Source organism: Sorangium sp. So ce394, from assembly GCF_051474665.1.
Lineage (GTDB): Bacteria > Myxococcota_A > Polyangia > Polyangiales > Polyangiaceae > Sorangium > Sorangium cellulosum_D.
In genome coordinates this window covers 6,755,439-6,813,109 of record NZ_CP150339.1, presented here as the reverse complement: position 1 = coordinate 6,813,109, position 57,671 = coordinate 6,755,439, and the positions used below count along the sequence as shown (strand labels likewise).

Here is a 57,671-nt window from a genome sequence, read left to right as displayed (position 1 = left end):
GAAGGAGACGTTCGCCGGGCTGACGTGGAACGCCGATCCGAACGCGCAGTCGCTCTCGCGCTATTACGTCGCACGGCTCAACGACCCGGAGCTCGGCTCGAAGCTCATCACGCTCGACCCTCCGACGCTCTCTCCGACGCTCGACGCGACCGGCCAGCCGACGACGGACAACGGCTTCTCGGTGTTCCTCGCGGGCGGCTCCGACGGCAGCCCGCTCACGGCGGTCGACCTGATCGGCAGCGACGACGGCCCGAACCAGCGGTTCGGCATCCAGGCGCTCGGCGAGCGCACCGACATCGCGCTCGTCGCGGTGCCCGGCGTCACCGAGGAGATCGTGCAGCAGGCGCTGATCACGCATTGCGAGCTCTTGCGCTACCGCTTCGCGGTGCTCGACGGCCGCCCGAACCAGCCGGTCGTCACCGACATCCTGTCGCACCGAAACAACTACGATACCAAGTATGCTGGCTACTACGCGCCGTGGCTGACGACGGTGGACCTCACCACCGGCAAGACGATCGTGATCCCGCCGTCGGGCCACGTGCTCGGGATCTGCGCGCGCGTCGACAACGAGCGCGGCGTGCACAAGGCGCCGGCGAACGAGACCGTGCGCGGCATCCTCAACATCGAGCTCCCGTTCACCGACGGCGAGCAGGACGTGCTGAACCCCGTCGGCGTCAACCTGACACGCGAGTTCGAGGGCCGCGGCATCCGGCTATGGGGCGCGCGCACGCTGTCGAGCGACCCCGAGTGGAAGTACGTCAACGTGCGCCGGCTGTTCATCTTCCTCGAGCACTCGATCGACCGCGGCACCCAGTGGGTCGTGTTCGAACCGAACAACGAGGCGCTGTGGGCGCGGGTCAAGGCGACGATAGAGGCGTTCCTGTTCGGCGTGTGGAAGACGGGCGCGCTGATGGGCACGAAGCCCGAGGACGCGTTCTTCGTGCGCTGCGATCGGTCGACGATGACGCAGGACGACATCGACAACGGCAGGCTGGTCTGCCTGATCGGGGTCGCGCCGACGTACCCTGCCGAGTTCGTGATCTTCCGCATCGGCCAGTTCACCGCGTCCAGCAACCTCGCGTAACGGAGCACTCGAATGGCCACCAAGCGCAGCAATCCGTACTCGAACTTCAACTTCATCGTCGAGGCCGATGGGATCGGGGAGATCGGGGCGTTCTCCGAGGTCAGCGGGCTCGACAGCGAGAACACGCCGATCGAGTACCGCGAGGGCATGGATGCGGTGAACGCGCCACGCAAGCTCCCCGGGATCGAGAAATACTCGAACGTCTCGCTCAAGCGCGGCATCACCGGCTCGCTCGCGATGTGGGAGTGGCGCCGCCAGGTCCGCGACGCGAGCGCGACGGCGCCGCCGTCGAAGACCGTGCGCGTCAAGCTGGTCAACGAGAATCACGACGTCGGCGCTCCAGCGATGACGTGGGTCCTGCACGGCGCGTGGCCGACGAAGATCACCGGCCCGAGCCTCAACGCCAAGGGCAACGACATCGCGATCGAGCAGGTCGATCTCGTCGTCGAGCGCCTCGACATCGAGTGAGTCGCCGGCCATGACGTCCGAGCTGCGCAGCATTCCGGGGGTGCCGGGGGCGTATCGCCAGATCGCGAGCCGCGTCCCGGATCTGCCGCGCGTGCGCACGGACGTCGCAGGCTTCGTCGGGATCGGCGGACCGAATCGGATCGGCGAGGCGGTGCGGCTTGACGACTGGCGCAGCTACGAGCTCGTCTACCTGCGCGACGAGCGCGGCGCCGAGCTCCCGCGGCCGCCGGGGAGCCAGCTCGCCGACTGCGTGCGCGCGTTCTTCGCGAACGGCGGCCTCCGCTGCTGGGTGGTCAACATCGCCGCGACCGTCGAGGTGTCGCGCACGGGCGAGCTGCTCGCGGACATGCTCGGCTTGTACGGGCGGACCGGCCTCGAGCTGCTGCTGCTCCAGCCCGACGTCGCGATCGTCGCGCTCCCGGATCTGCACGCGACCGCGGTGGTCACCGACACGGCGCGCGTCCCGCTCCCGCCGCTCGCGGATCAGGGCGCGTTCGTGTGCTGCCCTTCGATCCGGATCCTCGACGACGCCGTCGATCTCACGTCGCAGGTCGCCGGACCGCTGTTCAACGACGCCCAGGTGCTGGGCGCGCAGCGCCACCTGCTCGCGCGGGTCGCGCGCGAAGCGTGGCGGGTATTCGCGCTCGTCACGCCGCCGGCGGGCCGCACGGTGAGCCAAGCCGAGGCGTGGCGCGCCGCGCTCGCCGACGGCGCCGATCCCGACGAGCTGGACTGCGCGGCCCTGTACTGGCCGTGGCTGCAGACGATCGATCGGGTCGGCGGCCCGATCTCGGTGCGGCCGCCGCTCGGCTACGTCGCAGGGATCTTCGCGCGGCGCGACCTCGCCGCCGGCCCGCACGCCGCGCCCGCGAACGAAGCCGTGATCGGCGCGATCGGCACCGAGGTCCGGATCGACGACCGGATCGACGAGCGGCTCTACGCGCAGGCGATCAACCCGTGCCGCGTTTTCCATGGCCGCGGCGTGCAGCTGTGGGGCGCGCGCACGCTGCGCTGGCGGAGCCCCGCGTCGGCGCTCGATCGGCCCGACGCGCTCGGCTTCGTCAATGTGCGGCGCTGCCTGTCGTCGATCGAGCGCTCGGTCGAGCGGATTGGCCAGATGTTCATGTTCGAGCCGAACGGCGCGATCCTGCGGTTCGGCCTGGTCCAGGCGGTGGCCGGGTACCTGATCACGGTGCATCGCGCCGGCGCGCTCCTGGGCCGCACGCCGACCGAAGCGTTCTTCGTGCGGTGCGACGATAGCCTCAACCCGCCTTCGGCGATCGCGGGCGGTCAGGTGGTATGCGAGATCGGCGTCGCGATCGCCGCGCCCGCCGAGTTTCTGGTCTTCCGCGTCGGTCGGAGGGCCGGCGTGATCGAGCTGCAGGAGGGCGTGTAATGCCGCTCACCCAACCCGCTGTCGCATTCAACTTCCTGGTCACGATGTGGGACTGCCAGGGGCCTGGGTTCTTCGGCATCGACGCCGCGGGCGCCGGCGGCTGGGGCGTCGCGTCGCGCGTCGCGAGCGGCCTGGTCAACATGGCATCACAGCTCCTGCTCGGCGCGTTCTCCGAGGTGAGCGGGCTCAATGTCGAGCTGGAGATCGAGGCGTTCTCGGCGGGCGGCATGAACGCGGCGCCGATGAAGTTCGTCAAGGCTGGGAAGCACCCGAACCTGGTGCTGAAGCGCGGGGTCACGTTCAACACCGATATATGGGACTGGCATCAGCAGGTGCTCTACGGCCAGGATCCGATGATCCGCAAGAGCGGCGTCATCCTGCTGCTCGAGCGCGGGAGCCTGGTCAACAAGGCCGGCCAGGGCAGCGGGTTCGATCTGCTCGCGCAGCTGACGCGGCCGCCGATCGCGGCGTGGTTCTTCGAGCGGGGGCTGCCGGAGCGGCTCACCGGGCCGCAGCTCGAGGCCAAGAGCAGCGCGATCGCGATCGAGCAGCTCGAGATCAGCCACGAGGGGCTCACGCGGGTATCGCTCGCGGCGATCCCGGGGATGTCGGATGCGGCGGCGGGCGTCGGCGGGCTCGTGAGCGCGGCCGCCGCTGGCGCGACGGCCGCCGCGACCGCGGGCGCCCTCGCCGCGGCGCGCGGTGACGACGACAGCAAGCTGCACGCCGATCCCCACTACGATCCGCGCGCGGCGGGCGCACCGCGACCGGGAGGCGGTTGAGCATGGCGCTCCAGCACGCGACGCTGAAGATCGTGTCGTCGCTGGCCGGCGCGGGCAGGACGCTGTACGCGCCGTACCAGACCGACGGGATCCCGGTCCGCTTCAACCCGAGCGAGTACACGCTGACCCGCAATCAGACGTATGCAGACGTCACGATCCCCGGGCTCGAGACCTCGATCGTGCAGTTCGTGCGCGGCGACACGCAGACGCTGTCGCTGGAGCTTTACCTCGATCGCAGCGATCGCGTCGCCCATGTGGCGGCGCCCGCGCCCGCAGGTCCGGGCGCGCAGGGCGCGTCGCCGATGGGCGGCGGCGTGCCGTCGACGGCGTCGTTCGACGGTATCGATACCGAGCTCAAGCTGCTGCGGCTGCTCGTCACGATCGACTCGGGGCTGCACGCGCCGCCGGTCGTCGAGTTCAATTGGGGCAAGCTGAGCTTCCGCGGGGTCGTCGCGACCTACAGCGAGAGGTTCCAGATGTTCGACGAGGCCGGCAACGCGCTGCGCGCGCGCGTGACGCTGAGCCTCAAGAAATACATGCCGCCGAGCCTCCAGGCGCGCGCGGCGTCGCCGCAGTCGCCGGATCGTACGAAGACGCGCGTCGTCCGGGAGGGCGAGCGCATCGACGTGATCGCCGTCGAGGAATACGGTGACGCGATTCACTGGCCCATGATCGCGCGCGCCAACAAACTCGCGCGCCCGCGCGTCCTCGTCCCCGGATCCGTCCTGCTGATCCCCCCCCTGTGATCCCATGCCCGTCCAAATCGACAAGATTGACAGCGAAATCGAGATCGTCCCGTCCCCGGCCGGCGGAGAGGAGCGAACCAGCCGCAGCGCGGGCGGGGCCATGACCGCGTCGCCGGTGGCGCGCGACGGGCTGCGCCGCGCGGTCGCGAAGGCGCTCGAAGAGGAGCTGCAGGAATACCTGCGGATTCGCGGATGACGACGGACCCGATCACCCAGTTTTATGCCCCGCGAGCGCGGCTCGTGGACGCCGACAGCGAACTGGTGATCGGCGGCGGCCGCGGTGGCAGCTCGACCAGCGACCCGGCGCTCGATCTGATCAGCGCGCGCGTCACGCTCGTGAACACCGGCGTCGGCCAGCTCCAGGTCGTGCTCAATAACCAGGTGTTCGGCACGGGCGACGACGGCCTGCCCGTGGTTCCGCCGTGGCTATATAACGGGCTCGATCGTCTCCGGTTCGGCCAGCGCGTGCGCCTCGACCTCTGCTACGGCGACCAGCCGTGGACGAAGATGATCGTCGCGCAGATCAACGACATGCAGTTCTCATTTCCGTCAGGCGGCGGCGCGCAGGTCACGATCACCGGCGAGGACCTCCTGTGCCTGTACAAGCGGAAACCAGCCGCGGATCAGCGGTACCCGGCGGGCCAGAGCGAGGAGCAGATCGTCCGCGACGTGGTCGAGCGCGCCGGCGGCGCGCCCGCGTTCGCCGGTACCGCCGTGGTCGACGGCGCGCGCGGCGACGACGGCTGGCGCGAGCTCCGCGGACCGCTCGTCGCGTGGCCGTCGATCACCGAAGAGCTTCCGAGCGTCACGCATCAGAAGTCGCAGACGTACCTCCAGTTCCTGCAGTCGATCGCCGACAGGCTCGACTACGAGATATTCGTCGACTTCGCGAAGAACTACCTGCCGCGCGACCAGCCAGGCGAGCGGCCACAGGCCCAGACGGAAGGGACGGGTCCCGTCGACCCTGCGCCGAACGAGGTCCTGCTGCACTTCGAGCCGGCACGGTCGCGCTTGGGCGGCGGCGTGCCAGGCTTCGTCGTCGAGCTGGCGTGGGGGTTCAACCTGCTCGAGTTCACGCCGAAGCTGAAGGTGTGGGACCTGGTGACCGCGGTGAGCGTGAAGGGGCGCAGCCCGGCGACGGTCGACCGAGTCGCACACCAGATCGACGATGCGTCAGAGGTGGACGCGATCGTGACCGCCGATATGGGACGCTTGCCGAACGAGCCGTCCCTGGTGCCCGCGACCGCGCTGCGCCGCGAGTTCTTCGCCGACGTGCCGTCGGAGGCGCCGCTCGAGGTCGACTTCACGAACCTCGGGCCCCAGCGCGCGCGCCTGATGGCCGAGGCCAAGCTGCGCGAGAAGGCGCGCGAGCTCATCACCGTGGAGGCGTCCACGCTCGGCTTCCCGTCGATCCGCGCCGGTATCCACGTCAACATTACAGGCTTCTACGCGCCGTTCGATGGCCTGTACTATGTGACCAAGGCGGTCCACTCGTTCGACAGCGGCGGGTATCGCACGCAGCTCTCGCTGCGGCGGCCGGGGCTACAGCCACCCGGTGACTACATCTGGTCGCTCGCGCGCGAGCGTCGCGCGGGCGCGCCCCCGGAGGCATTATGAGCAGCAGCGACCTATTCGCACGTCTCCTCCAGCTCGAGGAACGGCTGAACCGCCTCGCTCCGCAGTATGGAATGGTGTACGCGAAGGTCCGGGCGATCAACAGCGACGGGCTGGAGCTCGACTACCTGTCGACGTCGATCGATGCGCCGTCGGCGCCGGCGCGGATGGCGGCGCCGATGGCGGGCAATGGCCGCGGCGCGTTCTTCATGCCCGAGGTCGGCGACGAGGTCGTGGTCGGGTTCGAGATGGGCGACGTCAACCGGCCGGTGATCCTGGGCGCGCTGTGGAACGATCGCGATCAGCCGCCGGCGAGCGCGGACAACAGCCCGACCAACAACACGCGCACGATCGTGTCGCGCAGCGGTCACCAGATCACGCTCGACGACTCGCCCGGCGGAGGTAGCATCCTGATCCGGACCGCCGGCAACTTCGAGATCCACATTGCCGGCGATCAGCTGTCCATCAAGACAACCGGGAACATCGCGTCCACCCGGATCTTCCTCGACGGCGTGTCGTGGAACCACATCCATCCCTCGGGGACCGGGCCCACCGGTACGCCCCAGTCGGCGAGCGTCTGATGGCGCAGAGCACGCAACCGCACCTTGGCTCGGGGTGGGCGTTCCCGGTGCGTCCGACCGGCGGGCGCCTGCGCTATGTCAGCGACGAGGTCGACATCGAGCAGGCGATCGGGATCATCCTAGAGACCTCGCGCCGCGAGCGCGTGATGATGCCGAGCTTCGGCGGTACGCTGCGCGAGCGCGTGTTCGACGCGAACTCGGTCGGGCTCGCGCAGCGCGTCGAGCACGAGGTGGCCGCGGCGCTGCGCGACTGGGAGCCGCGGATCCAGGTCGAGCGCGTCAGCGCGTACCCTGCGACCATTCAGCCCCATGTGCTGCTGATCGAGATCGATTACGTGGTGAACCGCACGAACGCGTTTTACAACCTGGTCTATCCATTTTACCTGTCCGAGGGGACGTAAATGCCGATCAAGTCGCCGCAGCTCGACGACCTGCGCTTTCGGCCGCTCTTCGAGCAACTGCGGCGTCAGATCCCGATGTACGCGCCGGAGTGGACCGATCACAACGAGTCGGATCCGGGCATCACGCTGCTCCAGCTGTTCGCGCACCTCGGCGAGCAGATCGGCTACCGGCTCAATCGCCTTCCCGAAAAGGCGTACATCGAGATGCTGAAGCTCATCGGCGTGCGGCTGCGGCCGGCCGAGGCCGCGCGCACGACGATCGCGCTCCTGCTCGGCAAGCCCGAGCTGTCGACGGCGGTCACCGCGCCCGCGGGCGCGACGATCAAGGCGCGCGGCAAGCCGTCGACGTTCGAGCTCGACGCGCCGGTGAACGTCGTCCCAGGACAGGTCGCGGCGCTCGTCTCGACGCTGTCAGCGGATCTGCGCGATCTGGCCGCGGGCACCGGCGCCCCGGATCCCGGCGCCACCGCCGCGGCCTACCTCGAGACGAGGTTCTCGCTCGCGTGGGACGGCAAGCAGCCGAAGCTCAAAGACTGGCCGCAGCAGGCGGTGCCGCTGTTCGCGCGCCCGTCCGAGGCAGGCCACGACCACCTCTGGATCGCGCTTGCGTTCAACCCGGCGGCGAACGCCGGCTTCCTCGGCCAGCGCGTGACGCTGACCGTCCAGCTTGACGATGACGAGCAACCGGACCCACGCGCGCTCGCTGATTGTAGCGCCCCGGAGATCTCGCCGCTCGCGGCGGCGGGGGTCGCGTACACGTTCTATCGTCCGCCGCGCCCCGGTCAGCCGACGGGCGCGTGGCTGCCGCTGCCGATCATCGCCGACACGACCGACGGCTGGACGCGCTCGGGTCAGGTGCGCTTCGACGTCCCGACGACGCTCGGCCCGATCCCCGACGGGGAGTGGCAGGATCCGCGCGCCGTCGCGCCGAAGACGATGGAGCAGATCTGCGCCGAGGCGACCGGCACCGGCACGCCGATGCCGGCGCCGATCCGGCACCCGCTGATCGGCGCGATCAAGAACCCGGTGAGCGGCGTTTCGAGCGTCGTCCCGATCAGCGGCTGGATCGCGGTCCACTTCACTCAGCGCAGCTCGCGGTTCTCGCTGCGCGCGCTGACGTTCAATGCGGGTCCAGCGACGAACGCGGCGACCGTGACGAACCAGCTGCTCGGCCGCGGCACCGGGCTGTCCGATCAGACGGCGCAGCTGCCGCACGGAAACGTCCTCACCGGCACGCTCGAGCTCGCGGTCGAGGATCCGGTGGATTTGCAGCTCCATCGCTGGTCCGAGGTGGCGGACTTCGACGCAGCGGGCGGCGACGACCGGGTGTACCTGCTCGACCCCGAGGCCGGCATCGTCTACTTCGGCGACGGCGTCCGCGGCCGCGTGCCCGCGTCGACGCGGCGAATCGTGGCGCTTCGTTACCGCCACGGCGGTGGCAAGGACGCCGAGGTGCCGGCTGGCGAGGTCAACCAGCCGCAGTCCCTGCCCAGCGCCATCCAGGACGCGGTGAACATCGTCGCGGCGCGCGGCGGCAAGGACGCCGAGACGCTCGATCAGGCGAAGCGCCGCGCCCCGAGCGCGCTGCGGACGCGGTCGCGCGCCGTCACCGGCGATGACTTCGAGGTGATCGCGAGCGAGACGCCCGGCGTGCGGATCGCGCGCGCGCTCGCCGTGCCGCTGCGCCGCCCGCTGGTCGTGGGCGGCGAGGACGCGCCCGGGCTCGACGTCGACACGGTCGCGAGCGGGGCGGTCTCGGTGGTGGTCGTCCCCGACGAACCAGGCCCGACGCCGACCGCGCCCGAGAGCGTGCTGCGCACGGTCTGCCGCCACCTCGATCGCCACCGCCTCATCACGACCGAGCTCTACGTCGTGCCGGCGCAGTACGTCCGGCTCTTCGACGTCGAGGTGATCCTTGTCGCGAAGCCCGGATGGTCGCAGGTCAACGTGCGCGACAGCGTGTCGGCGCGGCTCGAGCGGTCGTTCCACGTGCTCACCGGCGGCCCCGACGGCAAGGGCACCTCGTTCGGCGCCGTGATCCATCACTCCGAGCTGGTCGCCGAGGTGATGCGCAGCGACGGGGTCGAGCGCGTCGAGGAGCTCGAGGCGTGGTTCGACGGCGCGGCGCCGGCCCCCGCGGGCGAGGAGCCGCCGATGCGGTGGCGCGTCGAGCGCACGGTGCCGCGCCGGCTGACCGGCTGCCCCACCAGCCCCGAGGATACCACCGCGCTCACCCTGTTCGCCGACGAGAACGTGTTCGTCGACGCCTCCACCCTCAACGTGATCGTCCGCGACTGAGCCATGACCTCGATCTTCTCCGACGGAGCGCTGCACCCGGGCCGCGACGCGAACGAGTCGCGGTGGCTCGTGCTGCGCCGTCCGGAGGACTGGGCGAGCGCGGCGCTCACGAACGTCGTCGTGGATCCGGTCGCCCCGGCGCTCGTGCTGGCGCCGGCGCCGCTCGCGATCGGCCCCGGATCGAGCGAGATCGCGGCCGAGGACGGCGCGCGCTACCGCTCGGAGCCCGACGCGCATCTGGTGCTGCGGCGGGGGCCGTGCGACGCGGCGTGGACCCGGCTCGTCGGCGCGCGCGGCACCGAGACCGGCAAGCTGCACCGGCCGCTCGGGCTGGCGCTCGATCGCGCGCGCGGGCTGCTCGCGATCGCGGACTCCGGCAACCACCGCGTGCAGGTCGTGCGCGCCGAGACCGGCGAGCCTGTCGTGGTCCTTGGCTGCTCCGACGTGTGGGGCCGCGGTGTCGTGTCGGGCGACCCGCGATCGCTGGCCGAGCCGGTCGCGGTCGGGTTCGGCGGCCGCAGGCTCGCGATCGCGGATTGCGCGGGCGGGAAGGTCCATATCTACGACGATCGCTTCGTCTGGCGCGCCGCGTTCGCGCCGGTGCCGCCGCACGCGCCGGCCGGCTTCGTGCCCGCCCCGGTCGCCGTCGCGATCGCGAGCGCCCTCGTCTGGGTGATCGACGCCGGCTGGTCGATCCCGGTGGCGTACGCGCTCGACGGCGAGGTCGCCCCCGATGCCGGGCCCGCGCCGGCCGACCTCGCGAGCTGGCTGGTCCACGCGCGATCCGCGGCGCGCGGCGAGGTCGTGATCGGGCCGATCGACGGCCGGAGCGAGGAGCTGCCCTGGCACCGCGTGATCGTCGACGCGACGATCCCCGCCGGCGCGTCCGTCGAGGTCCAGACGTTTGCGAGCGACGACGCGATCGCGCCCGCCGTGATCCCGTGGGCGCCCGCGCGGCCTGTGCGGCTCCCGCTCGCCGGCGTGGAGCCGGATGACGGCGAGATCGCGCGGCCCGTCTTGTCGGATCACGGCCGCTGGGCGCGCAAGCGGGGGGAGCCGTACCAGCGGGCGTCGCGCCCGATCGGCCGGCTCGTGGGCACCGGGCCGATCAACGCCGCCGGGCTCGCGGCGCCGTGGCCGGTCGCGCGGCGGCTGCGCGCGGGCGACGAGATCGAGCTGCGAACGCCGGGGCCCGCCGGCCTCGCCGTGCGGCGCGCGATCGCGTCGATCGCCGGCCGCTCGATACGCGCGGTGACCCGCGGCGATTTGCAGCTCTACGGCGCCGGCAGCCGGTTGATGCTCGTCGAGCGCGCCGGCGAGACGCCGCTCGGCGGGCCGCGCCTGCTCGCGACGTTCGCCAGCGGGCAGACGCTCGATCTGAGCGGCGCCGCCGACGACGCGGCGCTGCACGACCTCCCCGCGTCGCACGCCATCGCGGCGCTCGTGCGCGACGGCGACGTGATCCGCGTCGACGACGGCGCCGCGGCGGCGGCGACGATCGTCGTCGATACCGTGGACACCGGCGACGCCACGATCGTGCTTGCGCTCGCGGTGGTCGGCGATTTCTCCACGAGCGATCTGCGGATCGCGATCGCGACCGATCGCCTGATCGTCGACGCGCTCGGCTGGACCGAGGCGGTCCCCGGCGGAGAGGTGGTGCTCGTCCACGACGACGTCGCGGGCGCGAGCGTAGCCGCGACGCTGCGTTGGGCCGAGCTCGACACCGGCGCGCTGTGGCTCGATCCCGGTCCGCCGATCCCGTGGGCGACGTGGACGCGCTTCACGCTGCCGGCGCCGGCCCCCACCGATCGCGGGCGTTACCTGTGGCTGCGCCTCGGCCTGCTCGGCGCGATCGCGCACCCGGGGGACGACGTCGCGATCGCCGGTCCCGTGATCCGCTCGGTCCGGCTGCTGTCGCCGCGGCTCTCTTTCCTGCGTTATCTGCCCGCGGTCTACAGCCGGCGCGACGACGACGATCCGAGCGGCGCGCTGTTCCTCGAGCGCCTGCTCGCGCTCCCCGAGTCGCGGCTCACCGGGATCGAGGCGGCGTACGAGTCGATCGCGCGTGAGCTGAACCCGGCCGCCTCGTCGCCGGATTGGCTGCGCTTCGTCGCCGCGTGGTACGGCCTCGTGTTCGATCCGTCGTGGCCCATGGAACGGCGGCGCGCGCTCGTGACGGCTGCGCACGACCTCTTCGCGCGCCGCGGGACGGTCGACGGGATCCGGCGCTACCTCGAGATATACCTCGGCACGACGCCGGCGATCCTCGAGGGGTTTCAGTGGGGGGCCTTGCCGCCGTCGATGCTCGGCGGCGACCACGCGCTCGGCACGACCGCGCTCGGCGCCGCGCCCGGCGGCGACGGCGGCCTCGCGCACCACTTCTCGATCTGGGTGTTCGGCGACGACGGCGCGTGCGCGGGCGGCGGACCCGGCGCCCTCGCCAAGGCCGCGCGCGCGATCCTCGACTCGATCAAGCCGGCGCACACGACGTACGACCTCCACGTGGTCGACGGACCACCGCGCGTCGGGATCCGGTCGACCGTCGGCGTCGACATGGTGCTGAGCGGCGGCGAGCTCCATCCACCGATCGGCCCGATCTCCCAGCCCCCGTCCGTGCTCGGCTGGACGACCCTCCCGGCGGCGCGCGCCGACGTGTCCACGCCGCGGCTCGCGCCGATTCCACTCGACGACAACTTCACGCTCACTTGACGAAGAGAACCCGATGTCGGCACACACTCACCACCACTCTCCGGACGACTGCGGCCCCTGCGGCGAGCTGCCGGCCGGCTTCGTGCGCCTGCGTTACTTCTACGGCAAGCGCCTCGGCGTGATCGACTTCGTCGACGAGCAGCGCTACCACGCGGGCAAGCAGCGGTTTCACAACCAGCGGCTCCACGGCGCGGGCGTGCTGTGCGGCCTCGGGGTCGGGCTGTTCGCGCCGGGCGAGACCGTGCTGCGCGTGGGCAAAGGCGCTGCGCTCGACGAATGCGGGCGCGAGATCATCGCCGGGTACGATCAGTGCATCGACGTCGATGCGTGGTACGGGCGGTGGCGCGCCGAGCGGCTCGCCGACGATCCGGCGTGGGCGCCGCCGCTCGATGGCGACCTGCTGCGGCTGTGCGTCGCGCTGCGGTTCCGTGAGTGTGCGTCGAGCCCCGAGCCGGCGCCGCGCGATCCATGCGCGTGCGATGCTACCGGCAGCGACTACGGGCGGGTGCGCGAGGAGTTCGAGCTGCAGCTGCTCCTCCACGAGGACGCGATGGCCCACGCCCCGCCGGCGATCGCGCCGCCACGGCCCGGCCTTGATCGCGCGCTCGGCGGCGCGATCGCCGGCGGCGACCTGACGGCGCGGTTGCGCGCGCTGCTCGCGGCGGGCTGCGCCGAGGCGGACACGAACGGCTGGCTCGTGCTCGCGTGCTTCGACGCCGAGCTCGACGCGGCGCGCGAGCGTGTGACGTCGCTCTCCGCGCCCGTCGCGGCGGCGACGATGCTGTACTCATCGGCGCTGCTCGAGGAGCTGCTCGCGCGCGACATGGGCGCCACGCTGGAGGCCGGCGCGTGGGCGGCGGGCGCCCCCGAGATCGCGGGCCTCGCGCTCGTCCCCGGCGGCGCCGAAGATCTGCTCGAGCTGTCGCTGACCGGGCCGATCGTCGCGCCGACCGCGCTCGCGGCCACGTACGCGCTGCGCCGGCTCGATCCGGTCACCGGCTGGTCGCCGCCGCCCGGCGCCGTCACGGCCTCGTACACCGCGACGCCGCCGTCGATCACCTTGAAGCTCGCGTCCGGGTTCTTCGTCGGCGACGGGCTGTACCGGCTGACGATCGCGGCGTCGAGCGCCGAGCCGATCGTCGACGACCGGCTGCGGCCATTGCGCCCGCTGCGGCCGTCGTTTCACTTCCGGATCGTCAACGATGCCGGCACGCTGACGCTCGCGCCGGCCCCGTACGCGGTGGGGACGACATGAAGGCGCAGCAGGTAGAGCCCGATCGGGACGATCCGTCGAACGCGCTGGGCGACGTCATCGCGGGCGCGATCGACGCGATGATGCCGCTGCTGCGGATGTACGTCGGACCCGTGGCGCAGATCGTCGAGGAGCGGGAGGAGGATTCGGACGAGCTCCGCGGCAGGCTGCTGCTGCTCGCGCTCCACAAGTTCATCGTCGAGGCGGGCAACCTGCCGCCGCCGACGGCGAGCTACGAGCCGCACAAGGGCGCGTTCTCCCTCGATTCGAGCGGCCGCGCGCCGGCGCTCGATCTGCAGCACGTGCTCGCCGCGCTGCGCGCGCTGGCGCTGTGGGCGGCGGCCGGCCCGGCCCCCGCGGCGGCCGCGCCGAGCGCGCCGGCCGATCCGGCCCGGGCGCCGAGCCTGCTCGCGGCCCCGGCGAGCACCGCGGCCGCTCCGGTGATGAGCGCGCGGGCGATGAGGATGTCCGCCCAAGCGAGCAGCTACGCCCGCGGAGCCGCCCACGCGAGCAGCTACGCCCGCGGAGCAGCCACCTCGCCGGCGAGCCAGCGACCCGCGCCCGGCGCCGCTGCGTCCGTCCGGCGCGGCTCCAGCGGCTGCGGCTGCCGGGGCGGATCGAGCTACGGCTCGACGTACACGGCCGCGTCGATGGCGAGCCGCCGCGCCGTGCCGGGGGCTCGCCCGCGTCGCGCCGCCGGTGGCTGCGACCCGATGCCGCGCTGTGACTGCGGCGGCGCGTGCGGCGGCCACGGCTGCGGCTGCGCGGCCCCGCCGCCGGCGCCGGCGCCCGAGGCGTGCACGCCGTGGACGCCGTCGTGCGAGGCGCGCAACCGGCTCCGCGCGTGCCTCAAGGACATCCTGTGCGACCTGCTCCGCTGCGTCGAGGAGTTCATCTGCCCGGGCGGCGTGTTCGCGACGACGCCGGTATCGGCGCGGCGCGAGCAGCTCGAGCGCTGTGTCGCCGATCTGCTGTGCAAGCTGTTGCGTTGCTTCCGTGAGGGGCTGTGCCCGCCGCCGCCGCAGCCCGAGCTGCCGTGCCCTGGGCCCGACGTTCTGCCGTGTAGCTATGCCGTGGAGGATCCGCGATGCCGTTGAGTGACCCCAAGCTTTCGACGACGCACGGGACGTTCGCCGCGAGCGCCCACGGCGCGCTGCCAGGCGGGCCTGCGCGCACGCGGTTCTTCGACGGCATGGTGCTGACCCAGGCGGATCTCGAGAACGAGCAGCGGTACTGGCGCATCAAGCGACGGCTGACGAACCGCGCCCTCGGCACCGGCGTGGTGTGGGGCCTGCGCCTGCGCTGGGACCCGCGGCGGAGGTTGTTCCTGCTCGCGCCGGGCTATGCGCTCGACTGCTGCGGCAACGATCTCATCGTCGAGTGCCCCGTCGAGGTCGCGGAGTCGGACCTGCTGGCGCGCGCCGATCCGTCGCTGCGCGACGGGGGCAAGCCCTCGAGCTTCGAGGGCGCCACCGCTCCGCAGCCCGGCGTCCGCAGCGCGTGCGTCGTGCTGCAGTACGCCGAGTGCCCCGAGGACGCGCGTCCGGTGCATCTCAACCCGTGCACGCCGCCGACGAGCCGCTGCGAGCCGTCGCGGATCCGTGAGACATCACGGCTCTTGCTCGTGCCGCCGCCATCGGCGCCGCCGCCCGATTGCATCGACGATTTTTTCGCCGATCTCGAGGACATCAAGCGCTCGATCACCGATCCGGCGCTGCGGGATCAGCTGTTCCCGCCGCCGCCGCCGCAGCAGCAGTTTCCCGATCCGGAGGCGATGTTGCCGGCCACGCTGCGCGTGGTCACGCCGGGATCGGGGACGACCGCCGAGCTCACGCTCGATCTGCCCGCGAACGGCCACGTGGACGGCTCCGTATCGGCCTTGCGCGCCATCCCGGAGGGCGCGCTGTTCGCGGGCGTGGTGCAGTTTGAGCTCCGCCCGAGCCCCGAATGGGGCTTCTTTCAGGGCACGGTGAGGGAGGGCGGCGCGGGCGGGGTGGTGGTCGACATGGTCGCGCCGCCGCTCGATCTACAGCAGTTCTGGTCGCTCGAGATCGTGCTCCCGGGAGACGTGCAGGAGGTGGAGCGGACGTTCCGCTATGAGGTCGGGCAGCTCGGGCTCGAGCAGATGTTCGGCGATCGCGCGACCGGCATCGCCGACCTGGTGATCACCGGCACGGTCATCGTGAGCCGGCGCTCAGACGGCATCCAGACGACGCTCAAGCCGATCTCGATCGAGTCGAAATCGTCCGTCGGCCAGCGCGCCGGCGCCGCGAGCTGCTTCGATGGGCTGCTCCCGTGGGGCTTCATGGCGGACCGGGACGACGCGGTGGAGCACGCGAAGCTCCTGATGCTCGCCGCGCTGTACGCGTACTTCTCCGACGTCACCGCGCGCTCGGGTGGTGCGTCGACGCGGCAGCGCATCGTCGCCGCGACGATCTACGCCGCGGCGTGGGGGCTGCTCGGCGTGGACATGGCCGCCCCGAACGCCGAGGCGCAGAAGCTCGAGCTGACGCGGCTCCTCGGCCGCCTGTTCCAGTGCTGGTGCGATGCGATGCTCTATCCGGGCCCACGCTGCACGAGCGCGCACCACGGCGTGTACCTCGGCTGCGCGACGGTCGGACCGAACGGGCAGATCCTGAGCTTTGATATGTGGGAGCACCGCCGGCACGTGCTGACCGGGCCGCTCATCAACCACTGGCTCGGCGTGTTCCGCCTTGCGCCCGTCGACGTGATCGCGGCGCGGCTCGCGCAGGCGATCTGCTGCGTCGCCGGACTGCCGCTGCCGGCGCTGCCGGTCCGGTCGCGGGATTGGCTGAGGGACGGCCTTCCCGTGGGCCACGGCGCGCTGTTCTTCAAATTCAACGCCTCGACGGAGCCGGTGCAGGAAGTCGGGGGTGGGGAGATCGTGCGCCGCATGGTCGGAGCGCTGCTCGCTGACGCGGAGGCGCCGTTGTCGCGGTTCCGGACCCGGCTCGCCAACGGCATGTTCGTCGAGCTGGTCGCGCCGGGGGAACGGAAGCCCGCGTCGAACGAAGGCCGCCTCACCGCCGCCATCGACAAGGCCCTGGCCCGCCGCGACGAGCCCCTGCGGCCGCTCGCGAGCGGCGCGGCGCGCATCGCGACGGCCGAGATCGCGCGGGAGGTCCCGCCGACGGCCTTGCCGGAGCTGTACGACGCCACCGCCGAGCTGGCAAAGTCGCTCGGTGAGACCGGCATGACGCTCGCCGGGCTCATCGAGGCCGGAGCCGCGGAGCTGCTCACCGCGCATCCGGAAGCCGATCCATCGGCGATCGACGACCTCTCCGCGCGCGCGGAGGCGGCGCTGCAGTGGCTCGCAGACGGCGTCGCGGCCGGAATACAGAAGGCTGAGCCCGCGCGCCCGTCGGTGATGTTGCGCAACGCGGCGGTGCGGGAGGCGATCGCGGCCGAGCTGCGCCGGCGATTCGACGCGCTGACTCCGGGGCAGGTCGATGCTGCGCTCGAACGTGCGGCGGCGCGGTCTCCGTGACCAGCTACGTCCGCGAGGTGCGGATGCGGATCCGCGTGCCCGAGGCGGCAGCCAGCGACGCTGCCGCGCTGAGGGCGCGCGCGGAGCAGACGTTCCTGCGCGGCGTGCTGGACGCGCTCGAGGTCGCGGTGCACCGCCGGCTCGGGGCGCGCGCGATCGTCCGCGTGCGGCGGCTGCCGTTGCGGTGGCGCCTCACCGGCGCCGAGCTCGAAGACCGCGCGGTGCACCAGCGCCTCGGCGCCGAGCTGGCTGACGCGCTGATGGCCGAGGCGCCGGCGTCCTGGTCAGCGAGCGGGATCTCGCCCACGGAGCGCACCGCGCGCGTCATGCCGCGGCCGCGGCCGGACGCGCAGATCATGATCTTCGCCGACGAGGCGCACGCGCTCGCGGTCGCGATCGCGGAGCGCAGCGAGGGGCGCCCACCGGCGCCGCACCACCCGGCCTCGACGACGGCCGAGCTGTGGCAGCGCGTGCTCGGGGCGGAGCGCGACGTGATCGAAGCCGTCGCGCTGCTGCTGCTGGCGTACGGCGTCGCGCCGGCGGCGCTGCGCGACGCGCCGGCGGCGCTGCGCGACGCGCTGGCGGAGCTCGCGGCGCCCCTCGGCGGCTCGCCGGCGGTGACGGGCTCGCCGGCGCAGCTGCGCCCGGTCGCGAGGCGAGCGCCGGCCGACGCGGGCGGCGAGGCGGCCGCTCCTCGCTCCGGACCGGGCGCGGCTGCGCCGGTCGAGGCGAACGCCGGGGATGAGCCCCGGCGGGAGGCGGTCGCGGGCGGCGAGCGCGCGGGAGCCGCCGGCGAGCCCCGGCGCGACGGTGTGCGCGCGGACGGGGCGATCGAGCGCGGGACACCCGGCGCCGATCGCGCGGGCGACGCGCTCGCGAGCGCCGGCGATACCCCGGCGCTGCTCGCGATCCCGACGCTGCTCGGCGGCGCGTTCTTCCTGTTGTCGCGCGTGGCGGAGCTCGCTCTCGGCGAGCACCTCTGGTGCGCCGGGGTCCCCGAGGGGCCCGCTGTCGCGCACGCGCTGGCGCTGCTCGCCCCGGCTGAGCTGCGCGGCGATCGCGCGCTCGCCGTGATCGCCGGCGACCTCGACGGTACGCTAAGGCCGCTCGATGAGATCCCGCGGTGGGCCGCCGACGAGCTGCGCGACAAGACGCGCGACACGCTCGGGCGGTGGCTCGCGCGGCGCGGCACCGTCACCGATCCGGCCGGCCTGGCGGCGCGGCTCGACGAGCTCGTCGCCTCGCTCGACGGCGGCGATCCGGCGATCGCCGCGCCGGCCGCCGCGATCGCCGCCCTGGTGTGCGAGCGGCTCGGCGTCGCGTGGGCCTCCGCGCCGGCGCGCGCGCTCGCCTGCCGCGCCGGCGCGATCGTGATCACCGACGACGAGATCCGCGTCGAGCTGTCCGCGCGCGCGATCGACGTCGACGTCCGGCGCGCCGGGCTCGACTTCGATCCCGGCTGGGTCCCGTGGCTCCGCCGGCGCGTGCGGATCGCGTACACCGATGCGTCGGAGGACGACGCGTGACGGCGGACGCCCCGTCGAGCCAGGGCTCATCGGAGTCGCTGCTGCGGCAGGAGCTGCGCCGGATCGATCGGCTGCTCGCGGCGGCGGGCCGCGCCGTCGATCCGGCGGCGCGGCTCGACGCTGCGATCGCCGCGCTCGAGGCCGAGCCCGCGCGGAGCGCGAGCCCCCCGCTCGATGACGCGCCGGTGGTGCTGCCGGGGCTCGCGCGCATGATCAAGACGTACGGCCTGTCGGCGTTCGATCGCGACCTCCTGCTGCTCGTCGCGTCGACCGAGATCGACGGCCGCTACGCCGAGATCCTGCGCCTCCTCGCCGGGACCGCGGCGCCGCCGCTCGGGCTGCTCGTCGATCTGCTGATCCGCGGCCACGGCCTGCCGCGCGACGCCGCGCTGAGCCGCACCGCCGACGACGCGCCGCTGTTCCGCCAGGCGCTGCTGCGCCGCGGCCCCGGCGAGACCGCGCACGCGGACCGCCCGGTGACCGTCCCCGATCCGGTGTGGCGGCGGATCGTCGGCATCGACGGCGGCTGCTCGTTCGAGCTGGTCGCGCGGCACGCGATAGACGATCTCGTGGTGGCCCCGTCCACCCGCGCGGCGTTCGACCGCGCCGCCGCGTGGGCGAAGCAGCAGGCGAAGGGCATCGTCGTCGTCACCGGTCGCCCGGGCTCCGGGCGGACCGCGATCGCCGCTGCGCTCGCCGACGCGCTGAAGCGGCGCGCGCTGCGGGTCCGCCCCGACGACGACGTCGGCGCCGTGCTGCGCGAGGCGCGCTGGTTCGGCGCCGTGCCGGTCGTCGACGGCGAGCCGGCGGCACCGAACCGGCTCGATCTCGGCCGGCTCGTTGAGGCCGCGGGCACCGTGATCGCGATCGGCAGCGGGAGCGGCATCGACGGCGATCTGCCGATCCTGGATCTGGAGGTCGCGATGCTTGCGCGGGCCGAGCGGCGGACGCTGTGGCGCCGCGCGCTGCCGCCGGCGTCGCAGGTCGATCTGGAGCGCGTGGTCGATCGCCGCCTCGGGCCGGGTCGCCTCCTCGCTGCGGCGCGCCGGGCGCGCGAGATCGCCGCGGCGTCGGGCTCGCTGTCGATCGACGACGTGCAGGCCGCGTGCCGGCTCGCCGGGAGCGAGGCCGTCGGGGCCGGCGCCGATCGCGTCGAGCCGCGGTTCAGCATGCGCGATCTCGTGATTCCCCCGGCGACGCGCCGCGAGCTCGAGCTCGCGATCGCCTGGGGCCGCCAGCTCGAGGAGCTCGCGTCGCGCGGCGGGCCACACCTCGCCGGCGGCTGCGGGCTATCGTGCCTGTTCTGGGGCCCGGCCGGCACCGGCAAGACCACGGCGGCGCAGGTCGTCGCCTCCGAGCTCGGGCTCGATCTCTACCGCGTCGATCTCTCGCGCGTGATCGACAAGTACATCGGCGAGACCGAGAAGCACCTCGCGCGGATCTTCGATCAGGCGGAGCTCCACAATTTCGTGCTGTTCTTCGACGAGGCCGACGCGCTGTTCAGCCGCCGCACGGACGTCCACGACGCGCACGATCGGTTCGCGAACGTCGAGACCAGCTACCTGCTGCAGCGCCTCGAGCAGCACCGCGGCATCACCGTCCTCGCGACGAACCTGCGCAACAACCTCGATCCCGCGTTCGTACGCCGGCTCCACGTCGTCGCCGAGTTTCCGCTGCCGGCCGTCGAGGAGCGCCGCGCCCTCTGGACGCGCCTCGTGCCGGAGCGCCGCGCCGGCGACGTCGATGTCGAGCTGCTCGCGGGCCGGTTCGCGCTGTCGGGCGGCGATATTCGCAACGCGGTGCTCGCCGCGCTCGTCCTCGCCGGTGACGAGCCGGTCGCGATGCGCCACCTCGTCATCGGCGTGTGGCGCGAGCAGGCGCGGTCCGGCCGGCTCCTGAGCGGCAACGAGCTCGGCCCGTGGCAGCGCGAGGTCGCGGGCTGGCTTGGGAGGGGCGCGCCATGACGCGCGCGCCGCGCGGCGTGCGGCCGAGCCGGCCGCGTCGCGATGAGCCCACCGTCCCGCGCGATCGCGCGCCGGAGGCGGCGCCCGGGAGGCCCGAGGCGACGCGCGCGCCCGCGCCGCGCACGCCGGCCCGCGCCGTGCCCGCACGACCGCCGTCGGTCGGCAGGCCGGTGCCCGCCGACGTCGCCGCGCGGATGGAGTTCGTCACCGGCGCCGCCGATGCCGCGCGCCTCCACACCGACGCCGCCGCTGCCGCGCTCGCGCGCGACGTCGCCGCCAACGCCGTCACGGTCGGCCGTGACATCTATTTCGGCGAGGGGCAGTACCAGCCCGACACGGCCGAGGGCCGCGCGCGGCTCGCGCACGAGCTGGTGCACGTCGATCAGTACCTGCGCGGCGAGCTCGCCGGCCGCCCGGAGGGCGTCGTCTCCCCGGTCGATCCCCTCGAGCGCGAGGCGTCCGCCGCCGAGGGGGGCGGCGCGCCGCCGCAGCAGCCGGCCTTGCCCACCACGGCGGTCCCGGCGCCGGCGGACCCGGCCGTGGCGCTGCGCCAGCCGTGCGTCGACGACCCCGTGTCGCTGCTGCTTTATGCGAACGCGTGGGATCCCGAGACCGAGGTCGACCTCCAAGGCCTGATCTACCTGCCGGACATGCCGGAGTTCTGCGCGTATCTGGTCATGTTCGGCCCCTCGCTGCTCAAGGTCCGATTCGGCACGTTCGCGCGCGGCCACATCGCGCTGCACTACGGCTATTACGGCGACCACCACGGCCTGTACACGGATTGGATCTCCGAGATCACCATGAATCACCCGGCGCTGCCGGACGTCACGAACCAGCGGATGGCGATCGCCGTCGAGGACGACGAGATCTTCGGCGTCGTCGGTCGCGTGCCCGTGGATAGCGTCGCCATGGACACCCAGATCGCGCTGTTGGACTGGCGGCGCGACTACGGGGACAAGCTGCTCGAGATCCCGGACTACCGCGACGTCGTCCGGCCGCGGGTCATGGTCAACGGGATCGATGGCACCGGCAACCTCGTCTACTCCGCCACGGACTACGACTACCGCCTGCCCGGGCCCGCCGACAGCCGTCACGCTGGCAAGGCGAGCATGTCGCTCGACAACGAGCGCGGCACGGTCCTCGCGAGCGCGACGCTCCGAGCGCCGTCGCTCGGCGACGGCAGCCTTACCCTGCGCCGTCTCCCGACCGGCAGCTTCACCGGCACGGCGACGATGAGCGTCGGCCCGTTCGGCGGGCGCGGCGGTCACGCCGGCTTCTCCGGCGACCTGCGCGTGACCTACGGCCGACGTGTGCTCGACATCCAGGGCACTGTCCGTTACGACGGCGAGCGCGTCAGCGGCACCGGTACGTTGCGGCTGACCGACGCGCCGACGGCGTGGGCGAGCGTGCGCCCGCACATCGTCGCGGCCGTCGGCATGATGCCTTCGAGCGCCGGCCCGACGACCGGGATGGCGCTCACCGGCTGGGGCACGATGACGTACCGGTTCGGGCCGTGGCTGACCGGCCGCGCGGCGGTCGTGGTCGCGCCCGACGGTCATATCTACTCGCGCGGCGAGATCCGGCCCACCGCGAACATCCGGTTCCTCGAGCCGCCGCGGCGCTGGCGCCGCCGCATCGCCGGACCGTTCGAGGCCGCGATGGACGTCTTCGACCTGCTCGCGGTGCACTTCGAAGCCGGCGGCAGCGTCGAGCTGTGGGCCGCGTCGGAGTTCGGCCCAGGGCAGATCCACCGGCTGCGCCTGGTCGGTGCGTTTTCGACCAACACCGCGGTGCCGTGGCAGCTCGAGATCGGCGGCACGATCAACCTGGCCGCGATGGCGGAGCTCGAGCTGATCGCGAAGGTGTTCATCAAGGGCAAGCTGCTGCGCGTCGTCACGCCCGTCGAGATCAACGCGACGATCCGCGGCACCGCGCGCCTCTCGGCCGACGCAGAGGCCACGGCCACGATCGGCCGGCGGCTCAGCGGCAGCAACCCCGAGGGGGCGGAGTACTTCCTCGACGGCACCTTCGCGGCGTACGCGCGCCTCGCGGCGGGCCTGAGTGGCAGCATCAACTTCAGCCTCCTCGGCGCAGGCTGGACCCCGTGGGAGAGCGCCGGCCGCGCGTGGCCGATCGGCGATGTCGGGCTCGAGAGACACTTCAGCTACACGTTCGGGACGCCCGAACGCGGCAACGTCAGCGTCGAGGCGCCGGGGGTCGAGGGCGGCACCGACGGCCTGATCTCGGCGCTCGCGCGGCGGTCGGCGCCGAGGAACGCCGGCCGTCGCGAGGTGGACGTCGACGCCCAGTGGCGCAACGCCAGCGCCGCGGCGGTCCAGCCGTTCGAGCCCGCGCCGCGCTCGCCCACCGCGCCCGCAGCCGTGCCAGATCTCCCGGACCTCCAGCCGCGCTGGGTCGACCCGAGCATCCCATCGCCGGGCAGCGGCGGGACCGGCGCGGGCGGCGCCCCGAACGACGACGAGGTCGGCCAGCGCGGCCGCGACGCGGGTGTGGATCCGATCGCCGGCGTCCCGCTCCCACCGCCGCCGTACGAGTTCTTTCCCGAAGCGCCGCCGCGCACGTCCGACGAGTTCGACGACGAGACGATCGTCGTGCCGTTCACGATGAAGGGCGTGGCGCACCGGCTGCGCCTGATCCCGGCTCAGCCGCTGCCGCGCCTCGTGATGGAGAGCGCGCCCGACGATCTCGAAGACAAGATCGACGGCGAGATCGCCGAGCAGACCAGGGAGGGCGACACCGATGAGGTCGCTGCGCTCGAAGGGCTCGAGGAGTCCGCCGAGCAGGTCATCGAGAGCGCCGATGCGCTTGGGTTCGGCGACGTCCCGAACGTCACCGTCCCCGAGCTCGAGCCGCTCGCCGAGGCGCTCAGCACGCACGGCGATCAGTTCGATCAGACCGATCTCGCCGACAACCTGCCCGAGGCGGCCCATGAGGACTTCGATCCCGACGTCCCCGATCCCGACAACACCCTCGAGCTGCCGTGGGACGATTTCGTCGCGCGGGTCGAGGCGTTGCCGCCCGTGGATGCGCTGATCCTGCTCGACGCCCAGCACGACTACCTTCAGGGCGAGATCAGCGACGTCTCGCGCTGGCTGAACAGCCACATCCGCGGCGATCCCGGCTTCAGCGCCGCCGAGCGTCGGCGCAGCGATCTCCTCGATCGGCTCCGCTGGGTCCTCCAACGCCGCCGCGCATTGAGGAGCGCGCTCAACCCGACCAGCCGCGTCGCGCTGCCGTGCTTCCCCGCCGGCACGCTCGTCCACACGTGCGCGGGCGTGCGACCGATCGAGTCGCTGCGGATCGGTGACGACGTGTGGTGCGCCGATCCGGAGACCGGCGCCGTCGTCGCGGGCCAGGTCGAGGGGTTGATGGTCAATCGCGCCGTCGATCTGTACGAGCTGCATACCGGCGATGACGTCGTATCCGCGACGGGCGCGCATCCGTTCTGGGACGTGCGCGCGCATGCCTGGGTCGCCGCGTCCGCGCTGCGACCCGGCGCGGCCGTGCGCACGCTCGCCGGCGGCGCGGCGACGATCACCGCGATCGAGCGGCGAGAGGTGCCGGCGCTCACCACGTTCAACCTGGCGCTCGGCCCGTACCCGACGTTCTTCGTCGGTGCTGGCCTCCTGGTCCACAACGGCTCGTATGCGCTGTGGCACACCTACCCGTGGGCGTCGCAGCACAACTTCAAGATCTACGTCGGCCTCAACGACGCCGACGAGTTTCACCAGTACGTCTACGTCGGTCAGACAAAGCAGACGATCGCGCGCCGCGAGAAGCAGCACCACGACGAGGCGAACGAGCAGCTGAAGACGAGCTCGCTCACTGCCGCGGACCGCTTCTTCTTCCGCTTCAAGCAGGGCATGCGCCTCACCGCGATCACGATCGGCCTCAAGGGCGAGTCGCCGCGCGAGAGCGATCAGGCGCGCTACCTCGAGCAGAAGAACATCGACGAGGAGCGCGTGTCGCGCGGAGCGTCGTTCGTGCTCAACCGGATCGAGGCGTGCACAGACATGGCCGGCACGGCGGCGCGGATCCGCGCCGATCCGGACGTGACAGCCGCCGGCTACTGCGTGTAACGTTCGCTCATGGGCTGGTGGCACCTGCCGGGATCGGAGGACGAACTCATCGGCGATCCGTCCGCGGACGCGGCCGCTGACCTGCTCGCGCCGCTGGAGACCTGCGATCCGCGGCCCACGCTCGACGAGCTGCTCGACGCCCTCGAAGCGGCGCTCCGGCTCGATCCGCCGATCGTCTCCGACGCGCTCGGCGATCGCGCGATCGTCGCGACGGAGCGGCCGCGAACGCGCGGAGCCGCGCGCACCGAGCTCGTCGAGCTACTGCGCCCCGGCGCCGAGGGGATCGCCGAGACCTACCGCAGCCGCTTCCAGCGGCTGCCCTCGCTCCGCGAGATGCTCGCGTCGATCCTGTTCGTGCTCCGCTCGGAGCCGAACGCATTTCTCCGCGACCACGCGGGCGACAAGCTCGAGGGCGAGCTCAAGGTCGCCTAAGCCGTTGGGAGCTCCCCCGGCTTTGCCGGGGAGGCCGCCGAAGTTCTACATTTCCGGGAACCGCTTCCGCGCGGCCTCGGCTGCCTGCGGGGGCATCTGCGACGTGACGATCGCGTAGACTCCTCGCCCTCGCGACGAATGCCGGAAGTGCCTGCGTGCGCTGCGCGAGCTCAGGCGTCGGATGCCGGACGAGTGCTCGAGGGGCCTGCGGGGGGGGGGCCGCTCTCTCCCAGCCTCAGCCGTCACCAACAACGAATGGCACCAGGAGCGCTAGGTCAAGCTGGGTGACGTCTGCGAAACGCAGGCTGGTGAACCGGACGAGACTCGCTGCACGCAACAGCAAGTCGGGAGCGGCACGAGCAACGAGAGGCTGGACCGGCGACGCACCCAGAAAGTAGATGGTCGAGCCGCCGTAACAAAGATCGGCATCGAAGGAGTAAAGGCCGCGCGAAGCCTCGCGTAGAGGGAACGTGGGATCCGCCTCGGAAGCTCGATAGGCCGCGCTGAGCATCCCTTCGGTGACAACGGGGGCGGAGTCCAGGAGCTCATCGGCAGCACGCACCGCAACGTAGTCGTCGAAGACGGCGCTCGGCCACGCAGCGTAGGCGCCAGTGAAGACGCCAAATTGCGAGTCGGCGTCCAGAGCAAACCAACGCGCCAGGGTGCCCTCGAGCTCGTGCCGTGCGGTCATTGCGAATCGACTCCCGGGCGGTCCGGTTGCGCGGGTCATTCCGGTAGGTCGGCTCGAGTGTCACCCGGCAGGGGCGGGTGTCAACCCCGTCGGGGCCGACCTGCTCCTCTCCGCGGCTGGATCAGCGCCGGGCCCGGACCGCGCGTGGCATGCTCCCGCCCATGGCGCCGAAGGACTGCCCACGCGGCGATCCGCCGCTGGCGGGCCGCAGCTCATGCCGATTCGGTGGCGACGTAGACGCTGCGCCAGAAACGCTCGAGAGCCCCCGAGAACAGGAAGCCGGCGGATTGTGTCATCACGATCCCGATCAGCTCGCGGCCCGGATCATTGATCCAGGACGTCCCGAACCCGCCGTCCCAGCCATAGCGCCCGGGCACCTCCGAGACGACGTCCGGCGCCGTGATGACGGCCAGCCCGTAACCCCAGCCGTGCGTCTCGAAGAAGCCCGGGAAAAACGAGGACGCCGCCTTCTGGGCCGGCGTGAGGTGATCGGCCGTCATCTCGCGCACCGAGGCGGCGCTCAAGAGCCGCCGGCCCTCGTGCACACCGCCGTTCATGAGCATGCGCGCGAACAGGAGGTAGTCGTCCACCGTCGACACGAGCCCGGCGGCGCCCGAAGGGAACGCCGGCGGGCTGGCATAGGCGCTCTCGGCCCCGTCGCGATCCATGCGCGTCTTCTCCCCCGTCTGCTCGTCGGTGAAGTAACCGCAGCCCGCGAACCGAGCGAGCTTGTCCGCCGGGACGTGAAAGTCGGTGTCCCGCATCCCGAGCGGCGCGAGGATGCGCTCGCGCACGAACGCATCGAAGCCCTGGTCGGCCACGCGCCCCACGAGCACCCCCTGCACCAGGCTCCCCGTGTTGTACATCCACTGCGCCCCCGGCTGATGCATGAGCGGCAGCGTCCCGAGCCGCCGGATCCACTCGTCTGGCCCGTGCGGCGTCATCGGCACCGGCTGCGCGTTGACGAGCCCGAGCTCGTCGATGGCCCGCTGGATCGGCAACGACGCGTCGAACGAGATTCCGAAGCCCATCGTGAACGTCATCAGGTCGCGCACCGTGATCGGCCGCTCCGCGGGCACCGTCTCGTCGACCGGGCCATCGATGCGCGCCAGCACCTTCCGGTTCGCGAGCTCCGGCAACCATCGGTCGACGGGGGCGTCGAGGTCGAGCTTGCCTTCCTCGACGAGCATCATCACCGCCGTCGCGGTGACCGCCTTCGTCATCGAGGCGATCCGGAAGATCGTGTCCCGCCGCATGGGCGCGCTGCCGCCGAGCTCGGTCACGCCCACCGCGTCCACGTGCACGTCGTCGCCGCGCGCGACCAGCCAGACCGCGCCCGGCATCTGCCCCGCCGCCACCTCCGCCGCCATCACCTCGCGCGCGGGCGCCAGCGCGCCGGCCCCCGCGTCCTGCCCTGGCTGCCCCTCCTCCTCGGCCCCGCCCAACGCGCACCCCGGCGCCGCCACGCTGATCAAAGCTCCCATAAACTCCCGCCTTCTCATGACCGTCGATGCCTCTCCGAGCGGGGGCGCCTGCCCCTGCCGAGAGCACTGACTGCCCGCGCCCGAAAAACTCATCGGTGCCTCGTCACGATCGCCGCCGGGCGTTGCTCCGCCTGGCCGCCCGCTCGGGCGCCCGCGCCTGGACGAGCAAAGCTCGCTCGCCCGCGCTCAGCACGCCGCTTGCCATGTCCGGCCTGCACCCACACCGAGGAGCCACCCACCCTGATGCACGGCCTCACCGAGCGGCAGGTCCTGCTCTCGCTCGTCACCCTCGCGCTCATCCTCGTGACCGCGCGCGCCTCCGGCGAGCTCGCGCGGCGGCTGCGCCAGCCCGAGGTGCTCGGGGAGCTCTTCGGCGGCGTCGTGCTGGGCCCCTCCGTCGTCGGCGCGCTCGCGCCCGGGTTCCATCGAGCCCTCTTCCAGGATCCGGCGGTCGGGGTCGTGCTCTCGGGCATCTCCTGGATAGGCGCGCTCCTCTTGCTGCTGATGGCGGGCATCGAGGTCGACGTGGGCATCCTGCGTAAGGAGGCGCGCCCCGGGGCGCTCTCGGCGCTCGGGGCGATCGCGCCCCCGCTCGCGGCGGGCGCCGCCTTCTCGGCGCTCGTGCTCGATCGGCCGCTACCGAGCGGCCTCTTCCTCGGGATCGTGCTCTCGGTGACGGCGGTCAGCGTGATCGCGAAGGTGCTGATCGAGCGCGAGTCGATGCGCCGCAGCTATGCGCAGGTGACGCTCGCGGCGGGGGTGGTCAGCGAGGTCGCTGCCTGGGTGCTCGTCGCGATGACGTCGTCGAGCTACGGCGCGTCGCCCGCGCTGGCGGTCGCCCGGAGCGCGCTCCTGGCGAGCGGATTCTTGCTGTTCATGGTGCTCGTCGGGCGGCGGCTCACCCACGTCGCGATGCGCTGGGTGGCCGACGCGACGCGCGTCTCCAGGGGACAGGTGTCGCTCGTCCTCGTCCTCATGTTCCTGGCCGCGGCGCTGACGCAGCGGCTCGGCCTGCACCCGCTGCTCGGCGCGTTCGCGCTCGGCGTGCTGCTCAACAGCGCTCCTCGCACCAACCGCCCTCTCCTCGACGGCGTGCAGACGCTCGTGGCGGGCCTCTTCGCGCCTGTGTTCTTCGTCCTCGCGGGCATGCGCGTCGACGTGTCGCAGCTGCGCACGCCGGCGGCGTGGGGGACGGTCGCGTTGCTGCTGGCGATCGCGACGGCGGCGAAGGTCGTCCCCGCCGCGCTCGGCGCGCGGCTCGGCGGGCTCAGGAGCAGCGAGGCGGCGCTCGTGGCGGTGGGCCTGAACATGAAGGGCGGCACGGACCTCATCGTCGCGATCGTCGGCGTCGAGCTCGGGCTCCTCTCCAACGAGGCTTATACGATGTACGCCGTCGTCGCGCTGGTCACGGTGACCGTCTCACCCGCGCTCCTCATCTGGCTCGAGAAAAGGGCGCCTCCGACGCAGGAGGAGTCGGCTCGCCTCGAGCGCGAGGAGGCCGCGCGGCGCGCGTACATCCCCGGGGTCGAGCGCATCCTCGTCCCCATCGTGGCGCACGCCCTGCCCGGGTTCGCCACGGACATCGTGGAGAGCATCGTCGCCGCCAAGCGAAAGCTCGGCGAGACGGTCGACATCACGGAGCTCTCGGTGGAGCAGCAGGCGCCCGGCCCATCGCGCGCCGCGGGGGAGGCGAGCCGGGGGCTCGCGAGGCTCGGCGCGCGCCTCCGCGTCGGCATCTGGCGGCAAAAGCGCGAGCTGCGCGGCTCGATCCAGGCGATCCTGCGCGCCTCGCGGGATCACGATCTGCTCGTGATCGGCGCGCGATCGCCGGCGCGCGCGCGCGGAATGTCGTTTGGTCGCCTGCAGGACGCGATCGTCCAGCGGGCCGAGTCCAACGTGCTCGTCGTGGTGGGCGACCCTCCGGCGGCGGAGCGCGCCTCCGCGCGGCGGATCCTCGTCCCGATCATCGGCCTCGAGTACTCCTTCGCCGCCGCCGATCTCGCGGCCCACGTGGCGCTGGCGTGGGGCGCCGAGCTCGTGCTGCTCAGCAGCGCGCAGACCGATCCGGGCGCGGTCGTCTGGCGCGATCGCGAGCCATCCCGGGTGCGCGCGGTGGCGCGGAGCGTCGTCGACGAGGCGGTCTTCCGGGGGCGCCGGCTCGGCGTGCGCGTCTCGTCGCGCGTGCACGTGGGCGCGCGCCCGAGCGACGAGATAGCGCGGGAGCTCGCGCGCGCTACCTACGATCTGCTCGTGCTCGGATGCTACGACCATGGGCCGCTCGGCCGGCTCTACCTCGGGAGCACGGTCGAGTCGGTGGTGGTCCGGAGCCGGGTGCCGGTCGCGTTGCTCGTCGCGCACGGAGGGACTCGAGAGCAGGTGAGGTGAGGCTTCCCTCTGCGATTGCCCAGCGCGTCCGCCCGATCGGCTTGTCCATGTGTCCTCCCTCCTGGCTCCTCTTTGGCAGCCTCCCTCTGCTGTCCAGGAGCGATGGCCTCTTCGCTCGACGCGCTCGGGGATCCGTGGCTGAGGATCCTCGCCGAGCGCTCCCTGCCGACCGGCGCGCCGAGCGCCGACGGGCTTTGAAAGCGCGCGACCGGACACGTGATGCCGGCGCGACGAGGCCGCCCAGCGCCTGATCCCGATCGTGACATCACGACGTCCGCCGGCGCCTCGGCAGGGCGGCGTGAGCGCTGCGCGGTCATGGTCGTCCTCGCGTCACCGCCACCCCCAGATTCACATCCTACCGCGGCACGACGCTTGCTCAAACCGCGACGACACGGCCGGGCGGCTGTGGTACCGGCCAGCCCGGGCGCGAGGCCCAGAGGGACAGTGGGTCCGCCGTGGAGCAGAGAGGCGATCGAGGTGGGGAGATGAAACACGTTGACACGGGCCGACGAGTCGGCCGCCGGATAGGGCTCACGCTCGGTCTCCTCGCGAGCATGGCGCTCGCCGGCTGCGGCGGCCCGAGCGAGAAGACCGTGCAGGGCACGCGGCTCGCGCCCGGCGCCGATGCGCACGTCGCCGCCGACGTCGACCCTGACGCCGCGACCACGCGGCTGGCGGTGGACGTCGTTCACCTCTCGCCGCCCGAGCGGATCGAGGCCGGCGGCGAGCGGTTCGTCGTCTGGCAGCGTCCGAGCTCCGAGTCCCCGTGGCGACGGGTCGGAGTGCTCGACTACAATGCTGACAGCCGAAGAGGCAAGCTGGCCGAGACGACCGTGCCGTATGCCAACTTCGAGCTGCTCATCACCGTCGAGAAGCAGAGCAGCCCTCCGTCGCCATCGTCTGCCGCCGTCATCGGGCCGACGTCTGTCGGGTGACCTCGCGCTATCAGCAGCGCCGAGCCCGCCAGCAGGCCCCAGGGCCCTGCCTCGATGGCCTTCCCCATCATCCCAGCGTGCTCCTCCAGCGACGGCCGCGTCCCGTGCGAAGCTGGAGACGCGGGACATCGCTCACTCACCCCGGCCCGGACGAGCGGCGCGAGCCACTTCTCGACGGCCGAGCGGGCATTAAGCTTCCTTCATGAGGCTCGGCGCACGGCTCACCACACAGGCGTTTTCGGCCGGCGCCGCCGGCGTCAGCTTCGTCGTCCAGCCGGTCCCGGGCTCGGACCAGCTGTTCGTCATTCCGATCCAGTACCTGCTCGCGGCGTCGCTCGCGAAGGAGCGAGGCGCGACTCTCTCGAAGGCGGCGTGGTCCCAGGTGCACCAGCTCATCTGGGGCGGCGGCGCCCTTCGCCTCATGCTCGGCTTGACCCTGGGGCTGATCCCGCTGGCCGGCGCGGTCACGAACGCGCTCACGGCGTTCCTCACGACCGAAGTTCTCGGGGACTACGTGGAGAGAGCCCTCGACAACCCGGACAATCCGCCTCCGGCCCTGTCGATCCAGGATGTCCTGGACACCGTCTCCTCCCTCTTCACCGGGCGAGCGCGGTAGGCCAGCGGTCCCTGGGTCGAGCCCACCCTGCGGCTCTCGGAGCCGAACGACGAGCTCCTCGGGAGCGACGCGGCGTCACCACCAGATTCGCCGGCGCTTGCGGCTGGAGCGTATCGCCGCCGCTGCCACGGCCCCCGCGGCGAGCACGGTGACCGCGGCGGCCGCCGCGATGGCGACGCGCCGGGCCGTGTGCTCTGCCTCGCCCTCGATGCCGCCCCACCTCGCCTTGGCCGCGACCAGGTCGCGCGCGAGCGGCTCCTTGCTGTGCTCGATCTGCTCGGCAGACCCCGCGGGCGTCGCGGCGCCTGCGCCGGCGCTGACGTGACCTCGCTCGCTGAGGGGACGGGCGACCCTCTCCGTATCGAACCGGATTGCGCTGGATGGATCCATATGTCCCGCGCTGCAATCGCTGTTCCCCGCCGGCGCATCGGCGGGCTCGCCGGCTCGCGCGGCGGCGGCGACGCTGTACTTCCCGGATAGCCCACCCCATCGGGCAGGCCGCCTCCTGACGGAGGGCGCCGTCGGCTCGCCGCACGGGCACGAGGCGCGCGCCGCGGACGGCTCGGCCGCGCTGGCGCTCCGGTGCGCTCGGCTGCTGGCGTCGGATGTGCAATGAGGCGCCCGCACGAAGCGCATGTCCCGATACGCAAGAATCCATCGATCGGCGTGTTCGTCTGGGGCGTCGTCCGAGCGTCCGCCGATCTCCGAGGCGGCGCGCGCGCGGCATTCCCTGGGAGGGAGACGTGACGATCCTCGCTCCGTCGGCTGACCCGCCCCGCGCGAATCGATTGCGGGAGCGACTCAGGGCCTTGCTGCCCGTCGCGACGCTCCTCGCTCTCGCGCTCGGCCTGCTCGTGTCCGGACGAGATACCAGCGTCACGCGGTGGTCGACCCGCGCCATGGACGGTCTCCTGCGTTGGTACACCACGCTGGCGCCGGTCGTCATCTTCGTCGTCCTCGTGCCGACGTTCGTGAGCCTGCACCGGCAAGGGCGCCCGGGGCGGCTGCTCGCGTACATCATGGGCTGGCTCGCCCTCAAGCGTCTGGCCGCGTGCCTGTTCGGGGTCGTCGTCACGTGGCTCGTGTTCGGGCTCCCGCTGCTCCCCAGCCACGGCACGGGCGCGCCGTTCGAGGCCGCGCGCACCCTCTATAGCGCTTCGGTCCTGGTCATCTCGAGCCCGTGCTTCCTCGCCCTCTGCGCCGGCATCGCGACGTCGTTCGCGGCCGTACGCGCGCCGCGGGTCGCCCGTGCGCTGGAGCGCGCCGCGGACGCCCTGGAGCGCGCGGGAGGCGCCGTGCAGTGCCTGGTCCCGCTCTTCATGTTCGGGCTCGGCGCCTATCTCCGCGGGTTGCCCGCGCAGCTCGCCGCGCAGGCGCACGGGGGTCCCCTCGCGCGCGCCTCGGCGGGGGCGCCCCCCCTCGGCGCCGGAGACCTCATGCTCTCCTATCTGCTCGTGTCCGCGGTCGTCGGCGCTGCCTGCCTCGTCTTCCATGCGGCGGACCTGCTGAGGATGAAGGCCGCCGTCCCGGAGTTCTCGCTGCGCGACTATTTCGTCAACTACTGGCTCAAGGTCTACCCGCTGCTGTGGGCCTCGTGCAGCGAGGCGCTGGCGACGCCGCTCAACCTGCACCTCGTCCGCAAATGTTATCCGGCGGTGCCGCAGGAGCTCAGGCTCTTCGTGGTGGGTCTCGGCGGTTGGCTCAACGTCAACGGCACGTTGATCTGCGTGTTCGTCACGGCGGGCGCCGCCGCCCGCGCGGTCGGTCATGAGCTCTCGCTGCTCGAGCTCACGCTCGTGGTGCCGATCGTGTTTCTGCTCGGGTATGTCGTGCCCGGCATTCCGGGCGAGCTCGTCGTGTTCGCGACGCCGATGGGCGCCGCGCTGCACATCCCCGCGCGCCTGCTCCCGTCGTTCATCGCGCTCTACATCGGGTTCAACTTCGGCCTCCCGGACTCCTTCCGGTCGGGCCAGAACTCGACCGACAGCTGCGTGAGCGCCCTCCAGCTGCTCCGCAGGCTGACGCGCCGCCGCGCGCGGGGCGCAGGATCGAGCGGCGCCCGCCCGGCATTGTCGTGAAGGCAGCCGCGGGGCGCTGCCGTGCCTCGCGCCGAACGCACATGCCCGCGCTCGGGGACAGAAACGGTCACTTGTAGAACGCGACGTCGTCGATCCAGAAACCGAACGCATGGCCCGGGCCGAGGCTGAACTGGATGCGCTGGAGCCTGTCTTGCGCGATCGCCTCGAAGAGGCCAAATCCGGTCTGGACGAGGCACCCGACAGGAACCTTGAAGTGCTTCCAGTCGGACGTCAGGGTGATGCTCGTGTGGAAATGGTCGTAGCAGGGCACCTGACCCTCGTCGTCTCCGCAGATCTGACCGCCCGGGCTCATCCCCCTTGGTCAGCAGGCGCGCCTCGCGGCTCATCGGCAGTCCACGGCGGTGTTCAGCGACGCTGTCCGGCAGGCCGGGGCGGGAGCCGGCCGCCTCCCGCCCCGGCCCCCTGCCGGCGAGAGCTCGCGGCGGTCGCGATCGGCGCGCGAAGCTCCGCGCCACACGTGCGCGCGCCGGGGAGCAGAGACACAAGCAAACTACCTTCATGATGAACGCCGCGGGCGCGCCCCTCACCGCCCCGCGGAGAGGCCGCGCCCGATCGTCTGGTCGGGGGTACGCACGCGAGGCCCCGCACACGCGAGCTCGCCGAGCTCTCGGCGCGGACGGTGCCGATGAGCCTCGGCCGGGGGATCTCGACGCCGGACGAGGACATTGCGCCGCTGTTCCGGTCTCGTCTCCGCCGAGCGGGTAGGCCAGAGAACGAGGTTGGGCGCACTTGTTGGCAGTCAGAAGGATAGGTAGTATGGGTCTCGTCAGCATACGGTCCCGCTGGAAAGTTCTTGATGTGCTGAAGTCGCTCTGCGCGGACCATCCTCTCGGGAGACCCAAATGAGTACCAACATGACAAGTGGCGTCGTCCATGGCGGCGCCGATGCGCCCATCGAGGATACCGGGACGATCCGTCGCGTGATCACCGCGTCGTCGCTCGGAACGTTGTTCGAGTGGTACGATTTCTACCTCTACGGCAGCCTCGCCGTGTTCTTTGGCGGGCTGTTCTTTCCGGCCGGCAACGAGACTGCGCAGCTGCTCGCGAGCCTCGCGACCTTCGGAGCAGGGTTCGGCGTGCGCCCGCTCGGCGCCGTGGTGTTCGGGCACATCGGCGACCTGATCGGCCGCAAATACACGTTCCTCGTCACCATGGCCACCATGGGCATCTCGACCGCGCTGACGGGCCTCTTGCCCACGTACGAGCAGATCGGCATCGCCTCGACCATCCTGCTCGTGCTCTTGCGCCTCATGCAGGGCCTCGCGCTCGGCGGCGAGTACGGCGGCGCCGCCACCTACGTGGCCGAGCACGTACCGGACCAGAAGCGCGGCTATTACACGAGCTACATCCAGACCACCGCCACGCTCGGCTTCTTCGTGAGCATGGCGGTGATCGGGTCCACCCGCTCGCTGTTCGGCGAGGCGGACTTCAAGGCGTTCGGCTGGCGCGTGCCCTTCCTGCTCTCCTTCCTGCTCCTCGCCATCTCGCTCTACATCCGCGTGAAGATGAAGGAGTCGCCGCTCTTCTCGAAGCTCAAGTCGACCGGCAAGGTCTCGAAGAACCCGATCAAGGAGACCTTCTCCAACCCGCTCAACCGCAAGTACGTGCTCCTCGCCCTCTTCGGCGTGACGGCGGGCCAGGGCGTCGTCTGGTACACGGGCCAGTTCTACGCGCTCACGTTCATGCAGAGCGTGCTGAAGATCCAGTGGCAGACGGCCTACACCATCATGTCGGTCGCGCTCGCGCTCACCACGCCGCTGTTCCTGGTGTTCGGCGGCCTGTCCGATCGCGTCGGCCGCAAGAAGATCATGATGGCCGGCTGCGCGCTCGGCGCGATCACCTACATCCCGATCTACATGGCCATGAAGCACTTCTCGAACCCGAGCGGCCTGCCCGTGGCGAACCCGGACGAGGTCAACGTGCCCATGATGATCCTGCTCATCGGCATCCAGATGGTCTACGTGACCATGGTGTACGGGCCGATCGCGGCGTTCCTCGTCGAGCTCTTCCCCACGAAGATCCGCTACACCTCGATGTCCATCCCTTACCACCTGGGCAACGGCTGGTTCGGCGGCTTCTTGCCGCTGATCGCCACGGCCGTCACCGCGTCGGCCTGGGCCAAGACCACGTTCGGGGCGGGCGCGATCTACACGGGCCTGATTTATCCCATCGCCGTCTGCGCGGTCACGTTGATCGTGGGCGGCCTCTTCATCCGCGAGACCAAGGATCACCGCATCGACGCCGACGTCCACGGCGCGTGACCAGGGCCGAGCCCGCGCACCCGATTCAGAGGAGAACTCATGATCATGTGGAAGACACCTAGCGCAGCGCTCGCCGCCTCGCTCGCGCTGGCCGGAGTCGCCGCGCCCGCCACGGGCAGAGCGCAAACGGCGGAGCCGCCTCAGCAACCCGCGCCGGCCGAGGCCGCGGCGGCGCCCGTGGTGGAGCCTCCGCCTCCGCCGCCGGTCGAGCCGAAGAAGCCCGACGACAAGCCGCTCGTGCGCGTCTACGGCATCGTCAAGCCCACCGTCGTCGTCGGGAACGGCCTCGAGTCCTTCGGCAACCCGAACTACTCCGCGCCCACGGCCGCGGTGAACCCGGTGTTCCTCGCCGATCCGGACGCCGTCGGCCTGAGCTTCCAGGCGGCGCAGACGCGCTTCGGCGTGACCGCCGGGGAGGGCACGCCCGTGAAGGGGCAGCTCGAGGTCGACTTCATCGATTTCGGCAAGTCGTCGCCGGCTCAGGCGATGACGCTCCGCGTGCGGCAGGCGTTCGTGGAGTGGTCTCCCGCCGACGGGCACAAGCTCACGCTGGGCCAGCTCTGGGACCTGTTCTCGCCGCTGAACACGCACACGTACAACCTCGTGGGCGCGCTCTTCCAGTCCGGGAACTCGGGCTTCATGCGCCACCAGCTCAGCTACGTCGCCACCCTCGGCAGCGTCGAGGTGGGCGCCGCGCTCGGTCTGGTGAGCCAGAACGTCACGGCGATCCTCAACAACGTGGAGTACTCGCGCACGCCCACCTTCGCGCTGCGCGCGGGCTACCGCGCCGAGAAGGCCGCATGGATCGGCGCGTCGGTGATCGCCACGTCGCTCGCCTTCGACGCGAACCTGCCGACCGAAGAGAGGAAGCTGGCCATCGGCGGCAACCTGTTCGCCGAGGTCACGTCCGGTCCGCTGAACCTGCGGGCCGAGGCGTACGGCGGTCAGAACCTCGCCAACCTGGGGCTCTTGACGCTCGGCCAGGGCCACCGCGCGAAGGACGTCGCCGAGGTGGGCGGCTGGGTGTCGGGGAAGCTCACGTTCGACAAGCACGCCCTGCACCTCATCGCGGGGGCCGCGATGGTGCCGAGCGCCGACGACATGCTGCTCGGCTACACGCCCGGAACACCGGCGGCAGAGGGCGCGCCGGCCACACCGCCCGCGCGCGTGGGCGGCAACGGCCCCGGCATCGAGCGCAACGTGACGGTGCGCGCGGGCTACGCCTTCTCGCCCATGAAGGGGCTCTCGATCGTGCTCGAGCCCTCCCTGATGCTCACGCGCCACAAGCTCGATCCGGCCGCCGAGGTGGACAAAGGCGCGGACCGCGTGGGCGCGGCCGTCGAGGCGGGCGGTCTCTATCAGTTCTGACGGCCCGCGCGCAGCAGCGCGCCGGAGCTGACCGCGACGGCCCCGCCGCCCCCCGCCGGCGCGCAAAGCGTGCTCCCCGGGGCCGTCGCCGTAGAGTATCCGCTTATTCGTGCTACGCGTGGTTCTCTATGATGGGAACCCGAACCTATTACCCCCTTCTGCTTGCGCTCATCGCGCCGGCCGCGTGCGGCGGCGAGAGCGACCCCCCGGCGCCGATCGAGCGGCAGCTCGAGGTCGTCGTGCGCACCGACGCGGCGAGCGAAGCGCAGTGTCCTCACGGTGGCTCCGTCGTCCACGCCGGCCTCGATCGCAACGAGAACGGCGCGCTCGACGAGGACGAGATCGCCGAGTCGACCCTGCAGTGCCAGGACGAGGACGTCGCGCCGGACGACGACGACGACACGCCTGACGAGCCGCCGGAGACCCTGGTCCGCGTCGACGACGAGCCGGCCGGCGAGGCGTGCGCCGACGGCGGCGCGGCCGTCCGGTCGGGTCCCGACGAGAACGGCAACGGCGTCCTCGACGAGCAGGAGGTCGCGGCGACGGAGTACATCTGCGACGACGCGCTGCTGACGCGGATGGTGGCCGAGCCGCCGGGCGAGCGCTGCGCGTCCGACGGCATCGCCTTCCAGGTCGGGCGCGACGTGGACGGCGACGGGGAGCTGGGCGACGAAGAGGTCGAGTGGACCGAGGTCGAGTGCAGCGACGTGATCCAGCGCGACGTCGCGGTGACGTCGGCGGAAGATCTCGCGCTCCTCGCCGACATCCGGGCGATTCACGGCGCGCTGTCGATCCGCGACACCTCGGTCGCCTCGGTCGAGCTGCCGGCGCTCGCGCACGTCGGCGGGCGCCTCACGGTGTCGGGCAACCGCGCGCTCACGGGCCTCTCGCTCCCCGCGCTCGCGGCCGTGGGGGGGAGTCTGGACGTGTACGATAACGCCGAGCTCGCTCGCATGGATCTGACCGGGCTGGTGCAGACCGGCGGCGAGCTCCACCTGAGCGAGAACCCCGCGCTGGCCGCCATCGGCCTCGCGGCGCTGCGCAAGGTGGACGACGAGATCGTCGTGCGCGGCAACGCGGCCCTCGAGGAGATCGAGCTCCGCATGTTCGACAGGCTCGATGACGTGGTCATCGCAGGAAACGCGAGCCTGACCGACGTGGTCGTCCGGGTGTCGCCGCTCCGCGATCTCTCCACGCAAGCGGGCCGGGTGACCCTCCTCGACAACCCGAAGCTCGCGAGCGCGGAGCTCGCGGCCGATAGCTTTCACGGCATCAACGTGGTCCGCAACGCATCGCTGCAGAAGATCACCATTGAGAGCGACCGGATCACCGGGGACGTGAACGTGCAGGAAGCGCCCGCGCTCGACGTTGCGTGGCTCCTCACCGCCGGCGATAGCTTCGCAGACCACCTGGAGATCGGCGGCACCCTCTACGTGGCGGCTCCCCTCAGCTCGCTGTGGTTCGGCAGCGAGCAGAGCGGGCTCGTCGCGGGGGGGTTCGTGCTCGAGGGGACACGGATCGAGCGGTTCGAGCGCAGCGTGGCCCACGTGCGCGGTAACGTCACGTTCCGTCGCAACTCGAACCTCGGCTATTTCGAGGTGGAGCAGGTGGACGGGGGCCTGACGCTCGACGACAACGACGCGCTGGGGAACTTCTCAGTCCGCGACGACGGGAACTTGGGCGGGGATGTGTACGTCGTCGGCAACGACCGGCTCCAGCACCTGGCGGGTCTGCAGCAGACGCACAGCGTGGGAGGCGATCTGACCATCTCCGGCAACGCGTCCCTGATCCGCCCCGCGATGCTCGGGCTCGAGTACGTGGGCGGTAACGTGTCCATCGGCAGTAACCCGGCGCTGGAGCACCTCGACCTGGGGACGCTCCGCAGGATCGAGGGAACGCTCACGGTGTTCGGTACGGCGATGTCTGTCTGGAGCGGGCTCGACGCGCTGCAGTCGATCGGGGGAACGGCGACCATCAGCGGCAACCCCGATCTCGAGACCATCGACCTGCTCGCGCTTCAGAGCGTCGGAGGCTTCTTCGCCATCCGTGAGAACGGCCAGCTCCGGCGGGTGGGCCTGGACGCCCTGAGCCGCGCCGACCTCGACATCACGGCAAACCCGTCGCTGCCGGCGTGCGTGGTCGACGCGCTCTTCGCGAGGGTCACCGGCAGCCACCGCCAGGAGGGGAACGGCGAGCGCTGCCCGTGACGCCGCTCTGTAGTACCAGAGGCGGGCGAGAACCGCTCTACTGCGCCTTTCAGGCGGGTTTAACCCGTTTGTCGCTCTAGGGGGTCGCCGGCCGCCCTCTCGCGCCGCACGCGGCTGACCAGCACGAAGAACAGCGGCGCGAAGAAGATGCTGAACAGCGTCGCGGTGAGCATGCCGCCGAACACGCCCGTCCCGATGGCGTGCTGCGTGGCCGAGCCCGCGTTCCGCGCGAACACGAGCGGCATCACGCCCAGGATGAACGCCAGCGACGTCATCAGGATCGGCCGGAAGCGCAGGCGCGCCGCCTCGATCGCCGCGTCCCGCACGCTCTTGCCCTGCTCGCGCAGGCTCTTCGCGAACTCGATGATCAGGATCGCGTTCTTCGCCGACAGCCCCATGATGGTGATGAGCCCGACCTTGAAGAACACGTCGTTCGGCAGCCCGCGCACCGTCATGGCCAGCACCGCGCCCAGCACCCCGAGCGGCACCACGAGGATCACCGAGAGCGGGATCGCGAAGCTCTCGTAGAGCGCCGCCAGCACCAGGAACACCACGAACAGCGACAGCGCGAGCAGCGCCGGCGCCTCGGCCCCCGACAGCCGCTCCTGGAACGACTGCCCTGTCCACTCCACCCCGAACCCCGGCGGCAGCTGCGCGGCCAGGCGCTCCATCTCCGACATCGCCTCGCCGCTGCTCCGCCCGGGCGCCGGCGCGCCGCTGATCCCGGTGGCCGGAAACCCGTTGAAGCGCGCGAACTGGAGCGGGCCGCGCTCCCACGCCGCCGTCGCGAACGCGGAGAGCGGCACCATCTGACCGGCGCCGTTGGGCACGGACAGCCGCAGCACGTCCTCGATCTGCATCCGGCTCGCCTCGTTCGCCTGCACGATCACCTGCTGCAGCCGACCCTGGTTGGGGAAATCGTTGACGTAGGTCGGGCTCAGCGCGGTCGACAGCACCCCGGCCGCGCTCTCGAAGCTGACGCCGAGCGCGCTCGCCTTCTGGCGGTCGATCCGCAGCCGGATCTGCGCGGCGTCGGGCTGCGCCTCGGCGCGCACCTGCGCGAGGACGGGGCTCCCGGCGGCGAGCTCGATCAGCCGCTGCTGCGCCGCCACGAGCGCCGCGTTCCCGCGCCCGCCCCGGTCCTGCAGCTTCAAGCTGAAGCCCGAGGTGCTGCTGAGCTCCATGATCGGCGGCGGCACCAGGCTGTACACAACGCCGTCGCGGATCTGGCCGAGCTTCTCGTTCGCCAGCGCGGCCTCGGCCTGGGCCGTCGCGCCGTCCGGGCGCTCGCCCCAGTCCTTCATCGTCAGGAAGATCATCGCCACGTTCTGCCCCGAGCCCGAGAAGCCGAAGCCCGGGAAGGACGCCACGCTGCTGATGGCAGGGCGGCCGAGGTAGTGCGCCTCCACCTGCTCGACCGCCCTCAGCGTGCGGTGCTGCGTGGCCTCGGGCGGGAGCTGCACGTCGACGATCACGAGCCCCTGATCCTCCTCCGGCAAGAAGGCGGTCGGCAGCCGGACGTAGAGCAGGCCGAGCGTCGCGACGAGGATCGTGAACCCGAGGAGCAGCCGGCGGCGCCTGTCGAGCGAGCCCGCGACCCAGCGCCGGTACCCGGAGGTGAGCCGCTCGAAGCCGGCGTTGAACCAACCGAGCGGGCCGCGGCGCCGCGCGTGGCCGGCGGGGACGGGCCTCAGCAAGACCACGCAGAGCGCCGGCGTGAGCGTCAGCGCGAGGAACGCCGAGAACAGGATCGAGACCGCCATCGACATCGAGAACTGCCGGTAGATCGCGCCCACCGAGCCCGACGCGAACGCCATCGGCACGAACACCGCCGAGAGCACGAGCGTGATGCCGACGACGGCGCCCGAGATCTCCGCCATCGCCTTCCGCGTCGCCTCGCGCGGGGACAGCCCCTCCTCGGCCATCAGCCGCTCGACGTTCTCGACCACGACGATCGCGTCGTCGACGATGATGCCGATCGCGAGCACCATGCCGAACAGGCTCAGCATGTTGATCGACGCGCCCGCGAGGAGCATCACCGCGCACGTGCCGAGCAGCGCGAGCGGCACCACGATCGCCGGGATGAGCGTGTAGCGGATGTTCTGCAGGAACAGGAACATCACCACGAACACGAGCACCATGGCCTCGACCAGGGTCTCGAGCACCTTGTGCACCGAGGTCCTGACGAAGGGCGCGGTGTCGTAAGGCACGCTGTAGGTCACGTTGGGCGGCAGGCCCCGCGAGAGCTCCTCCATGCGGGCGCGCACGAGGTCGGAGGTCTTCATCGCGTTCGCGCCGTTCGCGAGCTGGATGCCGATCGCCGCGTCGGGCTTGCCGTTGCTCCGCGACGACGACGCCATGTTCTGCGCGCCGATCTCGATCGTCGCGACGTCGCGGAGGAGCACGCGCGACCCGTCGGGCTTCGCGCGGAGGACGATCGCCCCGAAATCCTCGGGCGTCGTGAGCTGCCCCTCGGCGATGAGCGTGGCGCTGATCTGCTGCGTGGGCGGGCTCGGCAGGTCGCCGATGCGGCCCGACGCGAACTGGACGTTCTGCGCGGCGATGGCGGCCGACACGTCGGCGGGCGAGAGCGCGAGCGCCGCGAGCTTGGTCGGATCGATCCAGATCCGCATGGCGCGCTCGCTGGTCCAGAGCTGCACGCGGCCGACGCCCGGGACGCGCTTGATATCGTCGATGATGGAGCGGGCGAGGATGTCGCCGAGCGCGGTGGGGCTGAGGCTGCCGTCGCGCGACGACAGGCTGACGATCATCAGGAAGCTCGACGTCGAGGCCTCGACGAACAGGCCGGATTGCCGCACGGCCGCGGGGAGGCGGGGCTCGACCGCCTTGAGCCGGTTCTGGACGTCGATCTGCGCGAGATCGGGGTCGGTGCCGGGCAGGAAGGTCGCGGTGATCTGGGCCCCGCCGGAGGCGTCGCTCGACGATTGGAAGTAGAGCAGGCGCTTGGCGCTGCTCAGCTCGCGCTCGATGAGGCTGACGACGCTCTGGTCGAGCGTCTCCGGCGTCGCGCCGGGGTAGCTCGCATAGATGGAGACGGTCGGCGGCGCGACCGACGGGTACTGCGTCACGGGGAGCCGCGGCAGCGCGATCACCCCGAGGAGCGCGATGAACATCGCGATGACGACCGCGAAGACGGGCCGGTCGATGAAGAAGCGCGACATGCTGGCCTCGATCTGCTCCGCGCGCGTCAGCGCGCCGCCGGCGCCGCGGGCGCGGGCGCGGCGGCCGAGGCCGCGGGCGTGAAGGGGACGGCGCGGACCTCGGCGCCCGGGGCGACCTTCTGGTGGCCCTCGACCACGACCTTGTCGCCGGCGTTCAGGCCGGAGGTGACGATGTAGCGGTCGCGATCGACGCCGCCCGTCTCGACCTGGCGCACGGCCGTCTTGCCGTCGGGCTGGACGACGAGGACCGTCGCGTTGCCGCCGCCGTCGCGGCCGACCGCCTGCTGCGGCACCGTGAGGGCCGCCTGATCGACGCGCTTGGCGAGCTTCACGCGCACGAACATGCCGGGCAAGAGCAGGCGGCTCGGGTTCGGGAAGCGCGCGCGCAGCGTCACCTCGCCGGTGCCGGGGTCGACGCTGATGCCCGAGAAGAGCAGCTCGCCCTTCTCGGGGTACTCGACGCCATCGTCGAGCACGAGGAGCGCGGCGTGCTCGCCGGCCGCGCCCTGGGGCGCGGCGTCCAGCGCGGCGCGGCGCAGGCGCGTGAGCTGCGAGGCGGGCTGCTTGATGTCGACGTAGACCGTGTCGATCTGCTGGATGACGGCGAGCGGCGTCGCCTCGGCCTGGCCGACGAGCGCGCCTTCGGTGACGAGCGCGCCGCCGATCCTGCCGCTGATCGGGGCGGTCACGGTCGCGTAGCCGAGGTTCAGGCGGGCCAGCGAGAGCGCCGAGCGCGCCTGGGCGATCTCGGCGTGGGCCATGGCCTGGGCGGCCAGCGCGTCGTCGTACGCCTCGCGGCTGACGAGCCCCTCCTGCACGAGCGCGGTGGCGCGCTTCGCGCGCGCCTCGGCCTGGCCGAGGTTGGCCTGCCCCTTGGCGAGGGCGGCGGCGGCGCTGTCGACGGCGGCCTTGAGGGGCGCGGGGTCGATCACGAAGAGCGTCTGCCCCTCCTTGACCTCGCTCCCTTCGGTGAAGCTGCGCTTCAGGACGACGCCCGCGACGCGCGCGCGCACCTCCGCCAGGCGGAGGGGGGCGACGCGGCCGGGGAGCTCGTCGCGGAGGGTCACGGGCTCCATCTGGACCTCGATGACGCCGACCTCGGGCGGGGGCGGCGCCGGCGGGGTGTCGGCCGCGGCGCGGCACGCGCCGAGGCCGAGGAGGAGGGCGGCTGGGAGGAGCCCGCCGAGCGTGCGGAGGTCGGTCATACGTCGATGCAGCCTGGGTCGAGGGAATGTCCCCGGAGGAGGTCGTCCGTTGGGTCCGCCTTGGCGTAGTGCATGGGAGGGGGTCTTTCAACCTCGGGACCGCGCTTCAGGCAGGCGGAGACGCCGACGCCTCCGGCCGAGGGGGGCCGCGCTCGCGCCGCAGATCGACGCTTGGAGGGCGGAGGGAGAGATCCGCGAGGCCGAGATCGCGACGGTGGAGGAGGCGCAGGGGACGTCGGTCTGGCCTTCGTCGCGGCCCTGTCTTCAATCCGCTTCTCGCGGCTTCACTTGGCAGCTGGGCTCGCCGAGGTCGCCACGAACACGCAGGACCGTACGCAGCTCGTTTGTTCTCTCCCGCAACCTGCGATGCAGTCTTGGACTGCAGCGTCCTGTTTGGGCCCCTCCATGGGCCCCTTCAGAGTGCAGCCGCTACGGCACTGATTGTACCGATCGCCGCACGTGGTCTCGCAGTTCTTCCTCCTCTTGTCGGGGTTCACGGCGCACTTTCCACGTGAACAGTCCTCGTCCGGACCGCAGTGCGTCACGCAGTCGCCACAGTGGTTGCGGTCCGTCGAGCGGTTCGACTCGCACCCGTCGTTCATGGTCCCGTTGCAGCTCTGGAAGCCGGCGGTGCAGCTGTAGCCGCACGCCCCGCCGTCGCAGGTCGCCGTCGCGTTGGCGCGCGGCGGGCAGCAGCGCTCGCCGCAGCGGGTCTGACCGTCGGGGCAAGGGGACTCGCACGCGCCGCCGACGCACGTCCCCGCGCCGCAATCCTTGCCCGACACTCCGGCGCACCCGCCGCAGTTCCTCGGGTCGGTCATCACGTCGACGCACTGATCCCCGCATTTCGTCGTGCCCGCGGCGCACACGCTCCTGCATTCGCGTTCGACGCACGATGACCCGGCAGGGCAGCGATTCCCGCACCTGCCGCAGTTCTCCGCGGTCGTGACGTCCGTGCACCCGACGCCGGAGCACCACGCCTCGTCGCCTCCGCACGGCGGCGGGCAGCTCGGGTGGCGCCTCGCGGGGTCGAGCAGGCGCGCGATCGCGTCGTCGCCCGTGCCGGGCAGGACGCCGAGGGAGTGCTGGCACCGGAGGAGATCGCTGTCCTGGAGCGGAACGGGCGAGGCCGGCCCGGCGCTGGCCGTGAGCGAGATCGGATCGAGCTCGCGCCGCTCGCCCCCCTCGACCTGGGGCAGCTTCGTGATCAGCTCCAGCGCCGCCCCGCTCGTGCGCGTCAGGAAGGCGTCCTCGAGCGCCACCTCGGAGGGCTGAGCCACCGCCTCGAACGCGCGCACCGGGCCGATCACGGGGCGGATCTTGAACGCCACGAGGGGACGCCCGGGCGCCCGCGCGAGCCCGTACGTCGCCTCGGGCGCGATCACGACGTCGTAGAAGCGGTCGAAGGCGCAGAGGGCCATGCGCAGGTCCTCCGCGTCGACGACGAGGTTCGCCCGGCCATCCATCGAGAGCGGCCGCGGGGAGAAGGCGCCGGCCGCCGCCGCCACGGCCGTGAAGAGCGCCGCCGCCCCGAGCACGGAGGCCGCCGCGGCGCCCGACAGCGCGAAGCGCGGCGGCCAGAGGCTCCGGAGGCCGCGGCGGGCGATGAGGCGCAGGAGGTCCGCGCGGGGCCCTCCGACCCTCCGCCGCACGTCGCGCTCCCTGTCCAGCCGGCCCTCGAGCTCCGGCCCGATCGGCCCGGCGAGGAGCCTCGCGAGCGCCGCGCGCGCGTCCCGCCGCGCGCGCCCGTCGCCCGCGTCGAGGTCCTGAAGCGCCACGTCCTGCTGCCAGCGCAGGTGAGCCGCCGAATCCTTGTCGCTCGGCTCGGCCCGGAGGAGCGCGTCGCGGAGGAACCGCCGCACCGCTGCCTCGGGGAAGCGGCCGCTCCGGCGGGCCTCCCGCAGCGATCCGGCGAGCGCGCGCCGCTCTGGCGCCGTCTCGCGGCCCTCGACGATCGGCGCGACGGCGAGCAGGATCGACCCCGGCGTGTGCGGCAAGAAGCGCCGGCGCAGCGCCTCCGCGAGCTCGAACGAGGGCCGCGGCGCGAGCGCGAGCATCGCGCGCAGCAGGTGAAGGTCGACGAGATCGAGGGGCGGGCGCTCGGCGCGCGGCGCGAAGGCCGGCGCGGCGGCGTGGGAGCGCAGCGCCGCGAGCCGCCGCGCGGCGCCGAGCACGCCGTGCTCGTCGAGCGGGAAGGCCGCGACCGCCGTGGCCGGCGACGCGAGCCCGCGAGGCCACAGGTCCGGATCCTCGATCGGCGTGAGGAGCACGCTCGCCGGCCAGGGCTGCAGCGCGACGCGCAGCGCCTCGCGGGGATCGGAGAGCGCCGCGGCCACGGCCTCCCCGGTGCCGAGCAGGATCATCGGCTGACCGCCGAGCCGCGGCGCGAGCGCGCCGAGGGGGACGGCGCGCGCGCCGGGGCGGACGGCGACGCGCGTGGGGTCGCCCGCGAACCACAGCCGCGTCACGTCGGCGCCCGAGCGCTCGAGCGCCTCGACGAACGCCTCCAGGGCGGCGCGGAAGGGGCGGCTCGCGGCGCTCGTGTCCACGAGCACCACGGCGCGCGTCCGGCCGAGCCGCGTCCGCCGCACGAGGGTGGGGAAGAGCCCGGCGCGCGCGGTCGCGTCGACGGTGCGCGCCACGTCGATCTCCGGCGACAGCAGGGCTTCGCGGAGCGACCGCTCGAGCGTCACGCTCATCCGGTCGAGCGCGGCCCGCGCGCGCCGATCGGGGATGGGCGCGAGGTCGTACCAGCGCGGCCCGGAGCGCTCGACGAAGGCCTCGGTGAGGGTGCCTCGCTGCCGCGCGAGCAGGCGCCTCCGCCCGCGCACCACGCCGGCCACGCCGAGCGAGAGCAGCGTGCCCGAGAGGAGCACGAGAGAGGGCAGGTACCAGCGCTGGATGCTCGTCTCTTCCGGCCGGCACGCCGTGACGTCGCCCCCGCCGGCGCCGCTCGTGCTGCTCGCGCCGCTCGCGCTGCCGTCCGCCGTGCTCGCGCCGCTCGCCCCGCCGCTGCCTGCGTCGCCAGGCGGTGGATCAGGTGATCCAGGGGAGATCCAGAGCGCGGCGCTGGTCACGAGCGCGACCGTCGCGAGGAGCGCGCCGAGCTGGCGGCCGCGCGGGCGGAGCCAGCGCGCGAGCGCCGCCCACGCGCTCGACCGCGCCTCCGGCGCCATGGGCGGAGGGGGCGGCCGCGGGGTCGACGGCGCGGGCGGCGGTTCTTCCTCGGGGAAGACGCGGTCGAACGCCTCCTCGACGAGCTCCACCTCGGCGCGGCTGCGGGCGAGCAGGCTGGCCACCGCCGTGCGCAGCTCCTCGCGCGAGGCGCCGTCGTAACGGCTCAAGAACCGCGCGAAGGCGAGCCGCTCCCGGGGGCCGACGGCGACGCCGGAGCGCTTCACCTCGTCGAGCAGGTCGTCGAACGGGAAGCGGTCTTCGCCCGTCATCGGGTCGCCGGCCCGGCTCTCTCCGCGTCGCCCGTCGCGCCGAGCACGCGCCTGAAATCCTCGTCCAGCTTGAGGAGCACGCCCGGGTAGAGCTCGGCCAGGCGCCGCGCCAGCACGTCGGCCTCCGTCACCTTCGCGCGGAGGAGCACCTTGACCCACGCGAGCAGCTCGCCGGTGGCCGGCCGCTTCTCGATGTCCGACGCGCGGACCTCACGGAAGCGCTTCAGCACCGCCGCGAGGAGGCCGTCGGAGATCTGCGCGGCGGCGTATTTCGACCGCACGATCGCGCCGAGCTCCTTGTCGCTCGGGAACTCGATGTGATGAAAGACGCACCGCCGGAGGAACGCGTGCGGCAGCGGCTGCTCGCGGTTGCTCGTGACGATCACGAACGGCCGCGCGCCGTCCTTGCCCTCGATCGTCTCGCCGGTCTCGTGCACCGGGAACCTGAGCCGTCCCTCGAGCACGCCCAGCAGATCGTTGGGGAAGTCGCGCGGCGCCTTGTCGATCTCGTCGATGAGCACGACGCGCGGCGTGGGCGAGCGGATCGCCTCGCCGAGCGCCTCATAACGCACGTAATTCGCCGGGGCGCTGGCGAGCTCGCTCTTGACCTGGGCGTCGTGGAGGCGGCGCAGGCTGTCGAAGGAGTAGAGGCAATCGCGCGCTTGGTGGTCGCTGCGGGCGACGAAGGTGAGGACCTCGCCCAGGCCGAGGCGCCTCGCGACCGACTCGGCGAGCCTGGTCTTGCCGGTGCCCGGCTCGCCGGTGACGAGCAGCGGCTGCTCGGCCGCGAGCGCCGTATTCACCGCGACCGCGAGCTTCTTGCTGGGGATGTAGTCGTCGCCGTCGAACGGCCCGTCGGGGTACTGGCGGAATTCGTAGTGCTCGTCCATGTCACGTCCTAGCGCTGCGCCGCGTCGGCGGCGGACAGGAGCTCCTGGAGCCCGGCGAAGAAGCGCTGCGTATCCTTGCTGGCCTCGTGGAGCTCGAGGCCGCGCCGCGTGCCGGCGTCGATCGCCCGCGGGTCGCCTGGATACAGCTCGCGGAAGAACATCTCGATATCGCTCCTCTCGATCCGCTTGAGCTCGTGCCGCATCGCCCGGTGCTCGATCGGCGCGAGCGCGCCGTGGGTCACCCTGTGGGCCGAGAGGGCCCCGATCCAGTCCCAGAGGCTCGGCTTCCACACGATCGGCTGCAGGGTGATGAGGGCGCCCCCGCCGGCGCCCCCGCGTCGATCGACCGCTTGCCGGTAGAGCTCGGGGATCGCCTCGGTGTGATGATCCTTGAGCCACCGCGCGTGGGCCGCGTCCAGCGCCTCCGGGTGCATCGGGTAGATGAGGATCAGGCTCCTGTCCTGGGTGAGGCGCGCGATCGCGTCGGGCAGCGCGTCCACCTCGACGTCCTCGCCGAGCTCGAGCGCGAGGACGTCCCGGAGGGCGAGGAGCGCCTTGCGGGCGTCACGCACGTTGAACACGGTGGGGCTCATCGTGAGCACCTCGGCGCCGAGGTCGTCCTTGAAGGCGCGGACGCGATCCAGGAAGTACTGATGGCCGTCCTCGGGCGCGCCGCAGAGCAAGAGGGCGTGGGCGCGCGGGTCATTGGCGCTGCGGCTCTGGAGGTCGCTCCAGATGTCGTGGCGATCGAGCCGCAGGTACGCGTTGGCCGCGGGGTGCCGCGGGAGGGCCGAGGCCTTGGGCTTGCAGGCGGCCCGGATGGCCGCGTGGTGCCTCGCCTTGCGCGCGTCCTCGAGCGCGCACTCCACGAGCTTCGGGATCTTCGCCGCGTGGACGCGGGTGACCTCGTCGAAGATGCCTTGTACCGACTGATCGTGGTTGATGCTGAAGAGGTCGACCCCCGCCCGCTCGCAGAGGAGGAGGGCCTCGCGCTTCTGCTCCATGCCGTTGTATGCGGCCGAGAGCGCGCGGACGAGCGCGGCGCGATCGTAGGCCATCGGTACGGGAGCCGGCATCTCGGTTCAGCTCTCTCCGGGGGCGCGATCAGGCCGGGAGCAGGCCGGCCTGGACGAGCCCTTCGCGCACCCGCTCGATGCGGATGCCCTGATTGCGGTACGCCGGCGGCCGCCCGTTCTGCTGGGGGATCTCCACCCAGCGGTGGTGCAGCGCGGCGACCTCCCACCGGTCGTTGAACACGGGAGATCCCGACGAGCCGCCGTCGGTGTCCGTCAGGTACTGCACGACGCTGTCATCGACATACTGCACCTGGTTGCGCGTGAGGCCGATGTGCTTCACCAGGCCGCGCGGGTGCTGGATGATGAAGACCGGGTCGTTCTCCGAAAGCGGCCGAGAAGGGCGCAGGGCGAGCCGCGGGTAGCCCTCGGGCAGCGGCGAGGCGAGGCGCACGGCGGCCCAGTCGTGCTCGGCCGAGCCCACGATCGTCGACGGGTCGCCGGGGACCACGCGCGGCTGCCTGGGCGCGCCGTCCGGCCCCGTCTCGTACGAGAACCACGCGTCCACGCGGGACACCGGCCGTCCGCCGGCGCCGAGGTCGAAGAGCACGTGATGGTTGGTGAGCAGGAGAGGCTCGCCCGGCGCGTCCAGGAGGAAGCCTGTGCCGTAAAACCGCTGCCCTCCGGCGTGGACCTCGAGGCGGGCCACCGCCGGAGACACGCGGAAGGCGCCCGCGAGCTGGCCCATGTCGATGAGGCTGCTCGCGCTGCCGAGGATCCGCTCGACGTCGCCCGAATCCGGGTCGGGCCCGGCGAGGCTGGGCACGCCGGGCGCGCCGGCGGCCGGCGCCTCGACGACGGGCGCCGGCTCCATGAGCTCTTTGATGCGGTCGTGGTACTTCTTGCGATCCCTGTCGGCGAGGACGAGATCCAGCAATGGACGGAGCAGCAAAGCGTCGGACGCCTGTCGCAGGGCGTCCTGCCAGACGTAAATGGGCGCCTGCTCCAGATCGATGTAGCTGGGTTCGAGCCCGGCGCGCTCGAGGATCACGGGGATGTCCTGCTTGCGGCTGTACGCCTTGGCGAGCAGGCTGCGCAGCTCGACGGCTTCGGGGTGGATGTAATTGAAGTCGTCGAGAAAGTGCGCTGCGCTGGCGGGAGGGCTCACGACCGGGCATCGTCGCGCCCGGCCGCACGCATTTCAAGGCTTAAGTTGCGCGATCCATGGCGCGCTGTAACGCCAGCCGGCCGCCTCCTTGAAAAGCGATATAGATCAATGGCTTATCCGCGCATCGCCGCGCATCGCCGCGCATCGCCGCGCATCGAGGCGGGCGGCTTCACGGCCCAGAGGCAATGACGTAGGATCGTCTCTGTACCATGACATCAAACGAGATCGGTCGGATCTGTGCCACGTGCTTGAAGGGCGACCAGGAGGCCAGCGCCGCCCTCGCGGAGGCGATCGGCTGGGCGGGCGACGGGCAGATCCTGATCGAGCCGAAGGAGGGAGGCGGCCTGGCGCTCCGCATGCTCGCGGAGATGGACTTCCATTTCGGCCATGCCTCTCCCGCGTTCGCGACCGACGCGGAGCGGATGTCATGCACGCTGGAGGCGTGCTCCGTGCTCGTCATGAAGGTGGAGGGAGACGCCGAGCAGCGCCTGTTCCCCGGGTGGCTCCAGGTCACCGCGCCGCCGTCGCGGGCCCTGCTCCTCGTCGCCGAGGGGCTCGGCAGCGACGCGATCGAGGCGCTCGTCCACGAGCACCGTCGCGGGGCCCGCCGCTGCGCCGTGGTGGCGATCCCTGCCGGTCAGGGCGACGCGCTGCTCGATCGCGTCGCCGCCTTGACCTGGACGAGCGTGCACACGGAGAGGGCGAAGCGCCTGTTCGAACGCGGGGAGCCCGTCGAGCTCGGGAGCGCGTTTCGGGTCCACGTCGAGCGAGGCCGCACGCTCCTCCAGGTCGACGTGGGCTCCGGCGCCGCTCTCGCCGATGTGCCCCCGCAGCGGGCGGCGTTGCTCCAGGTCGGCGGCGCCACGGAGGTCGAGAGCGCGGCGCGCAGGCGGCGCTTGCAGGACGCCTTGAAGGCCGCACGGGCTGCGATCGCCGGGGGCGTCCTCCCCGGCGGCGGCGCGGCGTTCGTGAGCGCGCAGGCCGCCCCCGCCGCGGCGCACTACTTCGAATCGACCCGGGAGGCGCGGGGCGCCGGCGCGAGCCAGCCCGAGCCGAGGCGCTCCCGGTTCCTGGAGAGCTTCGACGCCGTCGAGCGAGGCGGCTCAGACCTCTTGGACATCCCCTTCGGCGGCGACGGGCTGCTCTCGGCCCGACGGCAGCCGGCGCCCGGGGCGAATCCGACGAGCGCGCGCGATTTCGGCGCGGCGTCGCCCCTGCCGCTCCCGGCTGCGCGGCCGGCCGGCGCGTCGCGCCCGGCCGAGGCGCCGTCCCCCTTCGAGGTATGGTCCCCGGCCGAGGCGCTGCCGCCCGCCGAGGCGGCGGTCCCGCGCGATGCGTCGCCCCCGGCCGAGGCGCCGCCGCCGGTCGACGCGCCGACCGTGCTGCGCCATGTCGATGTCGCGTGCCCGCGCCGGATGTGGCTCGGCGCGGAGCGCTTCAGCCTGGTCGTGCGCCTCACGGTGGCTCCATCCAGCCTCAGCGTCGCCAGCCGCACCGGTCCGGTGCCGCTGAGGCCGTCCGAGCCCGTGCGCGTGCGCCTGAGCGCCCCTTCCTTCGATGTGCTCTCGCCGCTGGAGCAGGAGATCCGCATCCCCGCGAGCGGCGACAGCGATCCGGTCGTGTTCTTCCTCAAGCCCACGGCGCTCGGCGAGCGCGCCCTCCTCCTCGACTTCCTCCAGTCGGGCAACCCCGTCGGGTCCGCCGCCGTCCAGGTGGAGGTCACCGCGATGCCCGTGGCCACCTCGGACACCGCCTATGGGAGCGGCGCGGTCCGCACCTCGAGCGCCTCGCTCGCCGAGGCTCCCGAGCGGATGCTGTATATCGCCTACGAGCGCTCGCCGGCCGGCGGCGCGCTCACCTTCACGCTGATCCGGAAGGGCGAGGTGGGCAGGACGTTCACGCGCGTCCCGCTCTCCTCCTCGCCCGAGGACTTCACGACGTCGCTGTACCGGGAGCTGAACCTGCTCCGCGCCGGGAAGGATCCCACCGTCGACGCCCTCGGCAGGCCGCGGCTCGCCATCGACCGCGAGGACGTGGACATGAAGATCCGCGACATGGGCTTCGAGCTGTGGAAGGCGCTGTTCCCGGAGGACTTCCGTCGAATGTACGCCGCGGAGCGCAAGGCGTGGCGCGACAGCAGCATGATCATCCTGTCGGATGAGCCGTTCATCCCGTGGGAGCTGGTCTGGCCGTACGGGACCGAGCCGGAGCGCTGGCACGATGAGGAGCCCTGGTGCCTCAGCATGTCGCTGACCCGCTGGCTCCGGCGGAACGAGCAAGGGGGCGGCCACGAGGGCCCGGCGGCGGCGCTCCGCGTCGAGGCGTTCGCGCTGCTCGTGCCGACGGACTCCAACCTCCCCAGCGCGCCGAAGGAGAAGGAGTTCCTCGCCAGGCTCCTGGGCCAGGACAGGAAGCTGCAGGACAGGAGCCCCAAATACGCCACGGCGAAGGAGGTCAAGGCGCTGCTGAAGAACGGCGGCTATGGGCTGATCCACGCGGCGACGCACGGCAACTTCTCGACCAGCGCGCCCGACGCGATCACGGCCCTCTGGCTGGAAGGGGGAGAGCCGCTGAGCCCGCGCGCCATCAACGGCCCCGACATCGAATCGCACCTCGGCGCCGCGCGCCCGGCGTTCGTGTTCAACGCGTGCGAGCTGGGTCAGGGCGCGTGGTCGCTCGTGGGCATCGGCGGGTGGGCGAACCGCCTCATCTCCGCCGGCGCCGGCCTGTTCCTGGCGCCCCTCTGGCTGGTGAGCGACGACCGCGCCTACGCCTTCTGCGAGGCGCTGTACCGCGAGCTGGCGAACGGCGCCCCCGTCGGCAAGGCGGTCCGCGAGGCGCGGCGCGCGGCCAAGAAGGACGGCGATCCCACGCACCTCGCGTACTGCGTCTACGCGCACCCGAACGCGAGGTTCGTCTTCGGCAGCGGCGCATGAAGCGCCCTGCCGCCGACGCGGAGACGTCATCAACCAGGGAGGAAGCGATGAGTGAATCGGAAACGACCGGTGGTCCGGAGATCGACGAGGAGACCCGCGTCTGCGTGGACGTGTTCCCGCCCGTGGACGACGATCTGGCCCGCTCGGGCGCGGCGCAGGGGGAACGGGCGGAGTCGCTCGATTCCGTATACGCCGGGGACCCGGGCAACCCGGCGCGCATCGCCGTGCTGAAAGGCAAGCGGTGGGCCCCCGGGCAGACGCTGCGCATCGCGTTCATGGGCGGCGAGCGCGAGGTGCAGCGGCGGGTCCGCGAGGTCGCCGAGCTCTGGACCCGGCACGCGAACCTCACGTTCGATTTCGACGATGGCCCGAGCGCCCAGATCCGCATCGCGTTCATGCGCGGCGAGGGCTCGTGGTCCTACATCGGCCGAGATTGCCTGAGCATCCGCCGGGACAAGCCGACGATGAACCTGGGCTGGCTCACGCCGTCGACGCCCGACGAGGAGTGCTCGCGGGTCGTGCTGCACGAGTTCGGACACGCGCTCGGGTGCATCCACGAGCATCAGAACCCCGACGCCGGCATCCCGTGGGACACGGAGGCCGTCTACAGGTACTACATGGGGCCGCCGAACCACTGGAAGCGCGCCGACGTCGACAGCAACCTCTTCCAGAGGTACTCGAGGAACGTCACGCAGTTCTCGACGTTCGATCCGCGCTCGATCATGCTGTACGCGATCCCGAAGGAGCACACGCGCGACCGGAAGCCGCGTCCGGGCAACAGCACGCTGTCGGAGACCGACATCGAGTTCATCAAGCAGATGTATCCGCGCGCGACGTGAGCGCGGCACCTCGCGGGATCGCCCAGCGCGCGTCGAGACCACCGTCTTTGGAAGGAATGAGGGACACACCGTGAAGCCATCGCTCCTGCGCGCGCTCGGACATCCGACCGCGTCGACACACGCCCACCCCCGCGCGACCGAGCAGGTGCTCCCGCCAGAGGACGCTCCGAGAGGGCAAGGCAGCCCGAGATCGGACCGACCGCCCGCCAAGGACTACGCGTTCGACGCGAGCGCCGACGCGGACATCGGGCGCGTCGAGCCCGAGCACGTCGCGTGGCTCGAGGAGCGCCTCCGCGACGATCCCGGCCCGATCCTGGCAGAGGCGAGGAGCCTGTGGGACGCCAGGCTGACCGAGGGGGAGCTCCGGGGCGCGCTCGACCGGGCGCGGGCGCTCCTGGAGCCGTCGACCACGGCGGAGCCGCTGCTCAGGGCGGCCGCCGCGCCCGTGCAGGCCTTCGGCATGTCCGACGGCCTGCTCAGGGCGGCCGCGGCGCCGGTGCAGGCCTTCGGTATGCCCGACGGCGTGCTCAGGGCGGCCGCGGTGCCCATGCAGCCCGACGGCGTGCTCAGGGCGGCCGCCGCGTCCGTGCAGACCGTCGGCATGCCCGACGGTTTCGGTTTTCTTGGGTACGATTCCACCTGGCTGCCCATCCTCCCGATGGAAGAGAAGTTCGAGACGGTCGCGGACGGCGCCATGTACGCGCTCGCCTTCGTCGCGTCGAAGGCCGCGAACAGCCTCAAACCCAAGGCGCCCTTCCGGTACCACGACGCGTCGAAGGAGCGGTCGTTCGTGTACGACATGCCGGTGGCGAAGACCAGCCTCGCCCTGCTCGCCGACTTCGGCAACGGGCTCCCGCACTCGCGTTACATCGCCAAGCACATCCGGAGGCTCGCGCCCGACCACCTCCTCTACCTGGGCGACGTCTATTACGCCGGCACATCGGCGGAGTTCGCGGCCTTCGTCGCGCCCGAGTTCGAGGACATGCTGGCGCGCACGAACGTGATGATGCTGAGCTCCAACCACGAGATGTTCTCCAAGGCGTACCCGTACTTCAGCTACCTCGACTACCGCATGGGCCTGGGCGCGCCCCAGGTCCAGCAGGGGAGCTATTTCTGCCTGCGCTTCGGGGACGCGTTCCAGATCATCGGGATCGAGACCGACTACTTCGGCCACATGACGTACGCCGACGCCCGGCTCCGCTCGTGGCTCTCGCAGATCCTGCAGGACGGACGTCAGCGCGGGTGTATCAACGTGCTGCTGTCAGCGAACGAGCCGTTCCAGTATGGATCGATGGACCTCACCAGGATGTACGAGCACCTGAAGCCGTACCTGCCGGCCGTGGATCTCTGGATGTGGGGCAACACGCATTACTGTGGTCTCTTCGACATGACCCCGGAGCTGCCGGTCTCGAGCTGCATCGGGCACGGCGGCTATCCCTATCGACTCTCCGAGTACGGGCTCGACAAGGATTTGTACGCCGCGCCGTGCCCCGCGACCCCGCTCTTCCTCGAGTCGCAGTCGCGCTATCATGGGTACAAGCTCCGTCCCGAGATCGGCAACAACGGCTTTTGCATGCTTCACCTCGATCCGGGGCAAGGGCCTTCGACGCGGCGCCTTCGCCTCGAGTACATCGATTGGAGAAGCCGGCTGCGGTACCGCGCCGAGCTCGGCCGGCAGCAGGACGGACGGGTGGCCGTGCTCCACGGCGCCGAGGAGGTCTGAGCGAGCGCGCCAGGGGGACTTCGCCGCGCGCGCCGGTCACCTCGAGGCTCGCCCCGTGACCGGCGTCGTCGATGAAAACCCCGCCATCGTGTGGTCTCCTCTCGATCGGGTTGGCGCGAGCCGCCCCGATCAGCCCCTCACCGCGCCGAGCCTCGCGTCGAGCGCCTTCAAGGTGGCTTGCCCCGCGACCCCGTCCACGAGGAGCCCGCGCTCGGCCTGGAACGCCCTCACGGCCTCCTCCACGCGATCGCCGAAGACGCCGTCGACGCCGCCTCGGAGCTGGATCCCGACCGCGAGCAGCGCCTCCTGCAGGGCCTTGATCTCGGGCCCGCTGGCCCGCTTGCGGAGCGACCCCTCGCCCCGCGCGACGCGCTCGAGCGCCGGCTCGCCGGCGAGCGGCGCGTTCTTCAGGATCTGCGGCTTGGCCGGCCTGCCGGGCCGCGGCGCCGGACGCTCGGCGAACGGATCGCTCGACGGCGACGCCGCCGCCCGGAAGAACGGATCGCTCGTGCAATCCAGGCCGTCGGCCTTCATGTGCTCGCAGTAGAGCTGGAATTGCCTCCAGTCGGGGATCCATTTGAACTTCCGGGCCCTGCCGTAGAAATAACGACCCACGAGCACGGCGAGGCGCTGGTCGCGCTCGACCGACGCGGCGCCGCCGTCGGCCTGGGGCAGCGCCCAGTCGAGGCAGCCGTCGACGTACGCCGGGGCCCAGTGCTTGAGGTGGGCGATCCAGTTGAACAGGGCCTGCGTGGCGATGCCGTCGGCCCCGGCGATGTGCGCCGACGTCTCCATGAACGTGACGAGCTGCGCCTCGGTGACGGCGTCGCGCGTGCGCGGATCGCGCGCCGCGTGGATGAGCACCCGGAGCAGCGGGACCGAGCTGCGGAGCGTCTCGAGCGCCTCTTTCCGCCCGGTGATCACCCGCTTCGCCCGGAGGTCGACGACATCGTAGACGTTCTTGTCGCGGTAGCGCAGGCCCGCGCGGCCGAGCCGCTCGCGGAGCGCCTCGTTCGCCGCCGCGCGCGCCATGACCTTGCCCAGCATCCCGAGGCCGCCCCAGCCGGTCCCCCAGGTGACGATCTGGTTGTCGTAGGTGTTGATGGCCGCGGTGCTGCCCTCGCGCGCCTGGAAGGCGCGGAACGCGATGACCTTGCGGCGGTCGCTGGAGCTCGACGCCGCGGCGCGGGACTCGAGGTAATCGTGGAGGTAGGCGAGGTGCGCCTTGTCGCTGGCCCCGGTGTACATGTGCCCTTGGCGAACCGGCTTGAGGCCCGGCTCCGCGGGCGCCTCGCCGCGGCTCTGCTCGATCTCCGCGAGGAGATCCTCGGGCAGCTCCGCCCCGGCCACGGCCGTGCCCGCGTCCGTCGCGTAGTCTTCCCACCCGAGGAGGGGCGCGCTCGCCTGGGCGAGCCCGGCCGAGAAGCCGGAGGACCTGCTCGCCTCCAGCGGCGCGCGGCAGAAGCCGAGCCCGGGCCCGGGGAACACGAGATCCGTGTAGCCCGCGAAGGTTTCGACTCTCCCGAGCCCCTCGAGGCGTTCGCGCACCTCGCCGAGGAGCGCTTCGCAGAGGCTCTCTCTGGGCGCGTCGTCGTCGGGCGACTCGAGCCCGGTGAGGGCGATCTCCCAGAGGAGGCGGCCGTCCGTGCCGCGCAGGATGCGGTGCGCGAGGAGCGCGGGGTGGATCGTCGGCCGGGAGGCGACGCTGAACGCGGCGGCTTCGGCCAGCAGAATCCGCTGGAGTTCCGCCGGATTGACGCTCGCCTCCGGGTCGATGTGGAAGAGAAAGACGTTCGCTGCGTCTGCGGTGTTCTCTGTCACAACCAATGAGGAGAGCGAGCACGACTGCCCCTGTCAACGGAATCCGAGCGCTCGGACGAGGCAGAGCAGCAATCGGGCATCGAGCGTCTGGCCGCAGTCTTGCGACCGACGCGCGGGTGGACATTCCGCGAGCACCAATGCGGAATTCCGCCCCTGAAGCACTCGAGTGTTCGGGAACTCCGCCGGACGGACGCGGCGGGGCTCAGCGCCTTGCCGCGGCGAGCGCGAGAGCGACCAGCGGCCTGCAAGCTCCCTGGGTTGATGTAAGTTTCTGTCGCGGCTGGTGCCGCCGCCAGTCGCCACGAGCTCCGTTGCAGCCGTGGTGGACTTGAGCAGGCGCTCTGGGCGAAAACAGGGCTAAAATCTACTGCGCAGCAGCGCCCCGCCGCCGCCTGGCAGGACCGCGGGCGTGAGGGCGACGGTCGCGCCCTGCTGAGGTGACGTCAGGAGGAGCACCAGGCCAGCGCCAATGCCAGCGAGGCCGATGGCGCCGAGCACGGTACCCGTGGCGGTGAGCGTCTGACCTTGAGACTGAGCGCTC

40 protein-coding genes (2 of these 40 cut by a window edge) are annotated in these 57,671 nt (G+C 72.0%); 28 read left to right on the top strand and 12 right to left on the bottom strand.

Annotated features, from left to right (window positions below):
* The 18 genes in view from WMF33_RS24930 to WMF33_RS24845 are tightly spaced (at most 13 nt apart) and all read left to right on the top strand, a layout consistent with a single transcriptional unit that may run on beyond the window.
* A protein-coding gene (locus WMF33_RS24930) for a phage tail sheath subtilisin-like domain-containing protein (RefSeq protein ID WP_437322178.1) crosses the window boundary here: on the top strand, positions 1 to 1,084 show its 3' portion. The gene continues 1,733 nt to the left of window position 1, outside the view; only the last 1,084 of its 2,817 coding nucleotides appear in the window; the start codon falls outside the window, past its left edge; its stop codon occupies positions 1,082 to 1,084.
* Positions 1,085 to 1,096: 12 nt separating this feature from the next.
* The gene (locus tag WMF33_RS24925; protein WP_061629673.1) at positions 1,097 to 1,552 is read left to right on the top strand and encodes a phage tail protein; all 456 of its coding nucleotides are present in this window, start codon (positions 1,097 to 1,099) and stop codon (positions 1,550 to 1,552) included.
* A gap of 10 nt (positions 1,553 to 1,562) precedes the next feature.
* The gene (locus WMF33_RS24920) at positions 1,563 to 2,948 is read left to right on the top strand and encodes a phage tail sheath family protein (protein ID WP_437322177.1); all 1,386 of its coding nucleotides are present in this window, start codon (positions 1,563 to 1,565) and stop codon (positions 2,946 to 2,948) included.
* Positions 2,948 to 3,730 (top strand): phage tail protein, encoded by a 783-nt coding sequence (locus WMF33_RS24915; RefSeq protein WP_437322176.1) that lies wholly within the window; start codon positions 2,948 to 2,950, stop codon positions 3,728 to 3,730. The genes WMF33_RS24920 and WMF33_RS24915 overlap by 1 nt, the downstream gene beginning before the upstream one ends.
* Positions 3,731 to 3,732: 2 nt before the next feature.
* Positions 3,733 to 4,476, top strand: a complete 744-nt coding sequence (locus WMF33_RS24910) for a CIS tube protein (RefSeq protein WP_061629676.1) — start codon at positions 3,733 to 3,735, stop codon at positions 4,474 to 4,476.
* A 4-nt stretch (positions 4,477 to 4,480) separates the two neighbouring features.
* Positions 4,481 to 4,672 carry a hypothetical protein gene (locus WMF33_RS24905; protein ID WP_061629677.1) on the top strand — a complete coding sequence of 64 codons (192 nt, stop codon included), beginning with the start codon at positions 4,481 to 4,483 and terminating at the stop codon, positions 4,670 to 4,672.
* A complete protein-coding gene (locus WMF33_RS24900) occupies positions 4,669 to 6,093 on the top strand; it encodes a phage late control D family protein (protein WP_061629678.1) in 1,425 nt (474 codons plus the stop codon). Before WMF33_RS24905 ends, WMF33_RS24900 begins: the two co-directional genes overlap by 4 nt.
* Positions 6,090 to 6,671: a phage baseplate assembly protein V gene (locus WMF33_RS24895; RefSeq protein ID WP_437322175.1), complete on the top strand. Its 582-nt coding sequence runs from the start codon at positions 6,090 to 6,092 to the stop codon at positions 6,669 to 6,671. The genes WMF33_RS24900 and WMF33_RS24895 overlap by 4 nt, the downstream gene beginning before the upstream one ends.
* Positions 6,671 to 7,072 (top strand): GPW/gp25 family protein, encoded by a 402-nt coding sequence (locus WMF33_RS24890; RefSeq protein WP_437322174.1) that lies wholly within the window; start codon positions 6,671 to 6,673, stop codon positions 7,070 to 7,072. Before WMF33_RS24895 ends, WMF33_RS24890 begins: the two co-directional genes overlap by 1 nt.
* Positions 7,073 to 9,370 carry a putative baseplate assembly protein gene (locus WMF33_RS24885; RefSeq protein ID WP_437322173.1) on the top strand — a complete coding sequence of 766 codons (2,298 nt, stop codon included), beginning with the start codon at positions 7,073 to 7,075 and terminating at the stop codon, positions 9,368 to 9,370. It abuts the gene before it with no gap.
* 3 nt (positions 9,371 to 9,373) lie between these two features.
* Positions 9,374 to 12,079: a phage tail protein gene (locus tag WMF33_RS24880; protein ID WP_437322172.1), complete on the top strand. Its 2,706-nt coding sequence runs from the start codon at positions 9,374 to 9,376 to the stop codon at positions 12,077 to 12,079.
* Between the two features lie 13 nt (positions 12,080 to 12,092).
* A complete protein-coding gene (locus tag WMF33_RS24875; protein WP_437322171.1) occupies positions 12,093 to 13,334 on the top strand; it encodes a hypothetical protein in 1,242 nt (413 codons plus the stop codon).
* Positions 13,331 to 14,428, top strand: a complete 1,098-nt coding sequence (locus tag WMF33_RS24870) for a hypothetical protein (protein ID WP_437322170.1) — start codon at positions 13,331 to 13,333, stop codon at positions 14,426 to 14,428. The genes WMF33_RS24875 and WMF33_RS24870 overlap by 4 nt, the downstream gene beginning before the upstream one ends.
* Positions 14,419 to 16,839, top strand: coding sequence for a hypothetical protein (locus WMF33_RS24865; protein WP_437322169.1), 2,421 nt, complete (start codon positions 14,419 to 14,421; stop codon positions 16,837 to 16,839). The genes WMF33_RS24870 and WMF33_RS24865 overlap by 10 nt, the downstream gene beginning before the upstream one ends.
* Positions 16,836 to 18,365, top strand: a complete 1,530-nt coding sequence (locus WMF33_RS24860; protein ID WP_437322168.1) for a hypothetical protein — start codon at positions 16,836 to 16,838, stop codon at positions 18,363 to 18,365. The genes WMF33_RS24865 and WMF33_RS24860 overlap by 4 nt, the downstream gene beginning before the upstream one ends.
* On the top strand, positions 18,362 to 20,329 hold the full coding sequence (locus WMF33_RS24855; RefSeq protein ID WP_437322167.1) for an ATP-binding protein: 1,968 nt from the start codon (positions 18,362 to 18,364) through the stop codon (positions 20,327 to 20,329). Before WMF33_RS24860 ends, WMF33_RS24855 begins: the two co-directional genes overlap by 4 nt.
* Positions 20,326 to 24,429 carry an eCIS core domain-containing protein gene (locus tag WMF33_RS24850; protein ID WP_437322166.1) on the top strand — a complete coding sequence of 1,368 codons (4,104 nt, stop codon included), beginning with the start codon at positions 20,326 to 20,328 and terminating at the stop codon, positions 24,427 to 24,429. The genes WMF33_RS24855 and WMF33_RS24850 overlap by 4 nt, the downstream gene beginning before the upstream one ends.
* Before the next feature lie 9 nt (positions 24,430 to 24,438).
* Positions 24,439 to 24,861 carry a hypothetical protein gene (locus WMF33_RS24845; RefSeq protein WP_061628891.1) on the top strand — a complete coding sequence of 141 codons (423 nt, stop codon included), beginning with the start codon at positions 24,439 to 24,441 and terminating at the stop codon, positions 24,859 to 24,861.
* 235 nt (positions 24,862 to 25,096) lie between these two features.
* Here WMF33_RS24845 and WMF33_RS24840 read toward each other — a convergent pair whose 3' ends face one another.
* Both WMF33_RS24840 and WMF33_RS24835 read right to left on the bottom strand, forming a co-directional pair.
* A complete protein-coding gene (locus tag WMF33_RS24840; RefSeq protein WP_437322165.1) occupies positions 25,097 to 25,552 on the bottom strand; it encodes a hypothetical protein in 456 nt (151 codons plus the stop codon).
* Positions 25,553 to 25,764: 212 nt separating this feature from the next.
* A complete protein-coding gene (locus WMF33_RS24835) occupies positions 25,765 to 27,036 on the bottom strand; it encodes a serine hydrolase domain-containing protein (protein WP_437322164.1) in 1,272 nt (423 codons plus the stop codon).
* Positions 27,037 to 27,279: 243 nt separating this feature from the next.
* Between WMF33_RS24835 and WMF33_RS24830 the strand changes: the two genes are divergently transcribed.
* The 3 genes from WMF33_RS24830 to WMF33_RS24820 all read left to right on the top strand — a co-directional run bounded on the left by WMF33_RS24830 (position 27,280) and on the right by WMF33_RS24820 (position 30,972).
* Positions 27,280 to 29,421 (top strand): cation:proton antiporter domain-containing protein, encoded by a 2,142-nt coding sequence (locus tag WMF33_RS24830; RefSeq protein WP_437322163.1) that lies wholly within the window; start codon positions 27,280 to 27,282, stop codon positions 29,419 to 29,421.
* Positions 29,422 to 29,906: 485 nt separating this feature from the next.
* Positions 29,907 to 30,356, top strand: coding sequence for a hypothetical protein (locus WMF33_RS24825; RefSeq protein WP_437322162.1), 450 nt, complete (start codon positions 29,907 to 29,909; stop codon positions 30,354 to 30,356).
* A 202-nt stretch (positions 30,357 to 30,558) separates the two neighbouring features.
* A complete protein-coding gene (locus WMF33_RS24820) occupies positions 30,559 to 30,972 on the top strand; it encodes a hypothetical protein (protein ID WP_437322161.1) in 414 nt (137 codons plus the stop codon).
* Positions 30,973 to 31,047: 75 nt separating this feature from the next.
* Here the strand turns inward: WMF33_RS24820 and WMF33_RS24815 are convergent, their stop codons facing one another.
* Entirely contained in the window at positions 31,048 to 31,362 is a 315-nt protein-coding gene (locus tag WMF33_RS24815) for a hypothetical protein (protein WP_437322160.1), read from the bottom strand.
* A 509-nt stretch (positions 31,363 to 31,871) separates the two neighbouring features.
* On the opposite strand from WMF33_RS24815, the gene WMF33_RS24810 reads away from it, so the two are divergent.
* A complete protein-coding gene (locus WMF33_RS24810; protein WP_437322159.1) occupies positions 31,872 to 33,050 on the top strand; it encodes a cation:dicarboxylate symporter family transporter in 1,179 nt (392 codons plus the stop codon).
* 67 nt (positions 33,051 to 33,117) lie between these two features.
* On the opposite strand, the gene WMF33_RS24805 is transcribed toward WMF33_RS24810, so the two are convergent.
* Positions 33,118 to 33,363, bottom strand: coding sequence for a hypothetical protein (locus WMF33_RS24805; protein ID WP_437339440.1), 246 nt, complete (start codon positions 33,361 to 33,363; stop codon positions 33,118 to 33,120).
* A 562-nt stretch (positions 33,364 to 33,925) separates the two neighbouring features.
* On the opposite strand from WMF33_RS24805, the gene WMF33_RS24800 reads away from it, so the two are divergent.
* The 3 genes from WMF33_RS24800 (at position 33,926) to WMF33_RS24790 (ending at position 38,907) form a co-directional block, all read left to right on the top strand.
* Positions 33,926 to 35,332, top strand: coding sequence for an MFS transporter (locus WMF33_RS24800; protein ID WP_437339439.1), 1,407 nt, complete (start codon positions 33,926 to 33,928; stop codon positions 35,330 to 35,332).
* 45 nt (positions 35,333 to 35,377) lie between these two features.
* The gene (locus WMF33_RS24795; protein WP_437339438.1) at positions 35,378 to 36,700 is read left to right on the top strand and encodes a hypothetical protein; all 1,323 of its coding nucleotides are present in this window, start codon (positions 35,378 to 35,380) and stop codon (positions 36,698 to 36,700) included.
* 128 nt (positions 36,701 to 36,828) lie between these two features.
* On the top strand, positions 36,829 to 38,907 hold the full coding sequence (locus WMF33_RS24790; RefSeq protein ID WP_437339437.1) for a DUF7151 family protein: 2,079 nt from the start codon (positions 36,829 to 36,831) through the stop codon (positions 38,905 to 38,907).
* 59 nt (positions 38,908 to 38,966) lie between these two features.
* On the opposite strand, the gene WMF33_RS24785 is transcribed toward WMF33_RS24790, so the two are convergent.
* The 6 genes from WMF33_RS24785 to WMF33_RS24760 form a co-directional block, all read right to left on the bottom strand.
* Complete coding sequence (locus WMF33_RS24785; protein ID WP_437339436.1) at positions 38,967 to 42,089, bottom strand: multidrug efflux RND transporter permease subunit; 3,123 nt, start codon at positions 42,087 to 42,089, stop codon at positions 38,967 to 38,969.
* A gap of 26 nt (positions 42,090 to 42,115) precedes the next feature.
* Positions 42,116 to 43,294, bottom strand: a complete 1,179-nt coding sequence (locus tag WMF33_RS24780; protein ID WP_437339435.1) for an efflux RND transporter periplasmic adaptor subunit — start codon at positions 43,292 to 43,294, stop codon at positions 42,116 to 42,118.
* A gap of 284 nt (positions 43,295 to 43,578) precedes the next feature.
* Positions 43,579 to 46,740, bottom strand: coding sequence for a hypothetical protein (locus WMF33_RS24775; RefSeq protein WP_437339434.1), 3,162 nt, complete (start codon positions 46,738 to 46,740; stop codon positions 43,579 to 43,581).
* On the bottom strand, positions 46,737 to 47,630 hold the full coding sequence (locus WMF33_RS24770; protein WP_437339433.1) for an AAA family ATPase: 894 nt from the start codon (positions 47,628 to 47,630) through the stop codon (positions 46,737 to 46,739). The genes WMF33_RS24775 and WMF33_RS24770 overlap by 4 nt, the downstream gene beginning before the upstream one ends.
* Before the next feature lie 8 nt (positions 47,631 to 47,638).
* Positions 47,639 to 48,706 (bottom strand): hypothetical protein, encoded by a 1,068-nt coding sequence (locus tag WMF33_RS24765; protein WP_437339432.1) that lies wholly within the window; start codon positions 48,704 to 48,706, stop codon positions 47,639 to 47,641.
* A gap of 28 nt (positions 48,707 to 48,734) precedes the next feature.
* Positions 48,735 to 49,811, bottom strand: coding sequence for a trypsin-like serine peptidase (locus WMF33_RS24760; protein ID WP_437339431.1), 1,077 nt, complete (start codon positions 49,809 to 49,811; stop codon positions 48,735 to 48,737).
* 209 nt (positions 49,812 to 50,020) lie between these two features.
* Between WMF33_RS24760 and WMF33_RS24755 the strand changes: the two genes are divergently transcribed.
* The 3 genes from WMF33_RS24755 to WMF33_RS24745 all read left to right on the top strand — a co-directional run bounded on the left by WMF33_RS24755 (position 50,021) and on the right by WMF33_RS24745 (position 55,309).
* The gene (locus WMF33_RS24755) at positions 50,021 to 52,747 is read left to right on the top strand and encodes a CHAT domain-containing protein (RefSeq protein WP_437339430.1); all 2,727 of its coding nucleotides are present in this window, start codon (positions 50,021 to 50,023) and stop codon (positions 52,745 to 52,747) included.
* A gap of 47 nt (positions 52,748 to 52,794) precedes the next feature.
* Positions 52,795 to 53,586: a M12 family metallopeptidase gene (locus WMF33_RS24750; protein ID WP_437339429.1), complete on the top strand. Its 792-nt coding sequence runs from the start codon at positions 52,795 to 52,797 to the stop codon at positions 53,584 to 53,586.
* Positions 53,587 to 53,656: 70 nt separating this feature from the next.
* Positions 53,657 to 55,309 (top strand): hypothetical protein, encoded by a 1,653-nt coding sequence (locus WMF33_RS24745; RefSeq protein WP_437339428.1) that lies wholly within the window; start codon positions 53,657 to 53,659, stop codon positions 55,307 to 55,309.
* A gap of 129 nt (positions 55,310 to 55,438) precedes the next feature.
* Here the strand turns inward: WMF33_RS24745 and WMF33_RS24740 are convergent, their stop codons facing one another.
* Together WMF33_RS24740 and WMF33_RS24735 are read right to left on the bottom strand one after the other, a co-directional pair.
* Positions 55,439 to 57,130, bottom strand: a complete 1,692-nt coding sequence (locus WMF33_RS24740) for a peptidoglycan-binding domain-containing protein (protein WP_437339427.1) — start codon at positions 57,128 to 57,130, stop codon at positions 55,439 to 55,441.
* A 357-nt stretch (positions 57,131 to 57,487) separates the two neighbouring features.
* Positions 57,488 to 57,671 carry the final stretch of a tetratricopeptide repeat protein gene (locus WMF33_RS24735; protein ID WP_437339426.1) on the bottom strand. Its footprint extends 851 nt past the window's final position, so the window shows 184 of its 1,035 coding nt (coding positions 852-1,035); the start codon falls outside the window, past its right edge; it ends in the stop codon at positions 57,488 to 57,490.

Coding starts and splice junctions, on each gene's coding strand:
- WMF33_RS24925 (WP_061629673.1), top strand. CDS start 1,097: ATGGCCACCAAGCGCAGCAATCCGTACTCGAACTTCAACTTCATCGTC.
- WMF33_RS24920 (WP_437322177.1), top strand. CDS start 1,563: ATGACGTCCGAGCTGCGCAGCATTCCGGGGGTGCCGGGGGCGTATCGC.
- WMF33_RS24915 (WP_437322176.1), top strand. CDS start 2,948: ATGCCGCTCACCCAACCCGCTGTCGCATTCAACTTCCTGGTCACGATG.
- WMF33_RS24910 (WP_061629676.1), top strand. CDS start 3,733: ATGGCGCTCCAGCACGCGACGCTGAAGATCGTGTCGTCGCTGGCCGGC.
- WMF33_RS24905 (WP_061629677.1), top strand. CDS start 4,481: ATGCCCGTCCAAATCGACAAGATTGACAGCGAAATCGAGATCGTCCCG.
- WMF33_RS24900 (WP_061629678.1), top strand. CDS start 4,669: ATGACGACGGACCCGATCACCCAGTTTTATGCCCCGCGAGCGCGGCTC.
- WMF33_RS24895 (WP_437322175.1), top strand. CDS start 6,090: ATGAGCAGCAGCGACCTATTCGCACGTCTCCTCCAGCTCGAGGAACGG.
- WMF33_RS24890 (WP_437322174.1), top strand. CDS start 6,671: ATGGCGCAGAGCACGCAACCGCACCTTGGCTCGGGGTGGGCGTTCCCG.
- WMF33_RS24885 (WP_437322173.1), top strand. CDS start 7,073: ATGCCGATCAAGTCGCCGCAGCTCGACGACCTGCGCTTTCGGCCGCTC.
- WMF33_RS24880 (WP_437322172.1), top strand. CDS start 9,374: ATGACCTCGATCTTCTCCGACGGAGCGCTGCACCCGGGCCGCGACGCG.
- WMF33_RS24875 (WP_437322171.1), top strand. CDS start 12,093: ATGTCGGCACACACTCACCACCACTCTCCGGACGACTGCGGCCCCTGC.
- WMF33_RS24870 (WP_437322170.1), top strand. CDS start 13,331: ATGAAGGCGCAGCAGGTAGAGCCCGATCGGGACGATCCGTCGAACGCG.
- WMF33_RS24865 (WP_437322169.1), top strand. CDS start 14,419: ATGCCGTTGAGTGACCCCAAGCTTTCGACGACGCACGGGACGTTCGCC.
- WMF33_RS24850 (WP_437322166.1), top strand. CDS start 20,326: ATGACGCGCGCGCCGCGCGGCGTGCGGCCGAGCCGGCCGCGTCGCGAT.
- WMF33_RS24845 (WP_061628891.1), top strand. CDS start 24,439: ATGGGCTGGTGGCACCTGCCGGGATCGGAGGACGAACTCATCGGCGAT.
- WMF33_RS24840 (WP_437322165.1), bottom strand. CDS start 25,552: ATGACCGCACGGCACGAGCTCGAGGGCACCCTGGCGCGTTGGTTTGCT.
- WMF33_RS24835 (WP_437322164.1), bottom strand. CDS start 27,036: ATGGGAGCTTTGATCAGCGTGGCGGCGCCGGGGTGCGCGTTGGGCGGG.
- WMF33_RS24830 (WP_437322163.1), top strand. CDS start 27,280: ATGCACGGCCTCACCGAGCGGCAGGTCCTGCTCTCGCTCGTCACCCTC.
- WMF33_RS24825 (WP_437322162.1), top strand. CDS start 29,907: ATGAAACACGTTGACACGGGCCGACGAGTCGGCCGCCGGATAGGGCTC.
- WMF33_RS24820 (WP_437322161.1), top strand. CDS start 30,559: ATGAGGCTCGGCGCACGGCTCACCACACAGGCGTTTTCGGCCGGCGCC.
- WMF33_RS24815 (WP_437322160.1), bottom strand. CDS start 31,362: ATGGATCCATCCAGCGCAATCCGGTTCGATACGGAGAGGGTCGCCCGT.
- WMF33_RS24810 (WP_437322159.1), top strand. CDS start 31,872: ATGGACGGTCTCCTGCGTTGGTACACCACGCTGGCGCCGGTCGTCATC.
- WMF33_RS24805 (WP_437339440.1), bottom strand. CDS start 33,363: ATGAGCCCGGGCGGTCAGATCTGCGGAGACGACGAGGGTCAGGTGCCC.
- WMF33_RS24800 (WP_437339439.1), top strand. CDS start 33,926: ATGACAAGTGGCGTCGTCCATGGCGGCGCCGATGCGCCCATCGAGGAT.
- WMF33_RS24795 (WP_437339438.1), top strand. CDS start 35,378: ATGTGGAAGACACCTAGCGCAGCGCTCGCCGCCTCGCTCGCGCTGGCC.
- WMF33_RS24790 (WP_437339437.1), top strand. CDS start 36,829: ATGATGGGAACCCGAACCTATTACCCCCTTCTGCTTGCGCTCATCGCG.
- WMF33_RS24785 (WP_437339436.1), bottom strand. CDS start 42,089: ATGTCGCGCTTCTTCATCGACCGGCCCGTCTTCGCGGTCGTCATCGCG.
- WMF33_RS24780 (WP_437339435.1), bottom strand. CDS start 43,294: ATGACCGACCTCCGCACGCTCGGCGGGCTCCTCCCAGCCGCCCTCCTC.
- WMF33_RS24775 (WP_437339434.1), bottom strand. CDS start 46,740: ATGACGGGCGAAGACCGCTTCCCGTTCGACGACCTGCTCGACGAGGTG.
- WMF33_RS24770 (WP_437339433.1), bottom strand. CDS start 47,630: ATGGACGAGCACTACGAATTCCGCCAGTACCCCGACGGGCCGTTCGAC.
- WMF33_RS24765 (WP_437339432.1), bottom strand. CDS start 48,706: ATGCCGGCTCCCGTACCGATGGCCTACGATCGCGCCGCGCTCGTCCGC.
- WMF33_RS24755 (WP_437339430.1), top strand. CDS start 50,021: ATGACATCAAACGAGATCGGTCGGATCTGTGCCACGTGCTTGAAGGGC.
- WMF33_RS24750 (WP_437339429.1), top strand. CDS start 52,795: ATGAGTGAATCGGAAACGACCGGTGGTCCGGAGATCGACGAGGAGACC.